A 57,671-nucleotide genomic window follows, 5' to 3' on the forward strand; every position below is an offset into this window, starting at 1 on the left:
TCCCGAGATTCAAGTAGCCGAAGTTACTCGACCAAAAAGAGTTGACGGCATTGACGTGAGTTGCACCGGGCGGCACTACTGCTGACTTCAAAGTACGCTTTCCGGTCGTATTACCGACGTACTCTCTCCAGGCCACCCGATAAGTTGAAGCAACTTCAACGATTCGGTCGTCGTCATTCCACAAACCATAGGCACTCGCGAATTTATCGCTATACTCTAGCCTCTCAAATTCGCAAGGTGGGACATAATTTGAATCTATGGATTCCAAATCGACTAAGTCCCAATCCTGATTGTGTCTCATCGTAGATCGTGGAACTTTCGAGAATGGTACATTCACGTCAACATGGGGGCCCTTTAGAACAGTTTCATCCCAACTAGCCGGCACAGTCCACTTTGATTCAATGAAACCGTCACGCCTGGCATTGGACTCGTGCCATCCTCGGGAATACCAGAGCTTCTCTGTGGAGATCCTTGGCAGCGTAGCCATTTTCGCAAGCACTATGTCAGCGGCCTTATTGACGCTGTAGACCATGCAAGTTTCAAGTAAAGGCGTACCTGGCTCCTCAACAATTGAATTCCAAACCTTGAGCGTTTCTTCATCGACCGTAATAATGCGGTCACGATGAGGACGCAGATCCCATTTGCCGTCATCATCCTTAAAACCAGGAAGGTTTCCGGTGCCATCATGATTGAAGGAATCGATGACCGTACGCGGGTGATACAGCGACGCTGCTGAGAGAAAGTTCGCGTGCTCCCGGCGCTGACCGTAGACATGAATGCCGTACGAGTTGTGATGATCAATGTCGAAAAGCACAAGCTCATTAATGAATTGCCAGTGCCTGCGCAGACGTCGATAAGCACCAGCCCTCAGCGCCGCAGCCTTCTTCTCCGTGAAGTGGGACTCGGGGTGGATGAGTGAGATGATGCCGTCCTCGGCAGCATTCGCCCAGGTGCGTTCCATGAAACCGCGGTAAAGATCGGGCTGTTGGTTTTGGAGGTGGGGGTAGCGGGTGGCGTCACCAAGCACTGCGGAGGTGACCACTGCTTCCGCAAGGCCCTTGGAGAGGGTCTCTAGCACAGCGTCGTTGCCCGCAAGGAGCCCGCGGCGCTCCTTCTTTTCTGCCTGGGTGGGCTTGTTGGCAAGGCTGAACCACGGGTCATGTTCAGACAGCAGCGCATCCATGTCAGTGCGCGGGCGCACCCACGGCGGGTTGCCCACCTGGAAGTCGAAACCGCCCTTGGCCATGACAGTGGCGAAGTCCAGATCCCAATGGAAGAAGGCTTGTTCCTGGGCAATGGTGTTGGCGGTTGTCAGCCAGGGGTGTGCTTCGAGGACGTCCTCGTAGCGCAGGCGGCCGGAGGTGGAACGGTCGAGGGATTCGACGTAATCCAGCTCATCCCAGGTCATGTCGAAGCCGAAGGCGTACTGGTTGTCCTTGCGGTAGCGCTTCTGGCCCTCGTTGGGGATGCCGAGGAGGTCCTGCATGGTGGCGAGGTACTCGGTGATATCCGGAAGCTCATCGGTGGCGGTGACCGGCCAGTACCAGAGTGCATTCCAGGCATTCATGGCAGTGCGCAGGCGAAGGTACGCACCTTCATTGTTGTGGAGGAGTTCTTCCTCCACCTGGGCGCGGGTAACCACATCTGTGCGCTTGGCAGTGTTCGGCTCTTGGCCCCACAGGTCCAGGTCACGGCGAATTTGGTCTTCGGCGATGCGCAGGCGGATAAGAGAAAGCTCCCAGAGGCGCTCAACTTGGTTGGCCAGTGCGGTGGCGAGCTTGGTCTGCGTTTTGTTCAGGGGCTTGCAGACGGAGCGTTGCCAGGCCTCCATGGCCTCGATTTCTTCAGCAACAAGGTTCTCGAGGTCCTCGGCGTCCACGGCACTCCCCCAGCCGCGGCTGGGAACTAAGAAGTGGTGGATGCGCCCGGTGGGGTGCTGGTCCGTCTCGTTGGCGTCGATAGCCTCCGCTAGTTGTTTGAGCGGGTGGTGCTGCGGGGTCAGCGTGAGGTAGTTCTGAACTCCCTTCTTTTTCACCGCGGTGGAGGACACCTCCTTGGCGCTGAAGGTGGAGCGGGTGGCACCGACCAGGGAGTTGCCGTGGCGCAGGTGTAGGCCGAACCAGGGAGCCTTGAGCTCCTTGGTCATGGTGTTGAGCCACAGGGAGATTTCGGCAAGCTCCACCGCGGTCTTGTTGAGGTCCACGCCGTAGACCTGGTGAAGAGCAATGGAAGCCTTGACCTTTTGCAGCTCCTGGGTGCGGTCCTCACCGGGGACTTCTTTGTCCAGTTCGGCCTGTTTCTTGGTCAGGTAAAGCTCCGCAAGTTGGTTAACGGCCTCCACGGCGAAGGCGCCGGAGCCCATGGCGGGCTCACAGATGGTGAGGGTGAGAATGTCATCGGCTTGGTCGATGCGTCCGGTTTCCTTGAGCTCCTCAATGGCCTGGCCCACGGTGAACTCGGTGATGACGGGTGGTGAGTAGAAGGAGGCGGAGCGCTCGCGGTCACGGGAGGATTGGCGGTAGACAAAGCTGCCGCGAGCGTGGGTGCGCTGGACGCGCTCCACGCCACCGTGTTCGCTTTCGCGGTCTTCGTAGACGATGGAATCCTGCGGGAGCGTGCGTGCTTGTGGTTCGGGAACCACCCAGGAGCCCTTGGAAGGATCGCCGTGCTTGGCTACTTCAACGAGATCTTCTTGGGCGATGAAACCGGTGTAGGACATCAGGCCCTCGTAGACCTGGCCCAGCTCAGTCACGCCCAGGGTGGCGTAGGAAATGAAGCCGCGGTCACTACCCCGCTTTTCTTTTGTGAGAAGGAGGTTCTGTAGGACGCGGTGCAGCGCCAGGTTGGAGAGCTTGACTTCATCGATGTAGGAGGTGGCTTCAGATTTGAACAGGTCCGCGTCGAGGTTGCGGAATTCCAGGCCGTCTTCGGTGGCGTTGGCGTCGTAAAGCTCAGACTTCTCATCGTGCGGATCGTGGCCACGGTTGACGCGCTCGAAGAGTAGCTGGAGGCTTTCGTAGAGGTGCGTGCCGTTTTGGGTACGGTGCGTGGTGGGCTCGGTGAGGATGAGGTCACGCAGGCGGGATAGGCCATAGCCTTCGTCATAGTCGTTGTCCCCGGTGGGCAGGATTTGTAGCTCTGGGGAAGATTCGGCGAAGAGGAGGAAGAGGATGCGGTAGAGGTAGCGCAGGGCTTGGTTGGCCAGTTCGTTGCCGTCGATGTCACTGTTCGTGTGTTGCAACGCGTTTGCTTTGTCCTGCTGCGCTCTGCGCTGCAGGACGTCGTTGCCGATGATCTCAATCGAAGCCTTGATGGCTCCGCGCAGTTCCTCGGAGACTTTGACGGAGTGCTCGCGGGCTTGGGCTAGGGTGTCGAGCCACCAGGTGGTGCCGTCGGCGCCGCGCATGGTGTGCTCGGCGGCGAGGATGGAGACGACTCGGGGGAGCTCGCCTTTGGCTTTCTGGTCGTTGCGTTCAACGGCCAGGCCTAGGTCAACGGCGAGGTAGCGGCCTAGCGGCCAGGTTTCGCGCTCTGCTAGGACTGCCCAGCGGCCGGCGAGGACCAGGATGAGGTCGGGAGCTTGCTCGGTGAGGAAGAGCTCGCCGACGAGCTTGGCGGCGGTGAGATCGAGGGCTTTGGCCTCACCGTTGGAGTTCTGGTTGCCCAGCTCCGGGTCGACGCCCAGCAGCGGGACGGTGGTGAGGTCTTCCACGGAGTCCATCTGCCCGGCGCGCAGGATGACCAGGGAGTGATTCTTGTCCGCGGCGGCGGTCAGCGTGAGGGGCTGGCCGTTGCGGGAGAATTCCAGGCGCTGCGGCTGCGGGTAGCCGAAGGCCGCAGAGACGAGGTTGTAGACCTCGTGCAGTGAATCGTCGGTTGCCTCCATGGAGAGTGCGGAGAGCTTGGTGTGCAGTGCTTCCCTGCGGGAGGTCAGGCGCAGCAGCGGGGATTGGGTGTGCTCGTGGCCGGCGCTCTTGGCGTCTTTGTCCGTTGCCTTCCACTCTTTGACGGCGTCCTCCACGCGCTTACCAAAGGAGCTTCCTTTGTCATCGGTGGTGAGGTAGTAATCCGAGATCCATTCCTCGACGTTGATGATGGAATCGAAGTCTGCCATTAGCGTGCCTCTGCTTCGTTGGTTGTGGAGTGTGCTGCGCTGGTGCGTGCAGCGTCGGTGTCGTCTGGGAGGACGAGTGCGAGTGGGCGCACGAGGGAGCGCTCCGGGGCCATGGATTTCAACAGTTCCTCGTCCTGGTGGATGAGACGTTTGGTGTCTTTGATCTTGAGAGTCTGCTGGCCGTCGTTGGCCTGCTGCCAGTGCTCGGCGCGCTGCTGCCAGCCGGCGATGCGGTCCTGCGCGTGGCCCAAGTTGGTGTTCTTGACCACGGTGAGGTGGCTGTGGGCGGCTTCTACTGCAGCGGCGATGAGCTGTGCTGCGGCATCAGGTACGGCGAACTCGCCGGGGTTGATGGCGTTGTCACTAAGCCCGATGCGGTTGAGCCAGGCATAAACATCTTCATGGATTTCAATGTCTACGGCCTGCATGCCGGCGGGGACGTTGAAGCCGAAGGGGCCTTCCGTGGCGGTGAGGAAAGTGCGGGAAAGCACTTGGCCGCGGGAGTTGGTCAGCGTTCCCATGAGCAGCAGCGTCGGTGTATCCACGGCACCGAGTACGGCGGGGATTTCGCTCTGCGCCATGTTGGTCAGGGCGCGGTCGGCGGCCCATTCGGAGACCGGGTGCAGCGGGCCGAGGAAGTGGGCGCGCGGCCAGGACTTCTCCGAGTCGCCTTCGCGCGCGGCCTTGAGGTGTTGGTTGCCGCGGCGTTCAGAGGTGGCGAGCATGAGGCGCTCGGTGACTTTGCGGTAGGACACGTAATCCTGAGGAAGGTAGTCAAAGCGCCGGCACAGATCGCGTGGTGGGGTTAGCTCCACGATGTCGTTATCGTGCAGTACGTAGTCCACGCCACCGGCACTCAAGGGCTTGTCCGCGGAGTCTTGGTAGGCCTCCGCCAGGGCGTCGCCCAGGTAGTCCTTCTCCGCGCGGTAGAGGCTGTGGCGCGCTGTGCGACGCGAAGGCACGGAGGTAGTGCTTTCGGGCACTGTGGCTTCGGTGCTTGTGGCGTGCTCAGGGGTCTCAGCGTCGTCGGGGACCGTCGGTTGGGCAGCGGCGGCCAGAAGCGCCCAGATGTCATCGCCGAGGCCGGAGGCCGGAGCGGCGGCCTCAGGTTCAACGTCAGGCGCCGGCTTGGCGTGCGCGCCGGTGAGGATCTCCTCCGGGGAGGCCACGACCTCATCGAAGTCGCGCTCGTGCATGAGCACCGCGCGAATCTCATCCTCCTCCGCCTTGGGGTTGTGCTTGCCCATGAGCGGGGCGGCATCACCGAGGAGCTGGTTGGCGGAATACTCGCGGTCAATGAGGCGGGTAAGGACGCGCAGCTCACCGATGGAATCCGCCACCTCCGTGTCTTTCGGGTCCAGCAGCAGGGAGGTAATCTCCGGCTCGTGTTCTTGGCCGTAGCGGTCGATGCGGCCGTTGCGCTGCTGGATGCGGATGAGCGACCACGGGATGTCATAGTGCACCAGGTGGTGGCACTGGGCGTGCAGGTTGACGCCTTCGGAGGCGACGTCGCCAGTAATCAGCACGCGAAGAGGGGTGTCGGTGCGCTTGAATTCGTCGATAAGCGCCAGCTGATCCGAATCCGACAGGCCGCCGTGCATGACTTTCACCGCGCCCTTTGGGAGCTTGAGATGCTTGGCTACGTTCTCCTGCAACCACCGCAGCGTAGCCACCCTCTCGGAGAAAATGACAACGCGGCGATCGGAGCCCTTCTTCACGCCTATCTCCATGAGGTAATCAATGAGCGCGGCAAACTTGTTGGAGTTTTCCTCCGTGACCTTGTTGTTGAGCTCAGCGAGGCGCTCCAGCTTGTCCTCTTCCTTGGGCTTGTCGAGCTTTAGGCGCGCGGCAATAGATTCCGCCAGCGCCGCCGGTGAGGACAGGAAGGCCTTGACCAAGGTCCAAGGGAAGAGGCGATCATTCGCCGTGGTCGCTGGGCCGTTGACCCAATCCTCGGCGATGGCGCGCGCCACGGCGTTTTCCTCCGGGGAGGCATCCACCAGGATGTTGCGGGGCTCGCCGCGCTTGGCCCACTTCTCCCCCACAACGGAGGCCACCTCCGGTGAATTGCGGTGGCGGCGGATAATCAGCTTCTTTGCTGCCTCCATGTCGATGGAGCCATCCGGGAGGACGGAGAGCGGGTCGAGCAAGCGCAGGATTTCCTTGAAGGATTCCTCGCGGCCGTTGTGTGGGGTGGCCGATGCCAGAATGAGGGACTCGGTAGTCGGCGCCAGCGTACGGGCCAATTCATTGTTCTGGGAGCCGGCGTTCGTGGCGTTATGAATCTCATCGATGACCACGGCATCCCAGCGGACCTTCTCCAGCTGCGCGCGGTACTTCGGCGCCTTAAGCGTATCCATCGACACGATGACGCGCGGGAAATAAGTAAAGGGGTTCTTCGATGCCGGCAACTTCTGGCGGACCTTCTGGATGCCCTGGCTATCTAGGCGCACCAACGGGATGGCAAAACGCGTCCACAGCTCCTGCTGGAACTGCTCCATGACGTGCTTCGGCGTCACGACGAGGATGCGCTCTCCCCTACCGCGGCGGATGAGCTCCGCCAGGATCATGCCGATTTCCAACGTCTTGCCCAGGCCCACGGCATCCGCGAGCAGCACGCGCGGGCGGATGCGCTCATCGGAGAGCGCCGACTGCACAGCGGAAAGCTGATAATCCAGCGGATCCGCCAGCATCTGCGTGGTTACTTCCAGCTGCTTTTGATACAGCGGCACCGGCGTGCGGCGCAGCGTGGATTCCAGCCACAGGCGGGTGTGGCGAAACTGCGGTGACTCATCCGGGCTCACCGTGACATTGGCGGGGTCGAAGACCTCAATATCATCGAGCGCGGTGAAGAAGGTGGCGGTGGTATCGCGCACGTAGTCGCTCACGCCGCGCGCCCGAATACGGAAGCCATCGGTGGTACGCGCGACGTTGCTGACCAGCCAGTGCTCGTCGCGGCAGGAGATGGTCACGCCGGGAGCGAGCTGGGAGTAGTCGGAAGAACTACAGGAGGAGCCTGGGGAGATCATGGTGGACAACTTATCAGCAGAGTACGACTCGTGTCGTAGTTCATCGATAATTTGGGCGAATTTAAGGCGTTTAGCTATAGCTTTTTGGCTGGCTCCATAGGGCTCCTGTTGATTCACTGGCTTTCTTCGACGAGCGGGAGGATCTCACCAAGAATTTCAACAGCGTCTCCCCTCTTCAATGACTCATGGTGCTTCTGATTGCTGTAGGAGCGCAAACAGGAATAGCACGATGTGTCTTCACCACACGAACAATCATTGACGCGGTCATAAGCTGCTCGAAGAACTCGGGGGAACTCATCAAGGATGGACTTGGTAAAACCCGCTCCACCAGGAACTGCATCAAAAATCACCAGTCGCGGTTCAAGCGCCTCCACCAGTGTTGCGCCCAAATCATCGCGCGAAATCTCCAACAGTCCTGACGCTGCTTCTAAAACCGCGTACATCGTTGCCAAAAGCGCATCCGTTGACCTATCAGCGCTCCGGGGTAGGCCAATAATCGCAACATCAGTTTGATATGAATGCTCAAGCGCATAACGGCTAATGGAACCGTAACAGTCGCGACCAGTTCGCGGATTCTTGTGCACGTTACAGCGCTCTTGGTCCGACCAACCACAATCCTGACAAGTCCAGAATCCGCTGCGCCCGAGCCTGCTCGCTCCTCGATTGATAGCGGTCAGCGTTGCACGCTTTCGGGCCTCCACCCACATGAACTCAGTTTGGTTTCCATATTCCTGCCGGCAAAAAGCCTCCTCCCCTGGATCCGTGATGTATTCCTCGCGGAAAAAGCGAGCGCGCGGAGGAGCCGCACCAACGTTCTTAGGCTCTCGGCCCGCTACGAAGCCAAACTTGGGTTGGATAAAGGCTTCTCCGCGGCTTTCGACTAGATTGCCGCACTCTTCGCACTCAAAAGGCACATCATTTATTCTTCGGTACTTCCGACGGCAGTTACCGCACGAAACTAGGAATCCTGTTGGAAGGGCACGTCCGGGCATAGTACGAAGACCAACAGATTCCCATAGCTTTCCGCCAGCGACCACCGAGTTGCCCGGAGCATACTCTCCAATTGCCAATGCCAAGTCTCGGGCAAGCCGAATGTTCCGAGAATCTGAATCAAAAAGGGTAACCATTTCGACGGTGTCTACTGGGAATCCATACTTGGGTAGCAAGTTATACGCACCCAAGAAGCCAAGAGTGTTTTGCTTTTGAAGCGTGCTGATGGTTCGTTCCATGACGTTCGCAGCATTAAACTTCTTCTTCGAGCTCAAGAGATCGCGCTCTTCAGAAATCACCTTGATGTCATCAGTGAGGGAGTTCCCTACCTCAGAAAACAGCGACAAGTAATTCTCAACCCATTCCCGCTCAGAAAGCTTAAGCGCGGCGTACGTAGCTGGAGAAATGATCCTTTCCAAAGCCTCCGAAACGCTGCTAGGAACCGGTGTCAGGAACTCTCTGAGCAGCTCTACGGACTCAGCATCTTCAGAAAACAGTCCGCCGGCCATCCTCCATTTGCTCCACAAATCACTGTGCGCTCTGAGGAATTCAGCAAATGCGACGGAATAGCAATGACGCAGGGCGATGCGCTCATTTTCGATGTTCAGGTAAGGCGCCCGCATTTCGCCGTCGATCATTTCAGTTGGATTCCTATAGACAGAGAAATCGTGCGCGGCTCGCCGCGCAAACGTCAGCACAAAGGCGGAGGAACCGGTCCGGCGTCCAGCTCGCCCGGCCCGCTGAACATAGTTTGCCGTTCGCGGTGGGACGTTTCGGAGCAGAACCGACTGTAGAGAGCCCACGTCCACTCCAAGCTCAAATGTGGTGGAGCAGGACAAAACGTTGACCTTGCCGTGGACAAAATCTTCTTGAACCTCTGCTGCTTTTTTCGGAGTCCATTGAGCAGTGTGTTCGAGGGCCCGTAGATTTACGATCTCAAGGTTTTCCGCGAGCCAAGCATAATGGTTCTTCCGGTTTTCTTCGGAGAAGGGCTCAAATGGCACCAACGTGCCCTCGCATTTTCCGTTTACACAAAGATCCAGACAATTGAACTCAGTAACCACATGACAAACACTGCACTTGTACCAAGTTGTTGACTTACCCGAAGCGAAACGAAGGGCCGAATAGTCAAACTGGCGGTCAACACCGTGTTTCCTTGCAATTTTTGCAAGGCCTGTGTCTACGAAGCCCTTCCACACCAAACTCAGTAGTTGCTCGGCATTGTTCCTCAACTTATCCGACGGAATTCCGCGCATGGTGAGGAGCTTGAGGATGTATTCAATACGATTATTAGTGGTATGCGCTTTTGCCGGCAACCATGACAGTTGCGTCCGATCTGCCGCCTGAATGTGCTCCTGAAAATAGTATTCATGACGCCGAGGAAGGAACTCATCCGCACTAGTGTCTACTTCATCAGGATGGGTAAGAGCGAATCTCGTTCGAAACTGAGACGCCATTACATTTAATAAGCTCAATGCAGCTTCATCGGAGTCAACCAACTGAGCAAGTGGCTCGAATACCTCCATGCGGCGCAGCTTGTCGCTATCAACGCTGACGCTCATCAAGCCCATACCGTTGAGTGACTGACGAGTAGCCTGGGTGGTTAGCTCCGAGAAAAGCCAATTACCAATCTGCTTCTTACGCTTGAACTCATCGAATGATGGCGAAATAACCACATTTTCAGTTGCACAATTAACCATGTAGTGCATCAAGCTCTCCGCTGTTAGCACATCACGTGCACGCTCATTGTTGAGAACTTCAAAGATAATGCGGCGCTTCATCAACTCATGATGAGTTCGTTCTAGGTATGGAGCGGCAAAAGCAGCGGCCTGACGGCTATCGGAAAAGGCCAGAAGCTTTCGGCCTTGCCCTATCTGACCCAGCATTTCTTCATCAGGTGGAAGCAAGTCGTAAAGGCTCGTTGCCAGGACAGCAGGAGCAGCATTTACATCAGTTGTCAAACGTCGGATTACATCCGAGTCTTTATGCCCACATAGGGCACATCGCGTTTGCACATCAGCGGGTTCGGTATAAACCAAGACATCTTTCATCCGTGCAGATGTGTTGCCGCAAGTACATGAGTCTATGCCGCGAGGTGCCAGCTTTCCGCAATCTGTACACAATGAGAACGGCTTGGTTAGGTGAGACTCTTCCGAAGCGCTCTGAGTGTTCTTCGCGGTTAACTCATCGGGACTCTCGATATCGTCGTCCGCGTCAACGAGCCATTCCTCTTTGGCAACAGAAAGAGCCGCCCAGGCAAACTCGACGTTTTCGCTATTTGTCGTCGGAGGAAGAAACTCTCTTGGTTCCTGCCTTCCACTATTTTTCTGGCCTAGAAGATGAACTCCGCCACAGCGCTTGCACGTTCCAAACTCATAGACGTTTCGATTTCCGAGCTCCGAAGTTACGCGTCGTTCTAGCGAAATACGGGGGTTACCATCCGGGAGGAAGTCAATGAAGGCACCCTCAGTGGCTTTGACAAACATGTGATAGCGGGCTGACAGTACAGGCACTCCCGCTTGTGTTGTCGTATTACCTAGGTTTACGAGGTTCTTCAATTTCTCTCTTGAAACCTCAGGCGCATCATCAGGCCAGACGTGCTGAGCCGCAATCGTCATGTCCGTACTAGATTCCAATAACAAGCTTCTTAAGCTAGCCACATGCCGTTCGCAAGCAAGAGAATCAAAGCTGTCACCGTCTCTCGCGTCTAGGGCCTGTTGCAGCTTTGATGGTTCAAGAAAGGCGTCTTCATCAAATGACCACGTCCCCTCGTCCACAAACTTCTTCTTGGAGGCGAACACGATGTCTTGGCGGTCTGAATCATTCTCATCCCACTCAAATGCTCCGCCGAAGAAGGAAGTGCCAAACGCCGTGATTTCTTCTTTTGAGCCCTGAAGAGAAGCTGAAGTTGCAATGTACTGCAGTTCTCTATCGCGAGAGACACGATCCTTTAGTCTCCGCAGGAGCAAGCCCACTTCGCTACCTTGCGCTCCTGCGTAAACGTGAGCTTCATCAACCACGATTCGCTTCCAATTGCCTGCAGCTGCACCATCAAAGAATGAATTATCTGTCGGCCGAAGGAGCAGATACTCAAGCATTGCGTAATTGGTCAGCAGTATGTGCGGAGGATTGGCGCGCATTGCTTCGCGGCTAATCAGCTCATTAGGCAATGGTTCTGCACCAAACTGCTCTCGGTACTCCTCAAGCGCTTGCTCCTGAGTTTCACGCGTCTCGCCGGTATATCGGCCAAAGGTTAGGTCCGGCATCTTTGCCAGAATCTTCCGAAGGCGTTCCACTTGATCATTAGCAAGTGCATTCATTGGATAGAGCAGCAATGCGCGAACGCCGGCATCTAATGTTCCAGCTTCGCGCTCTTTCAGCAGATCATTGATAATGGGGATCAAAAACGTCTCAGTTTTTCCCGAACCGGTTCCTGTCGAAACAATAAGGTTTCGCCCCGCATTGATTTTGCGAAGAGCAGTTTCCTGATGCTTATACAGCGGACGAGACGGCGGGAGATACTCACCTAAAAATGCAAAATCACGGTGGAGCTGTCCTTCGGCTATCAGCTGTTTCGGGGTAAGGCCCGATTCAAAGGGCGGCGTAATTTGGAGGATTGGACCTGCAGTAAGACTCGATTCCCCGTCAATCGTCGAATTGAGCGAAGCGGCAATTTTGCCGTCTTGGGGATTTAACAAAGTCTTGAGGTACCGGCGGTACGACGCTGAAATCTGTTGTGCAGCTGTGATCGGATCAACTGACCGGGCGGCGCCGGTGCTCTTCCCGTCAGTATCGGAATCCTTGTTCACTCCGATTCCCGTGAATAGTTTGTCAAAATCTACGTTTCCCATGGCAACTCCTGCTTAATGCCCGACAAAATGCAAAGATTGGCTTAATGCTTCAGCGGTGACCAGATCTAATTCAAAGATTTTAGGCGCACACTCAGACACACGCGCTAGATCTGATCCAGTTTTCTGCAGCAACACGATCGTCTTCTCTAACGGCCACTCTCGGTTCGCCACCATACGGCTAGCAACATTGGTGACATAAGAAATGAATGGCACATACCGAGACATCGAATGAGATGGTTCTCCATCATCAAGTGCCTGTTGCTCCAAAACCGCTGCGGCGTGAATAATGCTGCTGTCCACCCCAACGCGGCCTAGATGGTCGAGCAGTTTTCGAGTTGTCGAATATAAAGAAGCGATGGTTCCCAGCTGTAAAAGCTGGTCATTAGATCGCAACGCTTCCGCCAGTGCTAATCGACGTACATCGCTTTTGGCTTCGGTCAAGATGTCTTTTCCGGTCGTGAGCACCTCCCACAGACTCATTGAACCCTGGGATGCTACCCATTGAAGAGACTGCGCTAGCTCCTCTCCGTCTGGTTCCAGTACCTTGAGGTAGGCAGCATCAGCAATTTCCTCAAGCAACGACACAGTCCTATCTGTGTTTGGAACTGCGAGAGTATCTGTAGTTTGGATGCTCCTCGTGACGATTCCGCTTTGAATAAGCAAGGGGATCAATGATTCTCGTTGGAGATTCTGTGAAGCCCACACATCGATCGCAGCGCGTGGTGACTTTTGCAGCGCACGAGTTACCCTTTGGAATACAACGTCACATCCACGACGCTCATAAGCCTCTTGAAGCATGTCCAAGCTGCGCCATAGTTTTAGAATTGCGTTCTCAGACAGCTGGATATCGCTTATCTCCCCAAGCAAGTAGAGCGGGAATTGATAATCCAAGTCATCGCTGACTGGAAGCCCCTCGCGGACAACGGTAAATGCACGCTTAGAAGGACGCCGGGGAGGCCGAGTATCGACGAGGAAGCCCCCCTCTCGAAAGTCCACGATAAAAGGTCCGGACTCATTCAATTCCAGCGGTAAAAGAAATCCACTCTGGGTACTTTCCAGCGGGATAGGAGCACGATCAAGATCACCAAGCAACCAGGCCCAAGCAAGCAAATCTCTTTCCTGTCCAGGTTGCTGGACTAAAAGCTCACCAGATTTTTCCTCGACCGCCACCACCAACGGACGACGAACAAGGTTGGCAATGCTTGCAGACACAAGTGCCTTATCAGCCACGGCGCGATACTTTTCTATGCGCTGATCCTGCCGCAGCTTGAAGTACGCTCTCCGTTCCCTGTCTCCTAGAGAGTTTTCGTACGTCGCCCGGCTAAGCCGTGACCAAATTAAAACCAGCTTCGCACCACCCAGATTTCCCATACCAGAATCTATCGCTCGATTCGTAATACGAAGGGTTTTCCGTGCTAATGCATGTGCACTACCTTGTCCGATTTCGAATAATTGCCGTGACTTTCCGGCAGAAGCAACCAGAACAAAACGCGCACACGGTAGTGCCTCAGGCGCACGTACGACGACGGCAGCATCAGGGTCCAGATTCTCTATTTCGAGAGTAGGAACAGATGCGTCCTCGGCTGGAGCGGCCCCTAGTTTCTTGGTTCGTATCATAAGGGATTCCGGAACGACGTCGACTTCCAGCTCAAAACCAGTCTCTGTTGAGAAAACCTCCCGCCGCGCAGCTTCCCTATCCCCTAGGGTTTGCGCACCCACGGGAAAGCTCATTTTCATCTGCGGTTTGCACCGTATTGAATACGACCACGGCGTGAACTTGTTAGAGCTATCCTGGAATCTAAAAGGCGTCGTCGATGGACCATCCGAACTTGCTGATAAATCTAGCCCCTCAGCAATGCTAAAAAGCATGGAATCCTGCATCACGCCGTTCCGGGAAAGGTTTACATTGAACCGCCCTAGCCAAGGATCCTCAAATTGATCTGCCTCGAAAAGCTCCCACTCTTCGATCGGCATTGTCTGCTCAACTTCCACGTCTAAGACATGCTCCGGTTCACCATCGACAGGCATGTAAACGATCTCCATGTTCCATGAATCGCCGACTTCTCCGGAGACTTGTACTCGGGGAGATTCCGTGTAAATGGGCTGCAGATCTCGACCACGCGCATGCTTCAGCGTTGGGACATCGGTAATCCAGTTAAAAAGCCGTGCAGCACCAACTGGCACGATAACTGGTTCTCTATCTGGAAGTTCAAAGCGGACGGAACGTGCACGCTCAAGATCTATTTCCCGAGTGTTCCACCCCAACCAATCGGCATGAGCAGCGATTGAGGAACTCGTAACGTCTTCGCCGCACTGGTCCACAGCTGTAGTACCTACGGGTCCAACCAACGTATAACTGGCGGACCTAACACCTCCGCCGACTGAAACCAATCGGTTCGACTTGGACACCAATAAGAAGGGGAATTTGCTCGTAACACCCACAAACTCAAAAGTCTTAGAATCAGTGCCGTCTAAGGTGACGGTTATTCTCCTAAAGGGCTCAGATATCACTATCCACTGCGATTGTTCATGTCCTGCAACAGCACGGACCGAATTAGAAGTTCGAGTGCCACTTAGATCCTCGATTTCGACTTCCCAACAATCCGAGTCCACTACACGGTCAGTCACAATTGATGGGATTTCAACAGCAAATGCGTTGCTTTCAGGGATGAAAACTACGGAGGGATGTCGTTGCCGTGAAGAGATCGGCATAGCAATTCCGTTCTCGACCATGTCCACAAGCAAATGAAAAGCCAACGAGGGGATGCCGTGGGTACCTTCGAACGAAATAGAGTCAAATTGGGCGTGGTTAAGATACGCGATCAGTTCAAGAACTCTGGTATACAAATCTCGAGCGAAGTCAGGTTCATTAGCCACAAACTCTCGCAAAGATTCCCGGTCCAACACCGATGTTCGAATCGCAGCGATTAACGCAACGGCTCGGTCATCCATTTCTGCATCACTCGTCGCATGCCATCCTCTGTTTTGCGCAAAGTGCACGATATCAACAATCTGCGATGAGGTAATTCCCGCGTGCAGAAGAAAAAGCGAAACGTACTCGTTCGCCCCGAGTTCTACATCCTCAAATGAGTTGAGCGAGAGAAGGCTCAACATCCTTCGGATTTCCGCTCTGATTCGCCGCTCAAATTCATCCTGCGGCTCAACCCCAACCAACTCCCAAAAGGTGGGCCACACTGCTCCTTCACGAGTACTCTGCATCGCCGCACTCACCAGCGCACCGATAATGATCCGTGGATACTTCTTGATCAATTCATTCACTGAACGACCTGATGAGAAATACATCGCTAGCTCAGAAGTAAGCCAAGAATACTCATCGACAGTCAGGTCTAGTTCAAAATAGAGAACCTTTCTGGGGCGGCTTTGTTTAACAAGCCTTGACAACTGCCGTGATAAATTATTCTCAACATGCCTAAGCCGGTCATCTAGGCTCTCCAGAATTGAAACGGAATCAACAAAAGAGACCTTTTGAGCACTTTGATGTAGCACGGAAGAGGGATTGTTCGACATTCTTGGTATTCTAAAATGCAATCGGACAACGCTCTACGTTTTCAAAAATTAGACAATAAGTTCGATCTATAGCAACCCGCCCCTTAGATTCATACCTACTATTCCAACACCTCCTTAGCACCAGCATCTCCATTTTCGGTGCGACCCCCGTAGCACAATATCATTACACCACTCTCCCGCTATTTTGTTTGAATACTGTACGCACTCTGCATGTTCTACGACTTCAGCAGCTTCTTGAGCAATCAAGACTGTCCCCGTACCGCAGCTTTCAACGTCAGGACTCACGATGAATGATTTTCATGTCCTTCGCACTCCCCGACTCAGTTTGTCAGCACCAACCGATGCCGACATTGACGCTATCTTTGCCATTCACTCGGATGCCCGTACCTACGAACACCGACCGGACCTCGCCATGAAGGCCAGAGAGGAAGCCACGGAGTTGGCACGCGCATGGCAAGCCAATTGGTGCGAGAGGCAGCTGGGCTACTACGTGGTATCCACGCTCGATGGCACAACCATTGGTTTTACTGGCGTGCGCCATAGTGAGGAAGCTGGTGAAGAAGTGCTCAACCTCTACTACCGCTTTGCACCTGAATCGCAGGGCAAAGGCTACGCCAAGGAGGCCGCAGCCGCTGCAATTGCCACTGCGCGAGAGCGTTTCCCGCAGCTCCCCGTCGTAGCCGTCATCGACCCCACCAACGAGGCGTCGATTGCCCTAGCCTTGAAGCTCGGACTTCAGCACGTCCCCGGCGCAGGAGTGCCGGATGACTATGAGGTCTACCGACTTGGCTGATAAAAATATCTCGACACTCGCAGCACCGCCACTCTTTTGGTAGGCGGAGACGTCTCCGTAGATATGAAATACCCTCGTTATAAATGCGTTCCCTGCAAAGGAAGCGATCCAAGGGAAGAACCAGTTGCTAGAAGCCCGGCAAGAGGGTCTTCAGATAGCGAGCGATCCCATCCAGTACAGACTTGGGAGTAAACGCAATGAAGGCTCCTGCCAGTGCAGCAATCACCCCGATGGCAACGGCTGCTCCATACGAAGATCCAATCGATGATTCTTCTGTCTTCCCACCGTTTGCTGGGCCGTTTGGCTCATCAGGAGTCTTCAAAGGTGAGAGCTCACCATGCCGCTTGATGTACTCGGAGAAGACATCGACGTCGATTGCCGTGCCTGTAGAAGTAACACGCGCGTCGCTGAATGAATCGATCTTGTCGCCACCGTTTACCACGTAGTTGCTAATGGCCAATGAGTAGGTGGCATTCATGTCCATTGACGTGCCATCATCGAGCTTTATCGCCGTGACGCGCTCGCCAAATGGCGCAGATGCGTTGAAATCAAACGTGAATCCAGCAGTTCGTGGGAAGCCATTCCCGCCGTCCGGGTTGGATTCAATACCCTTTTCCAGCGCATCTTTAATCTGTACGCCTGTCGCTTGAATCGCGATTGGTGAGTTACCAAAAGGAAGCACCGATTGTGCATCGCGACGCGTCAGAGTTCCTTCCTTTATGTCAGCACGCTGACCGCCACCGTTCTGCCATCCAAGCTGGGTATCGAAATGTTCGCGGTACGCATCCGCTACCAACGGACCTAGTTCTGCTTTTGATAAAGCCTGCGTCGCTGTACCAAGTTGCTCGCCCAGTTGGTTATCTAGTTCCTCGTAGAGTTTCTCGCTGCGGGCCTTCCACTCTTCGTTAGCGTTAAGCGATGGATTGACCGGATGGTTCACCACCTTCACTGTGCTCTTCTGCGTGGAACGGTCAACGGTGATGTCGAGGTGAACCAGCGTCCCGTAATCAGCGCGCGGTGCGACAATTGGACGTTCATCGGCAGTGTAAGTTACTTCTTCCGGTGATTGCGCCTCATTTTCTTCACGCAGCGCTGCTGCAAGCTCGGGAATCTCTTCCATTACCCGAGTGGTGTCTTCTTTTGAAATCTGGCTGAGCAAAACGATTGCATCGACGTCTTCTTCTTGGAGTTTGTTGACTCCGGCGCGTGCGGATTCAACGAAGTCCCCCATTTCAACGTCCTTGGCGGCTACTGTTCTATCGAGGTCCGCAGTTAGGGAAACAAACCCGACGGTGAGGTCGCCGGACTTAGCAGTGAAGGTGGTCCCGTCCTCGCTGATCGGCTCGCCATTCTGGGTAGTCAGGTTGCTGGAAATCCACGGAAACTCAGCCTTTTCGATAAGGCTACGAGTATGGTCCACGCCGTAATCAAAGTCGTGGTTGCCAAAGTTGCCAACGTCCACACCGAGTTCGTTAAAAGCCTCGACAAATGGCTCACCGCGAAAGACTGAGCCGAATAGGCTGCCGGCAGCAAGTTCTCCACCAAAGGCGACAATGGGGTCGCCTTCTTCTTGGCGGATATTCTCCAGGGCAGTTGCTAAGTAGGCGATGCCACCTTGGTGGCTGCCGTCATCCCAGCTTCGGGGCTCGAACTCCTTCATATCCTGGAAGTAGACAACGTCGCCGGTCGCCACTGCCGCCTGACCTGGGTCCGATTCAGCAGCGATAGCGTTAGATGCGTTGAGAGAAAGAAGAGCAGTCAAAGCAAGAATGGTGTGACGATTGCGCATAGAAGAATTGTGCCTAACGCCGCTAGAGGTTCCCCGACCTTGAGGCAAAATCTAGATGAACATTCATAGTCCAGATGCTTACCGCTAGGCACGAGCTACGAATACGCCTAGCCCGCGGGCATGCCCCTTCAGGAACCCCACGGCTCCAGTACCTCAACCGGGTACCGCCCATCAACGGTGAAACGCTGGCACACCACCTGTGTGTCATCGTTGATGTCTATCTCTCCGATGTAGTCAACGAACTCGGGGGAGCGCCAGAACTGCTCGTGTCCGGTACGCCAGTCGCTGGCGTCGGCGTAGCCCTCGCCCTCGGCGATGGCGTGCTCGTCGCTGACATCTGCAAGCCGACAGATCTGAACCTCGGTGGTGCGGACGACGCAGACCACGTTGTCGTGTGAATCGAGTACGGCCTCAAGAGTGCCCACATCCTCACGCGGGTCGTGGTCGCGCGGGTGCTCAACCAGTAAGAATGACGTGGTGGTTTTGGTGCCGTCTAGGATGGCGGTAACGAGAGCGTCGCGGAGCGGCCCCGGAAAGGCGAACTCGCCGCGAGGCAGTGCCGATAGGGGTTCCAAAGCGTCCTGAGCCATACGTTTACAGTACGTGGATCATGAAGGCTGCTGACCAAGCACGTGCTTGCTTGCTTTTTCTCCGACTGGCAGTTCGACCTTCGTGTTCGAATCATTCGCAGCGATGTCCGACCCCTCTCCTAATGTCAACGATGCCCCTACACGGAAAGGCTGGGATTCAAGGCTGAGATTCCGCCCTTCTTCCCTATCACTCCGGGGCCGCGCTGCCACTTCCCATTGCTTAGCGGTGCGGCCCCTCTTTCAAACTTCACAGCTCTTCATAAACTTCAAAGAATTCATAAACTTCATAAACTTCACAAGACTTCAAAAGTCTCGTGGTCTAAAGTGAGGGCCATGAAGCCGAAGCACGCCAACCCTTTTAGGGCTACGTTCGGCGCCACTCCCCCGTTGTTGGTTGGCCGCAGCGATGCCATCCGTGATTTCGGTTTTGCACTCGATGAGGGCCCCGGCGCTCACGAGAGGATCTCACTCATCATCGGACCACGCGGCATCGGAAAGACAGTCCTTCTCAACGCCTTCGAAGATGAAGCGCTCGAGCGCGGTTGGCTCACGCTCAGCAACACTGCAACAACCGGTTTTGTAGAGCGCTTGCGCAGCAGTATCATTCAGCTCTTGGCTAAGGAGAGGAAGCAGCTCAAAGGCCTTAACGTCTCTATCCTCGGCATTGGAGGCGGGCTCAATTGGGATACTCGAGCTATTGCAGAGTCCACATATTCACTGCGCAATGCACTGAAGGATTGACTGGCTTATAAGCGCGAACTCGACCGAAAATCCCGCCAGGAGCCTGGTGGTGTTCTCGTAGCTTTGGATGAAATGCACCACCAACGCAGCCAGGAGCTCATAGAGTTCGGCGCCACAATTCAGCATCTGGTTCGCGAAGGCGAAAACATCTCCGTTGTCACGGCGGGCATCCCATCTTCAATTAGGCCGTTGCTATCCAGAAAGCTGAACAGTCGCGGCGACGCTAATCCAGTAACCTTTCTTCGCCGCGCCAACCGCATTGAGCTAGGCAGGGTCTCCGATTCGGATGTTCGTGAAGCACTTGCCGAGCCCCTTCACAGCGCCGCCACCTCATGGTCACAGGATGCATTGGATACCGCGGTTGAGGCATGCCATGGATATCCATTCATGATTCAGCTAGTCGGCCAGTGCTCATTCAGGGAAAAGGAACGCACGTCGGATGGAGGCGCCGAAATCTCCGTCGACGCTGCCCGGCGCGGAGTCGCAACTGCACAGCGCAAGCTCGGCCAACTTGTCCATGAGCCCGCACTCTCGGATCTCTCCCCCGTCGACCGAAGCTTTTTGGTTTACATGGCCCAAAGCGATGGCCCTTCCAAGATGGCGGATATCAAGGCACGCTTCAATAAGACTGATTCTTATGTAGGCAACTATCGCCGCCGGCTTCTCGACGCCGAAATGATCACCACCACGGGCCACGGCGAAGTCGACTTCGCCTTGCCGTACTTACGCGACTACCTCCGCGAGCACGCAACGAGTCTCATAGCCGAAGACTTCGACTCCCAATAGTGAGCACACGCTCGCCCCGGAGACTGCACGCCACAACTACCCCCACGCGTTTACTTCTCTACTATTCGCGCAGAGTTTTCATTCCCTCCGCATTTATTCATCCAGCCTCCGGCTGGGGCACGATGACCTTCGGCGTCGGTGTTGCCGCAGTGGTAAAGGGATGGACGTCGGCAAGCGCGGCGTGGAACCGCACCATGCGAGCGCCGGGACCGCGTGAATAAACGCGGATAATAGTATGCACACAGCCGCAAAACCTACTCTTACGTGGACTTTCCTCAGTGCCGGGGAGCTTGAAAAAGTTCAAACTTATCTTAGAATTGTCACCTAGTTCACAATTGACCCTTGCGGTGCTACCCCTCACTACACAAGTTGCGGACACGGTTCACCGCGCGCAAAGAAAGGTTCACGGCAGATGACAACTCCCCCGCTGGGCGTGTGGTCCGAGGTTGGCAAGCTCCACCAAGTCATGGTGTGCGCACCCGGGCTCGCACACGAAAGGCTGACTCCCCGCAACTGTGCGGAGCTGCTTTTCGACGACGTCCTCTGGGTCGACGAAGCCAAGAAGCATCACGCGGAGTTCGTCGCCCAGCTGCGCAGCTACGGCGTCGAGGTGCTGGAGATGCACAAACTCTTGGAGGAAACCCTGGACACCCCAGGCGGGCGGGATTTCATCTTCGACTTCAAGCTGCTGGATAAGAACGTCGGTGTGGGCATCGGCGGCGAGTTGCGCCACTGGTTCAACGCAATGTCCAACGCACGCCTAGCCGAGCTCCTCATCGGCGGGCTGCCTTTTGCCGAAATCCCGAAGGGCCTCGGCCACGGCACCATCGACGCCATGCGCGAGGTCTACGGACCTGACGCTTTTGCGCTGCGCCCGCTACCCAATACGCAGTACGCGCGCGATAATTCGGCGTGGATTTATGGCGGGGTCTCCCTCAACCCCATGCGTATGCCGGCACGCCACCAGGAAACGCTGCTGACCCGGGCTATCTACAACTATCATCCGCGGTTTGCGCAGGCAGATTTTAAGTTCTGGTACGGAAATACCGATGAGGAACCGGGACTCGCAGCACTAGAGGGCGGTGACATCATGCCGATTGGCAAGGGCATCGTCCTCGTCGGCATGGGTGAGCGCACCACGTGGCAAGGCGTGAGCCAGCTGGCCATGCGGCTCTTCGAGGAAGGCGCGGCCGAGAAGATCATCATCGCCGGTATGGCCGCCGACCGCGCCTCGATGCACCTGGACACCGTGCTCACCTTCCTGGATGCAGATAAGGTCACGTCCTACCCCAAGGTCGTCGACACCATCCGGCCCATCGTTTTACACCCCTCCACGAGCACGGCGCCTTTCGACGTCGAACTGCCCACCGACTCCTTCCTCGATGTTGTCGCCCAGGCACTCGGCATTGGACGCTTCGAAGTCATCGAAACCGGCGGGGATGTTTATACCGCCGCCCGCGAGCAATGGGATGACGCCAACAATGTCGTGGCCATTGAGCCCGGCGTGGTGGTGGCCTATGACCGCAACAAGCACACCAATAAGAAGCTGCGGGCTGCCGGCATTGAGGTCGTCGAAATCGGCTCCGCAGAGCTAGGCCGCGGCCGCGGTGGCGGGCACTGCATGACCTGCCCAATCGTTCGCGATGCGGTGGATTATTAACAATCCGATGGGAATATATTTTCGCATCAACCAACGCACGCCTTAACCTACATAAGAGAGGACCGCGAGTGGGGCGAAGGGGACGTCGGCAAGCACGGCCCCAATCCCACCACGGCGGCAGCCACACACCCCTCACCCCAGGGTGAGCAATGCGGACATGACAGGACCTTCAGCGCCCTCAGTCTCACGGTGGGAAACGGGCTGAGTGAAGCCCGCTGCCAGCAGGTTTGACTGAAAACCGCAGATTTCGACTCCCCCACATAGGGTTAATCAAATTATGGTGCACGAAAGGTCAAAACACTGGCAGCCACCATATTGACATCACTAACTTCCCGGCAGCCCTAGGAAATATTGTCCCTACTTTTCCTAGGAGTGCGCTTCTGACACCTAAGATTGTTTCAGGATTAAATTAGTTCCTCATCATTCTTTGAGTTTCTTTAAGGACGGTATCCAGGTGCACATCAAGGGACTCCGCGCACTCGCGCCGCTGGCCGCTACAGCTGCGATGGCGAGCGTGGCCTTCATCGCGCCCGTGGCACAGGCGGCCAGCATTCCGCCCATGCCGCAGGCCTACCCCATCACAAACCTTTACAAGAGCTGCAGCGCAGCAGGTGAAGATAACGCCACGCCCGAGTGGCACTTCGCAGAAACCGGCCGCCGTTATTTGAGCGACGGCACCCTGCAGTTCAAGAACACCACTGACCAGGAGGTGCCGTACACCGCTTCGGTGGAAACGGGCACCAACCACAAGATTTCGGCCAACTCTAAGGCCGCTATGCCTTCTGGCTGGGACACCACCGCCAAGTCCGATATCGGGTTGAAGCTGAGCAACGGCTGGCAGGAGAAGGAAACCTTCGGCCCCATCACGCTGAAGCCGGGCGAGTCCTTCCGCGTGGAATACGGCGTGGTGGAAAAGGACTTCATCTCCATGTTCGTCGGCTGCAACGATGACCGCCTGGAGAACCTGCCGGGTGCCAACGTTATCCGCGGCAAGGGCCCGGCCGAGCGCTATGCCTTTGCCTACATCATCAAGGCTGATGGCTCCATTTCGGACCTGGCCATGGAGATTCCCTCCCGCTCCCCGGGCGCGAACTCCAAGCCCATCGAAGGCAACTACACCTCCGTGTCCGGCCCCAGCCTGGAGAAGATCGCGGACCCGAAGAAGGACGAAATCATGCAACCTTCCGAGGACCTGCAGCGCGATCCATCTTGGCCGAAGGAGGGCGAGACCTGCGAGGGCCGCGATAGCTCCTGGTATCCGCTGGATATCACTGCGGTTAAGCCCACCTTCCGCAAGCCGGGCTACTCCACGGACTTCCTCAACTGGTCCAAGGGCGACTACGAGTACGCACCGGTCACCGACTTCGTCGTCGGTGCGGAGCACTCCCCCTACACCAACTGGCAGGGCAACCGCGGGGATATCCCGAAGGGCTGGCTGGAGTCCGTGGGTGCGGTCAAGCGCGCCTACATGCCGGTGGGAACTGAGCTCGAGCACATCGACCTGGCTCCCGGCGAGCGCGTGCGCGTGGAGTACGGCACCACCATGACCCGCATCAACTACCGCGAAATCCACTGCGGCAAGGACGGAAAGTACAGCCTGACCTCCAACTACAAGCAAACCACCGCTCCCAGCGGCTTCTGGGCGGAGGCCACCATCACGGGCAAGGACGGCTCCACCCGCACTGAGGACGTCACCCCGGAGGAGTACCGCAACCTTCCTGTTCCGACCCAAACCATCTACTAAGCACTTCCCTACTTTTCATCCAAGGAGTACACCCACATGTTCAAGACCAAGATTGCTTCCACCACCGCCGCCGTGGCCATTGCCTGCGGCCTGATCGCTGCCCCGGCCGCCAACGCCCTCCCGGCACGTGACCTGGGCCCGGCCAACCCGACCACCATCGGTGAGCACTGCACCAACCCGGGTGACACCGGCCAGACCGTAAAGATCAAGCGCACCTACTTCGACGGCTCCGCCGGTTCCTGGACCATCTCCAACTACAACGACGAGCCGCTGCCGGTCACCCGCTCCATCAAGGAAACCAAGACCAAGACCTGGAACGTTTCCGCCGGCGTTGACTTCAAGCTGCTGGATCTCATCAACTTCACCTTCTCCTCCAGCTACACCGATTCCCAGTCCTACGAGGTGGGCGAGCAGGTCGGCCCGTACAACATCGCTCCGGGCAAGACCGCCGTCATGCGCGCCGGCTGGGTGGTTTCCGACTTCGAGGGGCAGAAGACCATCTGCGGTTCCGATAACACCTGGCAGGCCAACGGCGAGACCTTCACCGCTACCCTGCCGAAGGAGCGCCACGTCGAGGTCTCCACCCGCGACAACAACGATTGGGGCTAAGACGTGCTGAAGAAGTCCATCGCGAGCGCCTTCGCCGCACTGAGCCTGCTGGCGGCCGCTCCCGTGGCCCACGCCGCTGACTTCGGCGGGGACTTCGAGCTGCCGCAGCGCTGGAATGATGATTTCAAGCCGGGCACGCACTGCTCTACACCCGGTGAGAACGGCACCTACGTCACCGCCACACGCCGGTGGTTCAAGCAGACCGATGCCACCAGCGTGGCTAACCGCAATGATGAGCCCGTGCCGGTCAGCCACACCGTGACCCAGGCCCGCACGCAGACCATCGAGGTCTCCGGCTCCATCAAAGGCGAGGGCGAGCTGGCCAAGGTGCTGACCCAGACCTATGGTTTCACCTACGTGCACGAACAGCACTGGAAGCTTGACCAGGAGGTCGGTCCGTACACGCTGCCGGCGAACTCGCAGGGCAAGCTGGTGTGGGGCTTTACCATGCTCGACACCGACGGCCAGGACGTGCGTTGCAACACCGACCAGAAATGGGAGGCCGTGGGCAAGCCCTACTCCGCCACCGTTCCGGAGGCGCGCTACTCCGAGCTGCAGCTTGGCGACGCCCCCGTCTGGAACTAACCAAACCAACTCACCGGCCCAGACCTCACCACAGAGGACACCTCAGACCGTTTCACAACGGCTGGGGTGTCCTCTTTGTGGTTTTCGTGGCTTTCACGGGGGTAATCAAACGGCTACGAGAGCATTGCAGAACGGCAATGGAAACCTTGCAGAACGGCAACGGAGACTGTGCAGAATGGCAACGGGAATTCCCTAGCGCCGTTCGCGAAGGAGCCCAAACACCGCGATATACCGGTCATTTACAGATTTTTTGACAGAAAATCGAAAGAAATCAGCGTCGCAGTTGAGATGCCGAGTTTTGCCAGAAAAACAATTACACGCCGACGACCTTCCCGCCAATCCGAACACCACCCCCATTTCCCTTCAACGCTTACGCGGAAAGAAAAAGCTACCCCCATTCCACAGTTTTGCTTCCTGCAAGCCTGTCGATTGCTAAATTTTCAGGCAAGAAGTTGTGTTTCACGGCACATCTCTCTCTTGCGGGTGATGACTGTCATCAACCCGCAATTCTCGGCCTTAAAATCCGCACCGAAAAGGAAGACCACAATGCGCATCCGCTCAACACTCGCAACCGTCTTAGCCGCGTCACTTGTTCTTGTAGGCTGTTCTTCTTCAGACTCTGACTCCGCGTCAGGAGATAGCTCAGTTGACTTCGTGACCATCGCTGCTGGCGGTACTTCTGGCCCCTACTACCAGATTGGCGCCTCAATGTCGCAGGTGCTTGGTGACACCCTCGGAGCAGATACCTCGGTGCAGGCAACCGGCGCGTCCGTCGAAAACATTCAGCTACTGACTGATGGTGACGCCGAAATTGCTTTCGCGATGGGCGATGCAACCCGTCAGGCAATCGAAGGTACTGGGCCCTTCGCCGATAAGGAAGGTCTGAAGGACCTCACCGCCATCACTGCCCTTTACCCCAATTTCGTCCAAATCGTGACCACCGAAAAGTCCGGCATCAAGTCCGTGGAGGATCTGAAGAATAAGCGTGTGGGCGTTGGTGACCAGAACTCTGGCGTCGAGCTCAACGCTCAAATGATTCTCGAAGCCCACAATATGTCCTATGACGACATCAACGAGGACTTCCTGTCCTACGCTGACTCCATCGACCAGATGAAGAATGGTCAGATTGATGCGGCCTTCGTTACCTCTGGTCTCCCGAACTCCTCCGTCATGGATCTTGCTACCACCGAAGATGTCGTCATCGTTCCCATCGAAGGCGAAGGTATGAAGGCGCTTCGGGAAAAGTACCCCTTCTTCAACGAGGACGTTATTCCTGGCGGCACCTACGACGAAGCCGAGGATGTTCCGACGGCTTCCATCACCAACCAGCTTCTTGTCTCCCCGCACTTGAACGACGACCAGGTCTACGAAATCACCAAGGCGCTCTTTGAGAACCTCGACGCTATCCACTCCTCTCACAATGCTGCCAAGCAGATTACGTTGGAGTCCATTGAGGATGGCCTTGCCACAGAGCTGCACCCTGGCGCTCGTAAGTACTTCGAGGAAGTAGGGGCTCTTTAGTCCGCTGACAAAAAGCTAGGTGGGGACCGCTATGGTCAAGCGCTCGCGATTCGCCCTTGTTGCCGTACTCGGTGTCATCGTTCTTGCGCTCACTGTGGTGGGTCCCTTTGCTTTCTCTCGTGCAGTAGATAAATCTCAGGAACCACGGTTGATCGTGGCTGATTCTCGCGGCAGCGACATTTATTTTGAAACCCCGGCTTCACGCATCGAGCACATCGAACTTGAGTGGATCCATTCCGTAGAAAAAGAACCTTGGCGGGAGGTCTACCGGATTGAGGAGCACCACCTTCTTCTTACCGACGTTTATCTCAAGGGGTTTGGTGCCGGTGTGCCCAGCGATCTCGAGGGCGTCACGGTCAATGAAGGCCGAAGCGTCCACACGTCCAAGATTGATCGTGAGATAGGCGAGCTCAATTGGGTGCACTCTCATGCGACTGCTCATGTTTTACGTGTCTTCTTGGTGGATCAACCCGAACCGGTTCTGTTGCAACACGAGATTCCCCATCGCACCTTCACTACTGCCTTCATCGGAACCGCAGCTGATATCGATAAATAGTCAGAAAGAAAGACCATGGTCAAAGAATCAGAGCAACCGAATGTTGCCCAAACCTCAGCCACAGACCTTGATGAAAAGGGCCGAATCCACATTGATGCCGAGCCCACCGCCGCCGAGGCCCAAGAAATTCTAGAGAAGTTCGACCGCGAGTCGCGTCTGCGGGAATTTGCCTCCAAGCCTGTCAACATCATCGTGACAGCGTTTGCGATCATCGTGTCGCTGTACCACATGTACACCGCGTACTTTGGTTCCCCACCAGTTCTGGTGCACCGCTCAGTACACGTTGCGATGATTCTGGTGCTGGCTTTCGCCCTGTACCCGCCCTTCATGAAGGCCAACCGTGAGAAGATTCCGTTCTACGACATACTTCTTATCCTTGCGTCTATGTCCACTGCGGTCTATGTCTTCATCAACTACGAGGACATTGTCCGTCGAGCCGGTATCCCCACGACTCTAGACATCGTCTTCGCAGCAATTCTGGTTGTTCTGGTCATTGAGGCCGCTCGCCGAATTACTGGTTGGGCTCTTCCCATACTTGCCATCCTGTTCCTCCTCTACTCCGTGTATGGGCGAGAAATGCCGGGCATGCTGCGGCATCGCGGTTATGACTGGGAAAAGACCCTCAACTTTTCCTATCTCACAACGGAAGGAATCTTCGGCACGGCAATTGGCGTCGCTGCTTCCTATATCTTCCTCTTCGTCCTTTTCGGCGCCGTGCTTCAAAAGTCAGGAATGGGACAGTTCTTCAACGATATTGCGCTCGCCCTTGCGGGACAGACTAAAGGTGGCCCGGCAAAGGTTGCTGTCGTAGCCTCTGGTTTCCTGGGCTCCATTAACGGCGCTGCAGTCGCCAACGTTGTTACCACCGGTGCGTTTACCATTCCGATGATGAAGCGCGTCGGCTACAAGCCGGTCTTTGCCGGCGCAGTGGAATCCTCGGCCTCTGTTGGTGGCCAGATCCTTCCACCGATTATGGGCGCGGCAGCCTTCATCATGGCCGAGACCTTGGGTATGCCGTACCGGGAGGTGGCCATCGCGGCACTCGTTCCTGCTGTGCTTTACTACCTCGGTGTCATTGCGCAGGTACACCTCCGCGCTTCCCGTCAAGGCCTTAAAGGTATTTCTCGTGACAACCTCCCAGCAGTAAAGGAAGTTCTCGTGGAACGAGGCCACCTCTTGATTCCGCTTGTCTTCCTCATCTACATGCTGTTCTTTACTGGTCGCACCATCCTGTTCTCGGCATTCCTAACGATTATCGTCACTCTCGTCGTCGCTCAGCTGCGCAAGACCACGCGCATGAGTGTCTTGGAGATTCTGGATTCCTTTGCACTTGGCGCTAAAACCTCAGTGTCTGTCTCCATTGCCTGTGCCGCTGTTGGCATTGTCGTCGGCGTCGTCACTCTCACGGGCTTCGGTGTCACCCTGGCCAATGCCATCGTTACCGTCGGCGCAGGAAACCTCCTGCTGTCTCTCGTATTGACGATGATTGCCTGCATCATCCTCGGTATGGGCCTGCCCTCGATCCCGACCTACATCATTACCGCAACGATGGCTGCGCCGGCTCTTGGTCAGCTCGGCGTTGAACCGCTTGTGGCCCACATGTTCGTGTTCTACTTCGGCCTTTTCGCGAACATCACTCCGCCCGTTGCTCTCGCGGCATTCGCAGCAGCGGGTATCTCCGGCGCTGACCCGGTCAAGACCGGTTTCCAATCCATGCGTTTGTCGCTTGCTGGCTATATCATTCCCTTCATTTTCGTCTTCAACCCAGCAATGCTTCTTCAAGACGTATCAGTCGGCGAAGCTATTCTCGTTGCAATCACAGGAACCATTGGTGTTCTCCTCCTGTCCGTTGCAGTGGAAGGTCACCTGATGGTTCGCGCGAATCCGATTGTGCGAATCCTGTTTGTGGCATCAGCACTCACGATGATGGCGCCAGACGTCATCACCGATCTCATCGGTGCAGGCGTGGGGCTTCTTGCTATTGCGATCCAATGCATCGCCGCCAAGAAACAAGATGCATTATCGCTACGAAACATCTGAGTTCGTACCCAAGTCAACGCCCCATGCCACATTCCTCGTGCGAGGTATGGCATGGGGGCGTCGGCAAGCGATCCATCGGTATCTACGACGACCGAGGCCAGCGGTGCTCCGTTGTGCCTGAGCTCGGGTGTTTAAGCCACAAAGGGGTACGGCGGCGCGGTCTTCTCGCGGAAGAAGTACCGCGCGTGCGTATGCCGGACGGACTCTAAGTTCTTTGCGCCAATCGCCACAATCTCGACGTCAGGATCCTTATTTACTTGGTCTAGCCTATGGCGAGCACGGGTTCCCTCGATGAGGGATTCGTACTCAGTTACTTCCAGTGCCCCTGTCGGTCGATGGTATTTAATCAAATAGGCTGGCATCGGTTTATTCTCCCTCCATGTCACGTTGAACTCGACGTTCTTCAAATTCATGGATTAATTTATCTAGCATTTTATACATGCTACGTCGCAACTGACGTGCTTCTCTTTGCGTTGTATTAGCAGTCTGGCTGCCTTCGAAAGGCTCAGTAAGAATATCGACGAGCTTTTCCACTCTGTTTACGACTTCGGACAGCTCATGCAGAGCACGGGTCTCAATCTCAAATTCTGCCGGAATTTTTCCGCCGAATTCGAGGTATCGGATTTCTCTCCCATACAAGTCTCCTGCCATTTCATAAAGGTTTGCCCACTGTGACTGAAGCGCCGTTCTTAACTGAAATTCCGCACGTCCGGCCTCCGACATCACATGCAGGTGCACCGCGCGATAGCCCGAGTGTGGTTCTTCGCGCATGTCCCGAACCTCCACCTTCCGCGCTCCAGCCTTCATGAGATCTCGAGATAGAAGCTCCGCAAGTATCGTTTGTTCCTTTAGGGTCACATCGAGATCCAGCCGTACTCCGGAGACATCCTGAATATTCTCCAAAGGAAAGCTCGGCATTCGACTCAACTTCTCCCTCAATGTGTCTCGCGTTTTTACACGAGAACCCAGGAAGTATGTGTCTGAATCCGGCTCCACAATCGAGTCTGAAGTCAGCGTCAACCGATTATCAAGCTGTGCCATGGTCTTAACCGCTTCTTGAATTATCGCATCACACAGGGCTGACTGCTGGTCCAAGAACAGCCCGAACTGTTCCTCATCAACCGCTTCCCCATTGCGCAACGCACTTCCTATTCGGTGCACTTGTCTCTTACTAAACGTCGTCGGCTTCTGTTCTAAGAACCTCAAAGTTCCCCCTTAGTAAATGTTCGCAACCCCCACGACGAGGTGTTGCCTGTAGTTCCAGACACCCCTGCTAGACCGCATGCGTACGGCCCGTGCATCCCCCACCTCTTGGATGCCTGCCCCGAAGACTACAAGAGCGGCCGGACATCAGAGCTAGAAATCGCTCATTTGTTCGATTCCGCGTTGCGACGCACACCCCTCAGTGGCTAACAGCAGGCATCCTCCACCTTCGGCTCTGCCATACTTGACACATGACCACGCTAGAGACTTGGGCCAGAACCTGGGCGGAGACAATTGTGGACGCCCTCGAGCGCGAATTTCCCGCCGCAATGCACCACACGAGCAGCTCAACTGATGATTGCACTGTGCGCCCACGCGAGCTGCACCCCAGTTTCTACGGCTGTTTCGACTGGCATTCCAGCGTCCACATGCAGTACTCCGGGGTGCTGTTGTACACCATGCTCGGGCCCGAGTCTCCCGCCAGTCTTGCTGTGCTTCTCGACGATCGCCTCAGCCCCCAAGCCCTCACCGCCGAATACACCTACCTTGTCGAACACCCCGGGTATGAGATGCCCTACGGGCGCGCTTGGCTGTTGCAGCTAGCCTCAATCCGTCCCAGCGAAGCAATGGATAAGCTCGTCGAGCTCACCGCGCAGCACTGCCACGACTGGCTTGGTTCACTCAACCAGCCGGTGCGCCACGGCATGCACTCCAATACCGCCTTCAACCTTTTCCTCATCCTCGAGGCAGCGGAGAAACTTCGCTTGGATTCACTAGCGGATTCGGTGCGCAAAGCTGCGGTTCGCCTTTTCGGCGATGACCGTGACTATCCGCTGGAGTGGGAGTTGTCCGGGCACGATTTCCTCTCCAATGGATTATCAGAAGCTCTGCTCATGTCGCGCGTTCTCCCGGACTTCCCACAGTGGTTCGACGGTTTCCTCCCCCGCCGCACCGAAGCACTGGATTTTCTCACCGACATCCCAGAAGTACTCGACCCGACCGATGGCCGCCTGGCCCACCTCTACGGCCTGGCACTCACAAGGGCGTGGATGATTGTTGAGCTCGCCGAGCATTTCGACGACTCTGCCCTGCCGCGCGCCGAAGCCTTGGTGGCCAGCGCGCGTCCGCAGCTCGTCGACGGCCACTTCATGTCCACCCACTGGCTTATCACCTACGCACTGCGCTACCAGCTCGCCGTCGAGTAGTACTGTATTTTTCTAATCATCTATCTCTCAGGAGCACACCATGGATTCTCGCTACTCGGCGCGGCGCGATAGCTACCGCCTGCCGGAAGAGGGAATCCGCATCGATCTCCGCGCAGAACGCGCCCGCCGCCGAAGCCGCTCCTCATACGGCCGCGCGGGGGCCGTCGCCAAGCAGCAGCCCCACCGCCCTCGACGACGGTCCAACCAGGTCACAGCGCGCCATCGCAAGCCCAGCGACAGCCGAGGTCTCCGCCTCGTAGCCATTGTGGCGGTGGTGCTGGTCGGTATTATCGCGGCGCTCAAGCTCAATCAGGAACCGGACACACCCGCACCGCAGCCCACAGAAGTGGTAACGGAACCCGCCGCCGTCATCGAGCCTTCACCGGCAGTCGAGATGTACATTCCTACTATTGACGTGCGCGCGAGCTTCGAGGAAGGTTCCTGCCGGGTCAAGGACAATAAGATCAACCCAGACTCCATGAATAAGGCCTGCACCTATACCGCGGAGGACAAACCCTATTCGCTGCCCGGAACGGACTCGCCGGACATCGTGGTCATTGCTGGCCACACGGGCGCGGGCGTGCCGGCGGTATTCAATAACCTCTACGACGGCCGCGCCGATGAGCACAAGGCTGCGGTGGGCGACAAGCTGTATCTGCGCACGCAGAATTCCGGCGAGCAGTGGCTGGTGTATACCGCAACAGATCTGCACGATCCCTCCAAGGAAGGCCTTGAGCAGGACGAGAGCATCTGGGGTGCCGATGCCAAGCCGGGCCGCCTGCTCACCATCAGCTGCATTCAGCCGGCCAACCCACTGGCTTCTGCAGTGCGCAACGCGGTGGTGGGCTGGCAGTTTGAGGGCGTAACAACCGCACCTGAGACTGCACCCCAGAACTAGGCTCCGCCTGTTTTTACCCCATAGCGGGGGGATGCCTGTTTACGCAGGTCATTGTCGAACATTCGCACAACCAGCAGGACCGCATTAGCCACGTCTCTTAGGCAATGACCAGCCGCTTTAACCCCCAGCACGATACCCCATAACGATCGAACACTCGGCATGCGTGGCGGGACTTCCATCCCGAAAGTTGCGAAATACCACATTGCAACCCCTGTGACTGATGTGAAAATTGTGACTATTGTGGTTCTGGTCTGATGAACTACCTCTCACAAACCCACTAGGAGAAACATATGAAGCGCATCCACCGCACCCTGACCGCAGCCGCACTGGCTGGCTCCCTCGCACTGGGCGGCACCGCCGTTGCCTCTGCACAGATTCCGGCTCCGGCTGAGTTCGAGTTCGAAGGCTACACCTACCAGCGCCAGGCTGACGGCACCTACAAGAGCACCAATCCACTGGGTTCCGTCTCCCTCACCGCAGAACAGGCACAAGCTGCATGGGAGCGCCTGCAGGAGAAGGAAGCTCCCGCCGAGGATCCAGCAGCCCCGGTTGATGAGGACTCTCAGGACAATGCCCCTGCACCGGCCAACCCAGACCCGGCGCCGGCCGGCCCGTCCCAGGTTGACTACCCGATCGACAACGGCAGCGATGCTCCTAAGAATGACCCGGAGAAGCCGGAGGCTGGCGGCGAGAAGCCCGAGGCCGACAACGAGAATCCGGGGGCCGGTGAGGACAAGGACAAGCCTGTTACTCCTCCTTCTGGAGAGACCGGTCCGACGGGCGGCTCCCAGCCCCCGGCTGATTCCGCCGAGGATTCCGATTTCGACGCCAAGCAGCTGGCATGGCTGGCTCTGCCGGCCGCCCTCGTCATCGGTGGCGTGACCTGGTACCTGGCCAAGGACGGCAAGACCTACGTGAAGTCCCAGGAGGCAGCCCAGAACGACGCCCCGAGTGCCGAGGAGAAGGCCGCTTCCGAGCAGATGCTCAAGGAAAACAAGGACGAGGTCATCGCCCAGGGTGGTCAGATTGCCGAAAGCACCGCCGAGAAGTCCCAGGTACAGTCGCGCGGTATCTCCGCTGAGACCGGTTCCAACACCGTTGCTCGTGGTCTTGCCGCACTGGCCATCGCAGCCATGATTGCAGCTGGTGCTTTCGCCGCCCGCCGCAAGTTCTTTATCTAAGAGTCCCTGCGCCGCGTTCCCCGCGTGCCTCCAGGCCTTACTTTTAAGAGCATGGAGGAACGCGGTTCTCGCGGTTTTGCGCTTAGCGCTTGAGGTAGCGTTAATATAGTTGAATAGCCCCTGCACACCAAGGGTTTTCTATCTTTCACTTTCCTTCGCTCTATTTCTAGGAGAATCCCATGAAGAAGGCTTCACTCGCTCTCGCCACCACCGTCCTGGCAGGCTCTCTGTGTGTTATTGGCTCGACCATCGCCACCGCCGACGAGTCCACTGCAAACGCCACCAACACCTCGGCTACCGAGATCAACTTCTGCTGGGCTCCAGCCGAAGAGTTCACCACCACCATCGAGGACACCGAGCACACCTTCAAGCAGGAGGAATTCGGACTCTGGCGCGCCACTGACAATGAAGAATTGACCCTGGACCGCGCCGAGGTCATGGAGATTGCCAAGGACGACGTCGCTGCCTGTGGCAAGCAGGACACCGCAGCCGCTGAGATTAAGGAGTCTCTGGCCAAGAACCCGCCGAGCTCGACGACGTCCACGTCGACTACGCCGACCACCCCGACGGAGAAGCCCGTGGAGCCAGCGGATGAGCCTTCGCAGGCGCCGACCGGCACCAATGAGTCCAGCTCCTTCGATGAAGCCCTCAGCTCCAAGGACGGTGAGCCGACCGATCTTGGCATCGCTGCCATCGTCGCTGCTGTCCTGGGCGCCATCGGCGCCATCGCCGCTGTCGCTCCGAGCGTGGCAAAGTCCCTGGGTATCAAGCTGCCTTTCTAACAGCTCCGCCCGCTCAAGAAAAAGCGCTCCTCACCACCAATCGTTGAGGAGCGCTTTTCACGTAGCAGGACGTGTATCGATCTACTTCAGAGTCACCTTGTAATACAGCGGCTTCGACTTCCACGTAAAGATCACATCATCGACACGCTCGGAGTAGCCACCAGTGGAGTTGGTGTACCACAGCGGGATTGCTGGAAGGTCCTTCATGAGTACCGCTTGGGCATCGTTGACCCGCTCAACGCTCTCCTCTTCGTTGGCTGCCGCCGCCGCTTTCTGCAGAAGCGAATCAAACTCGGGGTTGGAATAGTCGGCGTCGTTAGTCGCAGCACCTGTGGCATACAGCGGCTCCAAGAAGCTCGACGGCGACGGGTATACCGACTGCCAGCCGGTGCGGAACGCACCCTCGATCGTCTTGTTCGTGACCTCATCGCGCAGCGATTTGAAATCCGGATACGGCGCTGGCTGCGCATCAATGTCAAGGGTGTTTCGAATGAAGTTCACGACAGCATCGACCCACTCCTTGTGACTACCGTCGGAATTGTACGCCACGGTGAACGGCCCCTTGAATGGCTTCATCTCCTCCGCCTTGGCCCACAGCTCGCGCGCCTTGTCCGGGTTATAGGTCAGGACCTCGTTGCCAGGGATGTCTGTGGCACCGTCGTTAAGCACAGGCGATGTGAAATCCACCGCCGGAGTGTTCGTCCCTTGGAAAATGGTCTGGGTAATCTCCTCGCGGTCAATGGCCATGGACAGTGCTTGTCGACGCAACGCCCCCGCCTCCCCACTAAAGTTCTCATCCCCGGCGGGGATAGTAATGGACTGGAAAATTGCAGCAGGCTCGTTCACTGCGCGCTCGCCGAGATCAGTTTCAAAGTTGGCCATGGCCGAGGACGGAACCGAGTCCAAAACATCCAGGTTCCCCGAAAGCAAGTCAGCATAGGCCGCACTGGCGTCGGCATAGAAAACGAAGTTCAGACCATCGTTCTGCGCCTTGCGGTCACCTTCATACTTCTCGTTGGGAACGAGGATCGCATTCTGGTTATGGTTCCATTCCTGCAGCTTATAAGGTCCACTTCCCACTGGGTTTTGGCCATAGGCGTCGATGTCATCGAAGGCTGATTCGTGCATGGGGAAAAAGACGGAATAGCCCAAACGAGTCTCGAAATCCGCTGTGGGCTCATCAAGTTCAATGGTGAACGTCTTCTCATCGACAACCTTGAGCCCTTCCATACTCCCTGCTCCTTCCTCGTAGCCCTTGATGGGCTCGAAGAAATAGGCAGAGAGCATGCTGTTCTTTACAGCGTTGTTCCACGTATCGACGTAGTCCTGGGCACGCACCGGGGAGCCATCGGAGAACACCGCATCCTCCTTGAGCGTGACCTTGTACGTCACGTCATCGGTCTTCTCGATGCTCTCTGCTTGGTCGTTGTGCACCTCACCGTTCTCATCGAAGTACACGAGTCCCGAGTAGATGAGGTCGATGAGCGTTGCACCCGGCACATCGCTGGTATCTGCAGGAATGAGCGGCTTTTGGGGTTCGGTGGAGTTGGTACTGATGAAATCAACATCCGCCGCATCACCGGATCCATCTCCTCCGCATGCGGTCAGGCCAGCTGCTGCGACAACAGCGGCGAGGCTCGCGCCGACTTTTGTCCATTGCATGAGTTCTCCTTAGGGATATCACGTGTGTGAATTCTCTCATAACAATACGGCGATATGTTGCGCTTCACTCAATAAATGCACTCTCCGCCGCCGGAGACTTTCACAGATCCCCTGTGTAACGCCTGTCAACATCCTCAGCACCTACCCCACGCCTTCTCCCCGACCGCACCACCGCCATACAGTCTTTTTCGCGTTTTTGTAGCGCCATAACCGCGCCAGCAAACATTATTGCGCGCTGATAAGCCCTTGGCAGCTGTCATGGAATACCCATATAACCTTTCACAGTTTGACCAATCCTTTTCCGGCCTTCGTTAGCATGTGGGAGGTCGAATTCAGTAAGCGATAACGAACATCGCCTGATGACGGCTTTTCACTTTCATAAGACGTCCCCGATCTATTCCCAGGAGAAATAATATGAAGCGCATTTCCCGCAACCTCACCGCTGCCGCTCTGGCGAGCTCCCTCGCACTGGCTGGCGCCACCGCCGCCAACGCGGAGGAGAACACCGAGCTCAACGGCGACAACCTCGTTGACGCCGTACTGACCACCAACGAGAACAACGACACCGTCAACGGCGAGGCTGAGGGCGACAACGCTGGCAAGACCGAGGGCGAGGCCGGCGACAACGCTGGCAAGACCGAGGGCGAGGCCGGCGACAACGCTGGCAAGACCGAGGGCGAGGCCGGCGACAACGCTGGCAAGACCGAGGGCGAGAAGCAACCGGGCAATGACAAGCAGCCAGGCAAGGGTGATACCAACAAGGAGCCAGGCAAGGGCGATACCAACAAGGAGAAGAGCTCCTTCGACGACATTAAGGCCAAGCTGTCTTCCGAGGAAGGCAAGCCGACCGATCTGGGCATCGCTGCCATCGTCCTCGGCGTCCTTGGCGCAATCGCTGCTGCCGTTCCGGCCGCTGCTAAGGCTCTGAACATCAAGCTTCCGTTCTAATCACTGAAGCTTGAACGTCCTAAGGGACGTCGTTAAGCGCACAGGCACCCCCACCACCATCGCGTGGATTGGGGGTGCCTTTGTGTGTTCATGGGGAGTACTCCCGAAAATCGAAGGTTTTTCGTCTTACATCAGCCGCACGCGTGGGATCTGGGTTACACTCCGAACCCAACCGATACCGGTTAACGGAATGATTCATTCCACTTTCCATCACCCTTTCACCTTCTACCTATTCTCGGAGTACTTATGTCTAACTTCTCTCGCGGCCTGCTTGCCGCAACCCTGACCAGTTCACTCGCATTCGCTGGGGCCACCGCCGCCTCTGCTGAGGAAGCTGCCACCACCAACTGCGGCTCCCCGAAGGCCGAGTTCACTGCCACCGTTGATGGCAAGGAGCACACCTTCAAGAAGGTCAGCGAATTCCTGTGGCAGGCCACCGACGATGAAAAGGTTGAGCTAAGCCGCGCCGATATCTTCGACCTGGCTAAGGATGGCGAAGACGTATGCGATGCTGAATCTATCGATATCGACGACTGGGGCACCGGCAACGATGGCGGCGGTTCCGACAATGACGAGACCGACGGCGACGATGAGTCAGACGGCAACACCGGTGGCGACGATGACGCCGACAACGACGACGAGTCCGAGGGCGGCGACGATGACGCTGACAACGACGACGAGTCTGAGGGCGGCGACGGCGGCGACGACGCTGACAACGGCGACGACGAAGACTCCGAAAACGGCGACGGTGACGAGTCCGAGGGCGACAAGGATAAAAACAAGGACAAGAGCTCCTTTGATGGCATCAAGGATGCACTATCCTCCGAGGACGGCAAGCCGACCGACCTGGGCATCGCAGCAATCGTCATTGGCGTCCTTGGCGCACTGGCTGCAATCGTCCCGAATGCTGCACGCGCACTGGGCATCAAGCTTCCGTTCTAACCTGAAGCACTAAAACGCCATTTCTTCGGCGTTGACTAGTCACCCCCAATCACTTCGTTCAAGTGATTGGGGGTGTTTTCAATGTCCGGAAAACACCCGTTAGCTAAGGGGCAGATTAAAAATAGTCAAATTTATATTCAAAGCTGCGACATCCGCTGCACGAGCGACCTACACTCTTACCTCAGCCGATACCGGTTATCTGATTGGTTCTAAAACCTTTCCGATTCACTATTTTTCACTTCTATTTCATCTCTACTGGAGACAACATGAATAACTTCTCCCGCGGCCTGCTCGCCGCAACCCTGACTGGCTCTCTCGTATTCGCTGGCACCACCGTCGCCTCTGCTGAGGAAGCTGCCACCACTACCAACTGCGGTACCCCGAAGGCTGAGTTCACCGTCAAAATTGACGGCAAGGACCACACCTTCAAGAAGGTGAGCGAGTTCGCCTGGCAGGCCACCGACAATGCAGAGCTCACGTTGAGCCGCTTCGATGTCTTCCAAATGGCCAAGGACGGCGAAGCAGTATGCGACTCCGAATCGATCGACCTCGGCGATTGGGGCGCTTCCCAGGGCGGCCCGGGCAAGGTCGACTACGATATCGTCGACGGCGAGCGCCAGGATCCTGCACCTGTCGAGGACGAAGACAAGGACAAGAACGAGCAGGATAAGGATAAGGACAAGAACCCGTCCGAAGACAAGGACAAGGACAAGGACAAGAAGAGCTCCGTTAAGGATGAGCTCTCCTCCGAGGACAACAAGCCGACCCCGCTCGGCATCGCTGCTATCGTTGCCGGCGTTCTCGCCGTCATCGCAGCTGCCTTCCCGTTCGTCAAGAACGCCCTGAAGCTCTAAGTCTTTAACGCCTGTTGCACAGGCACCTAGTACCAGCGTCTCCGCGCCACAGCACCCGTGGCACGGGGGCGCTTTCACTTACCCCCACAACGCAGTTGCGGGACACACTTCACAAACTGACGTGATGCGGACTACACTAGGCACCCATAGATTGTTCAACAATTCGAGAACTATAGAAGAGGTGTCCTCCTGTCATGAGCACGCTGCACATAGACCTCAACGCTGACCTCGGCGAAACCACCGCCGGTAACCCCGTGGCTGATGACGCCGCGATGCTCCAGCTCGTCTCCTCCGCCAACGTCGCCACCGGCTTCCACGCCGGCGATCCGCACTCCATCGCGGGAACGCTCAAGGCGGCCGCAGAAGCAGGAGTTACCGTCGGCGCGCACGTTGGCTATAACGACCCAGCAGCATTCGGGCGCCGCTTCATCGATTACGCACCTGCCGAGCTTGCCGACGAAGTCACCTACCAAATCGGTGCCCTCCAAGCCTTAGCCCAGGCCAACGGAACCCGCGTGGTCTACGTCAAGCCGCACGGCGCGATGTACAACACCATCGTCCACCACGAGGCCCAGGCCCACGCAGTTATCGACGGCATTAAGGCCTTCGGAGATCTCCCCGTCATGCTGCTACCCGGCGGCATTGCCGTCGACATCGCCGAAAAGAAGGGACTCACCGTCATCCGCGAAGCCTTCGCCGACCGCAACTACAACCCCGATGGAACGCTCGTCTCGCGGCGAGAGGCGAATGCGGTAATGGGTGATGAAGGGGACGTCGTCAAGCGCGTGCTCGAGGTTGCCGAAACCGGCTCTATTACCGCCATCGACGGCTCCGTACTCAACGTGGATGCCCAGTCAGTGTGTACGCACGGTGATTCGCCCGGCGCGGTAGAGCTGCTGCGCGGTGTGGTCAAGGAGCTGCAGGCGCGCGGAATTGAGATTCGGAGCGCCATCTGATGCATATTCACCCCGTAGGAACGCGCGCGCTGCTCATAGAGCTGGAGGACTTGCCCCAGGTCATGGCGTGGCACGCGGCTCTCGACGCTAATCCGCTCAAGGATCAAGTCGACGCGATTGCTGCTGCCACCACCTTGCTACTGACCTTTGCCACGCCGAACTCCGCCGCCGCAGCCGCTGAGAAGCTGCAGGATTTCCACCCCACCGCGCAGGCGGGCGAGGATCCGCGCTTTGTGGAGATCGACGTTCTCTATGACGGCGAGGACCTCGATGAGGCTGCCGAGTTGATGGGCATGTCGCGCGAGGGCCTCATTGACTGGCACACGTCCACCGAGTGGCTCGCGGCTTTTGGCGGCTTCGCGCCCGGCTTTACCTATTGCACCCCGGCTGACCCAGCGCAGAATTTCAACATCGAGCGCCGAGCCACCCCGCGCACCGCGGTGCCGGCGGGTGCCGTCGGAATCGCCGGCGGCTTCTCCGCTGTCTACCCCAGGGTTTCTCCCGGTGGCTGGCAGCTGCTGGGCACCACCTCGACCCCGATGTGGGAATCCGATGCCCACCCGCCGGCACTGGTCCAGCCCGGTGACCGCGTGCGCTACCGCGCGGTGAGCTCGCTGCCGGACGTGGTGTCCACCACGCCTTTTGGCCGTCGCACCCCGGCACGCCTGCCGCGCTTGGAAGTCCTCGACGCCGGCCTGCTCACCCTCTTCCAGGATCAGGGCCGCCCCGGGCGTGGCAACTTGGGCGTCACGCCCTCGGGTGCTGCTGACTTGGCTGCGGCCGCCACGGCCAACGTCGCGGTGGGCAACCCGCGCGGCGCCACCGTGCTGGAGAATATCGGTGGCATTCGCCTGCGCGCGCTGACCGACGCCGTCGTGTGCGTCACCGGCGCCCAATCCCGCGTCCTGCTGGACGATATGCCGGTGCACCTCGCGCGCCCGGTGCTCGTCACCGCCGGTTCGACGGTGACCGTGGATCCCGCGACGGTAGGCCTGCGCAGCTACATTGCTATTCGCGGCGGCATCGTGGCGGATGCAGAGCTGGGCTCGGCCTCCACCGACGTGCTTTCTGGGCTGGGACCTGCACCGGTGCGGCTGGGCGATGTCATCGGTGTCCTCCCCCGCTCCACCGCGATGACCGATGCCCAGCTGAGCAACCCGATGCGCGTTCGCGAAGGCGCGCACGGCCAGACCGAAGGTGTGCTGCGTTGCGTGCTCGGTCCGCGCGATGACTGGTTTACTCCCGAAAGTCTGGAGGCATTCCTGGCCACAGAGTGGACTGTTACTGCACAGTCCAACCGCGTGGGCGTGCGCCTAGTCGGCCCGGAGGGCTCCGTGGCACTGAGCCGCGCCCGCGAGGGCGAGCTGCCCTCGGAGGGCATGGTTGCCGGTTCGGTCCAGGTCCCGCCGAGTGGCGAACCCGTGATTTTCCTTCGCGATCACGCCGTGACCGGCGGCTACCCGGTCATCGCCACCGTCCTTGAAGAAGATATTGATATCGCCGCACAGCTCCCGCCGGGGGCGACGGTCCGCTTTGAACTCGCTTAAACACTAGTAAAGGAACACCCACTCATGATTTCTGCAGTCCTTATTGCTAACCGCGGCGAGATCGCCGTCCGCATCGCCCGCACCGCGCGTGACTTAGGCATTCGCTCCATCGCCATTTACTCCGAAGCCGATGCTGGCGCCCTGCACACCCAGGTAGCCGACGAAGCCTATGCCCTGCCCGGCAACTCCGCGGCGGATACCTACATGAACATCCCGGCGCTCCTCGATATCGCAGTGCGCGCCGGCGCTGACGCTATCCACCCCGGTTATGGCTTCCTCTCGGAGAACGCCGACTTTGCCCGCACCGTGGCGGAGGCCGGCCTGACGTGGATTGGCCCGTCGCCGGAGTCCATCGAGCTGCTCGGTGACAAGATTGCTGCGCGCCGCGTGGCTGAGGAGGTTGGCGCCCCGCTGGCACCAGGTACCTCCGATCCCATCGATGACTGGCAGGAAGCCCGCGCCTTCGCGGAGGAGCACGGCCTGCCCATCGCTATTAAGGCTGCCTATGGCGGCGGCGGACGCGGCCTGAAGGTGGTGGAGAACCTCGAGGACATCGAGGCGGCCTTCAACTCCGCCGGCCGCGAAGCCAAGGAGGCCTTCGGCCGCGCGGAGTGCTACGTGGAGAAGTTCCTGACCCACCCGCGCCACGTGGAGGCGCAGATTCTAGCCGATACGCACGGCAACGTCGCCGTGCTGGGCACCCGCGATTGCTCCACGCAGCGCCGCTTCCAGAAACTCATCGAGGAGGCCCCGGCGCCTGCGCTTAGCGACGAACAGCGCACCGGCATCCACGAAGGCGCCCGCGCCATCTGCGCGAAGGTCGGCTACACCGGTGCTGGCACCGTCGAGTACATCGTCTCCGAGGATGGCACGATCTCCTTCCTCGAGGTCAACACCCGCGTGCAGGTGGAGCACCCGGTGACCGAAATGGTTACGGGCGTGGACATCATCGCCGAGCAGTTCCGCATTGCCTCCGGCGAACCCCTCTCCTTCGTATCCGCTTCTTCGTCCTCGTCTTCGTCCGATGCGTCAGCATCGGACCCTGTGTCGAACGGCCACGCCTTCGAGTTCCGCATCAACGCCGAGGACATCCTCAACGGCTTCGCTCCGTGCCCCGGCACCATCGTGCGCTTTGAGCCGCCGACGGGTCCTGGCATCCGCGTCGATTCGGGTGTGCGCTCCGGTTCCATCGTGCCGCCCTATTATGACTCGCTCGTGGCCAAGCTGCTGGTCTGGGGCCCGACCCGCGAGATCGCACTGAAGCGCGCGCAGCAGGCCCTCCAGGAATTCGATATCGAGGGTGTGCGCACCGTACTGCCCTTCCACCGCGATATGGTCTCTTCCCAGGTCCTCGTAGACCACGGCGACGCGGATGCGGCGGCCGGCATCTACACCGACTGGCTCGACCACAACTACCGTCCCTCCGCGGAAGCCACGAGCACAACGGTCCCCGTCGAGGCCATCTATGCGCAGCGTACCCGCGTGGCACTGGAAATCGACGGCAAGCTGGTCAGCGTGGGCTTCCCCACCGATATGTTGTCGCAGGGGCCGGTGAAGGGGGCGTCGGCAAGCGCGGCCTCCGGTGCCAGCGCCAGCGGCAACGAGGTGACCTGCCCTTACGAGGCCAACCTCGTGGCGTGGAACGTGGCAGACGGCGAAACGGTCGAAGAAGGCCAGGCCATAGCCACGATTGAGGCCATGAAGATGGAATCCGCGGTCAAGGCCCCGTCCGCCGGAAAGCTGAGCCGCGTGGCGAAGGAGGGATCCAGGCTGGAACCGGGCGCGGTGATCGCCACGATTTCTTAAGCGGCGGGCTACTGTAAGTCGCATGCTTGCAGATTCCGTCGCCTCCGCGCTTCGCGCCGCCATCTCCGAGGGCGAGTACATGCCCGGACAGCAGCTCAGTGAGGTCCGCGCGGCCGAGCGCTTCGAATGCTCCCGCAACACCCTGCGGGAGTCCTTCGCCATGCTCGCATCCGAGCGAATCGTGGAGCGCATTCCGCACAGGGGCGTCTTCATTGCCACCCCGGATGCCGACTTCGTGCGCGATCTTTATTTAGCGCGCGCCGCCATCGAGCCGGCCGCGGCGCGCTATGCCACCTTCGAGGACCCAGGCGAGCTGGTGCGGCTGACCGAATCCGCCGTGCTTGTCGACGCTCCCCGCCCCCTCATCAATCAGCGCTTCCACAAGAGGCTGGTCGCTGGTCTGGGCTCACCGACGCTGGACCGCTCAATGTCGCACCTGCTGGCGCGCATGCGCTTGACCTTCTTGTTGACACTGGAGCGCTATCCGCAGATTCACGATAACCACGTGCAAGCCAACATCGACTTGGCCCACCTCATCGTGCAGGGTGAGCGCGAGGCCGCCGCCGATGCCTGCCGCGCAGACTTGATGCGCGCGATGGAATCGATTCTCCGGGTCCTCTAACCGCGCCTCCGCGGCACAGAACCGCCCGCGTTTGCAGGTACTTCTTCGCCCGCGGATCCAGCTTCGCCCGCGGGCCTACCCTGCCTTTACGGGCCTTTTCGCCCGCGGGACCGTTTTCGCTTGCGCAAACAGCTAATGAGCGGCCATGGGGGCAGTTCGCAAATGGCATCTTCTAAAAGGCGTCAGTCAAAAGGCGTTTTCACGCCTAAAAACGCCTTTTGGGTTGCACACATGGCGTTTTTAGCCCCAAAGACACCTTTTGGCGGATGCCATCTGCGGGATGCCTTTTGTGAGATGCCATCTGGTGACGAGCCACGCGGCAGCGTACTCGGCGCCGTAGTCGGCGGTGCGCCGCGATTAGTGTGAGGCGTCTAGTCACGGAAGGTAGTGCCGCGGCGTGGAGCAGAATGACGAGGCCCGAAAGCACTCCAGCCGCTGCGGCAGTAACTAAGGGATGAGGAAATCGCGGTCTGGGATGTCGGTGACGAGCATCTTGCCCGGGGCATGCGTGATCGCCAGGCTGGGCCGCGAGTTCATCACGATAGCCTGCGGGGTCACGCCGCACGCCCAAAAGACCGGGATGGTGCCCTCGGGAATGTCGACAGCTTCGCCGAAATCAGGCTGAGATAGGTCCTCGATACCGATTGAGGCGGGGTCACCCACGTGAACCGGGGCGCCATGGACGCCTGGGTAGCGGGAGGTGATGCGGACGGCATCGGAAACCTGGCTCGCAGGAATCGGGCGCATGGAGACCACCATGGGCCCCGAAAAGACGCCGGCCGGCGCGCAGGGAATCGTGGTGCGATACATCGGCACGTTGCGGCCCTGGTCAATATGGGCGATGGAAATGCCGTTTTCCACAAGCGCATTCTCAAAGGTAAAGGAACAACCGATGAGGAAGGAGACGATGTCGTCGGAGTAGAACGGGGAAGCGTCGTCAAGCGTCTGCGTGAGCTGGCCGTCCTCGTAAATATTGTAGGCGGGGATGTCGGTGCGGATATCCCCGCCCGGGATGAGCTCCGAGGCGAACTGCCCTGCCTCCAGCACGCCGACGATGGGGCACGGCTTGGGATTGCGCTGAGCGAAGAGGAGGAAGTCGAAGGCGTACTCGCTCGGCAGCGCGATGAGGTTGGCCTGCATGAAGCCGCGAGCGTGGCCGGCAGTGGTGGTCATGTCGTGTGCGCGGGCAAAGGCGCGCACCTCTGACGGAGTCTGCATCATGCCCATAGGTTAACGATTCCCGAGATGGACTTGATGCCGATGAAGATTTCCAGCACGAGCGCTAGCACGCCAGCGATGAGGAGCCACATCGGCTGCTTGACACCGTGGGTGAGGTCGTGGCGCTTGAAGGCCACCCACATCACCATGGCGAAAGCGATGGGCAGGATGATGCCGTTGAAAGCACCCGCGAAGATGAGCAGCTTCTGCGGTGCGGAGTTGAGGATAGCGAAGAGGATCGCGCAGACAACGATGAATCCGACGGTGAGGAAGTTGCGGGTGCGAGGGTTGATCTTCTGGGTGGTCACGAAGGTAATAGAGGTGTAGGAGGCACCGATGACGGAAGACAGTCCGGCGGCGAAGAGGACGACGCCGAAGGCGCGGAGGCCAAATTCGCCGGCGGCGTGGCGGAAAGCATCGGCGGCCGTATTGTCTTCAGAGAGCGCAACACCAGTAGACACAACGCCCAGGACCGCGAGGAAGAGCAACACGCGCATGATGCCGGTGACAATGATGCCAAGCACGGAGGTCTTCGTAATCGCGCCGACATTTTCCGGGCCAGACAGGCCCGAGTCGATGAGGCGGTGCGCGCCGGCAAACGTAATGTAGCCGCCCACTGTGCCACCGATGAGGGTGGTGATGACGAAGAAGTCGATACTCTCCGGCATGACGGTGTTCTTCAGGGCCTCGCCCACCGGCGGCTGGGAGACAATCGCCACGTAGAGCATGAGCAGAATCATGATGGCGCCCAGCGCAGCGACGATGCGGTCGAGCGCGACGCCTGCGCGCTTGGACAGGAAGATGAAGATGGCGATGGCGGAAGCGATGAGGCCACCGATGCGGGCATCAATGCCGAGCATGGCGTTCAGGCCCAAGCCGGAGCCGGCGATATTGCCGATATTAAAGACCATGCCGCCGATGAAGACCAGGATGGCAAGGAACCATCCGAGGCCGGGCAGAACGGTGTTGCCCAGCTCGTTGGCACGCATGCCGGAGATAGCGAGGATGCGCCACACGTTCAGCTGAATGGCGATGTCCACGATGATCGACAGCGCAATCGCGAAAGCGAAGGCCGCGCCCATCTGCACGGTGAAGACGGAGGTTTGGGTCAAGAAGCCCGGGCCGATGGCGGAGGTGGCCATGAGGAACATGGCACCGGCCATGGCACCAATGCCCTTGGGAGGCTGCACCTCTGTCGGCGCGTTGTGGGCGGCTTCCCGGGAAGCGGAGGGGTTGGTGGGTTCCAAGCTCATTGTTGGGCACCTTTCGTGACGAAGGTCGCATTAAACGTTGGTGAAAGCATAGGGGTTGTTGAACAATCTGTAAACAGCGCGGGGGTGGCGCACGTTACACCCTTGCCAAAATTGCAGCGGCCCGCACACCCTGACCGCACACCGTTGCACACCTCCAAAAGGTGACCTAGGATACTAAGTTAACTAATCATCATTCGTATTCATCAACGGAGGAATCCATGCCCCAGGACATCTACATCGCCGGGGCTGCACGCCTGCCCATCGGCAAATTTGGCGGCAGCCTCGCGCGCCTCTCCCTCACCGAACTTGGCTCCCTTGCAGCCGAAGTAGCTATTGAGCGTTCGGGGCTTTCAGGCGCAGACCTCGATACCGCCGTGGCCTCCAACGTCATGCCGGTCGTGCCGAAGGACCTCTACCTCTCACGTGCCATTGCCAAGAACGTGGGCATGCCAGACTCCTCCACCGCCATGGGCGTCAACCGCCTGTGCGGCTCCGGTGTCCAGGCCGTCATCAGTGCGGCGCAACTCCTGCAGTCTGGCGACGGCTCTCTAGCGTTAGCCGTCGGGGCGGAATCCATGAGCAACGCGCCCTATTCCGTCGAAGGCGCACGCTTTGGCAAGCGCATGGGCGACGGCAAACTCTACGACTGGCTGACCGGTGCGCTCTCCTGTCCCTTCGGCACCGGCCACATGGGCGTGACGGCGGAGAACGTTGCCTCCGATAACAACATCTCCCGCGAGCGCCAGGACAAGTTCGCCGCCGAGTCCCAGGAGCGCGCCGCCAAGGCTCGCACGGAAGGCGTCCACGCGGAAGAAATCGTCCCGGTCGGCGAGCTGGACTTTGATGAGGCGGTGCGGGAGACGGACGTCGAGAAGCTGGCGAAGCTCAAGCCGGTTTTTGTTAAGAACGGAACCGTAACCGCCGGCAACGCCTCCGGCATCAACGATGGTGCGGCGGCCGCCGTGCTGGCCACCGCCGACGAGGTGGACAAGCGCGGCCTTGACCCGCTGGCGAAGATTGTGTCTTGGTCCATCGCGGGCGTAGACCCGACGCGCATGGGTATTGGCCCCATCGCCGCCGTCCCGAAGGCCCTGGAGAAGGCAGGCCTGAGCTTGGCGGATATCGACCTTATCGAATCCAACGAGGCCTTCGCCGCCCAAGCCATTGCTGTGCAGGACCAGCTGGGCTTCGACCCGGCCAAGACGAACGTCTACGGTGGCGCCGTCGCGCATGGCCACCCGGTTGGTGCGACGGGCGTCATCCTGCTGACCAAGCTGGCTTATGCGCTGCGCCACCAGGGCAAGCGCTATGGCTTGGTCACCATGTGCATCGGCGGCGGTCAGGGAATCGCCATGATTATTGAGAATGGAGCGAAGTAAATGAGCATCACCAAGGTAGCCGTTATCGGCGCAGGTTCTATGGGTTCTGGCATCGCAGCACTCTGCGCGTCCGCAGGCATGGACGTGGTCTTGCTTGACCAGAATGTGGAGGGCGCTCAAAAGGGCGTCGATGTCCAGCTCAAGCGCAAAGGCTTCCACCTGCCAGAGTTCGCCGAGCGCGTGCGCGCCAGCGATGACTACGCGCTGTTGGAGGACCGCGAGTGGGTCATCGAGGCCATCTTCGAGGACCTCGGCGCCAAGCACTCGCTCTACGAGGCCATCGAGCCTTATTTGTCTGCGGATGCTCTGTTGAGTTCGAACACCTCGACCCTGCCGCTGGCCTCCCTCCTGGAGGGCGTGCCGGAGGCCCGCCGCGAGAAGTTCGCTATCACGCACTTCTTCAACCCGCCGAAGGTCATGCGTCTAGTGGAGCTCATCGCTTCCGGCTCCACGGAGGCCGCTCTGCGCACGACCATCGAGCAAACCCTGGGCAAGATTGCGCTCGAATGCCGCGACACCCCGGGTTTCATTGCCAACCGCGTGGGCTGCTACTGGATGGCCGCCGGTGTGGCACGCGCCCGCGAGTTCGACGTGAGCTACGAGCTTGCCGACGCCTCCTTCGGCCGTGCCTTCGGCATTCCGCGCACCGGTATTTTCGGGCTGCTCGATTACATCGGCCTCCAGCTGGTCAAGCCGATTTGGAAGTCTTTGGAGACGGCCCTGCCGGCGGGCGATCCGCTTCTTGACGTCCCCCTCGGCGATGACTCCTTTATCGAAGGTCTCGTTTCTCGAGGGCTCACCGGCCGCACCGGTGACGGCGGCTTTTACCGCGGCCGTGACGAGGTCATCAACGCCTCCTACGAATACGTACCCCGCACTCAGCCCACCGATCCTGTCGTGGGACTCAAAGATCCGCGCGAGGTCATGGAGACCGATTCGCCGGGCGGCCGTTTTGCCCGCGCCGTCTTCCTCGGCACGCTGGCGTACTGCTGCGAGGTCGCACCTGACATTGCGGACCACGTGGGCCTCATCGACGAGGGCCTTACTCTTGGTTTCGGCTGGAAGAAGGGCATCTTCGCGCTTGCCGACGCCATCGGCATCGACTGGGTCGCCTCCGCCTACGGCTCCAACGTCCCGGCCTTGGTCTCCGCCGCGGCTTCGGCGGGCGGTTTTTACGGCAAGGGCTCGGTGCTCTCTTCTCAGGGAGAACGTCAGGAACTCGCGCCGCGCGAGGGTGTTGTCACCCTGGCTTCTCTGGATGCGGAGACCATCGTGTCTCAGGAGGCGGGCGCTGTCCACGCGGTCTCCACCCCGGCTGGCCGCATCGGCATCATCGACCTACACACCCCGATGAACTCCCTGCCAACGCCCGCCCTCGAAGTCATCCGTGCCGCTCTGGGCGCCGTGACCTCGGAGAACCTCGTCGCGCTGGTTATTGGTAATGACAAGCCGGTTTTCTGCGCGGGCGCAGACCTCGCTTCCATCGCTTCCGCTGGTGAGTCCGGCGATGCCTCGCTCGTCGAATCCCTCCTTTCGGACGGCTCGACCACCCTACGCGCCCTTAAGTTCGCCCCGGTTCCGGTCGTGGCCGCTGTGCGTGGCGTCGCTCTGGGCGGCGGCTTCGAAACCGCTCTGGCCTGCGACCGCATCGTGGCCCACGCCGATACCCGCCTTGGCTTCCCGGAGCGCACCGTGGGCCTCTACCCCGGCTGGACCGGCACCATCTCCTCGCTGGAGCGCCTCAAGGCGGCCGGTGTCGAAGACTATCACCAGAAGGCCTTCGATTTCATCGCGTCCGCCCGCAACTTCTCGTCTGCTTTCGAGGCACAGAAGGCTGGCTTTTTGTCCTCGGATGATGTCGTGCTCATGTCCTACGACCACGTCCTCGCCCGCGCTATGGAGGAGGCCGCCACCCTGGCCGGCTCCTACACCCCGCCGGCCGATGAGGAGATTGAGATGTACTCCGGCTCCCCCGCCCTCGACCGCGATTGGCCTATCGAGGGCACCACCGAGAATGACCACGTCATCGTGGCCAAGCTCGCCGAGATGTACACCGGCTCCGGCTCGCTGAGCTTCACCGAGTTCTGCGACCGCGAGGTGGAGTACGACGTACCGCTGGTCCTCCTGCCCGCCAACGTGGAGCGCGCCAAGCACATGGCCGCGACCCGCAAGCCGCTCAACAACTAGCCTGCGCCACCCTCATCGCAAATGGTCCCCTTACTCTGGTCCCCTTTACTCAGCAAAGGGACCATTTGTATGGGGTTTTGGTGTGGAGATGGTCCCTTATCAGCACTAAGAAACCAAAGTAGAAGGACCATCTAAACTCGGCGGTGCTTGATGAGGCTCGCTTTCCACCCCACCACTATGCGCTACGGTGCGACCTCACAGCCTTGAGCGCTGCCCGCACCTCACTGACCACTCGTGGTCTTTCATAAAGCAATTCGCTCGGGGAATACGGCAAGACAACAAAGCCTAGATTCTGGATGTGCTTTTCACGCTGCCGCTCCGCCCGGATGACCTCATCCACCGGTTTGCCGTAGGTGATTCCGTCATATTTCACATGCCCATCAATAACGAGTTGGACGCGATTTTCGTAGATAAGCGCAGTAGCGGGCAAGGCACGTTCGTCCCGATTGACTTTGACGCGGTCGTCAAAGCACGCACAAGACGTGTGAAGCTAACATTGTAAGTATTGTGGGCTCGCTACACCACAACGCTGGCCCAGCCGGGCCAGCGTCACTACAGCTACGACCGGTTCCGCCAACTGGTTGCCTCCCATGTCGACGCGGCCGGGCTGACCGCCCGGATCACCCATGCACCAGGGCATACGATGCAGGTGGATTGGGCAGGTACGAAAATGCGCCTGTACGACCCTTCAAGCACACCGGGGTGAAAGTCACCATTTTCGTTGCTTTGTTGCCGTATTCAGGGATGCTCTTTGCATGTGCGTGTGCTGACCAGCGGCAGGGCCTGACCCCGGAAAGTAGACACGTCGGGGGTTAGCTATGCTGCTTGGGTCAGTGTAGCTGATGTGAGCGCTTCGAAGGCATCAGGGGCTAGAAGGTTGCACCAGTAGTGCCGTCTGCGCGTGTTGTAGCGCATGCACCACCGGAAGACTTCCTGACGGCAGACGATGGGATTGTCAAAGACTTTCCGATCACGCAGAACTTCACGCTTTAAGGTGGCGTTAAACGATTCTGCTAGGGCATTATCGGCACTTGTACCCACTGCGCCCATGGATTGGCGTACACCAAGTTGGGCGCAGTGGTCCCTAAATGCCTGTGAGGTGTACACACTACCGTGGTCGGAATGGAAAATTGCCCCTTTAAGGCTTCCGCGGACTTTCCTGGCATGAGACAAAGCCTCGATAACCAGCGATACCCGCATGTGATCGGCGAGTGCATGTCCGACGAGTTTGCGCGAGTAGACGTCGATGACTGTGGCAAGGTACATGTTCTTGCCTCCCTTACACGGCAGGTAGGTGATATCGCCTACATAGACCTGGTTCGGCTTATCAGCGGTGAATTTGCGGCCTACTAAATCTGGCATGACGCGGTGGCCAGGCTTGCGCCTGGTGGTGATGCACCGACGCCGTTTAGTAAAGCCTTTCAGGCCCATGGATTTCATGATGCGTGCGACCTTCTTGTGATTGATCGGAGGAAAGTCCGTATCGTCGTTGAGGCTTGCAGCGATGCGTTTAGCACCATAAAGCCCGTGCTCATCATCGAAGATGGCCTTGATTCGTGTCAATCCGACGGCAACATCACACTCACCACTTTTCTGTAGACATAAGACCTAGACCCCGCTAGACACGTGTAAAACAATGCTAGGAACGGCCCTATTTTACAGGAAACATTCTGCCGCATACCGGCGTAACAATAGGGTGTACCCCAGGTGCCCCTACCAGCGCCCGCAGTTGAAGGCTTCACCTACCAAATGGTAAAGTTAGCTATATGCGAACCAGTCAGCGCTCCGAGATCCTGGAAGCTGCCCTCCGCGTCATGAACGCAGCGGAGGGTGGCGACATTACCCTTGACGCAGTGGCCCACGAGGCCGGGCTCACCAAACCGGGATTGCTATATCACTTCCGCAACCGCGACGTACTGCTCGCCGCGATCGTCGACCACGCTGCGGCCAACGTCGAGAACGACATGACTGCCACCCTTGGCAAGCCCCTCGAGAACGCCAACGCCACCGAGCGGCTCCTGAGCTACGTTCACGTCGCCGCCCACGGGGCCGCCAAGCGCGCCGAGTTCATCATCTGGGGCCAAGCGACGTATCGGCCCGAACTCACCGAACCGTGGACTACGCGGATGGGCCGCTGGCTCGAACTCCCGGACGATCTCGACGCCGCCACCCGAGCCAGGCTGACCACCGCCCGACTCGCCGCCGACGGACTCTGGGGCGCCCAGGCCACAGGTGTGTCCACCCTCCACGGCGCGGATCTCGAAGCCGTCGTCTCCAGCATTCGCTCCCTGATCGAAGGAACAACCCCATGAAGCAGTGGTTCCTGCTCGCTGGCGCCATCACTACCGAAGTGGCGGCGACGCTGTCTCTCAAGGCGGCGCTCAATCACCCATCCTGGTACATCGTGGTTGCTGCCGGATACATCGGCACTTTCGTCTTCCTCACCTTCTGCCTGCGCGAAGGAATGCAGATCGGCGTCGCCTATGGCATCTGGGGAGCCAGCGGGGTCGTGCTCGCCGCCGTGCTATCCGCCGCGATTTTCGGTGAACCTCTGACCGCTGTGATGGGTCTTGGAATGGTTGCGATCATCAGCGGTGTCCTCACCGTCGAACTCGGCTCCCAGAAAGCTCAGCAAACCGCAGCCCAGGAAGCAGGAGTCAACTCATGAGATGGATCTTCCTCGCAGGCGCCATCTTGTCCGAAGTCGTCGCGACCATGTCGCTACGAGCCTCCGACGGTGGCCGGGTGAAGAAATGGTTCATCGGCGTCATCGCGGGGTATCTCGTGGCGTTCGTCGCCTTAAGTCTCGCCTTGACCGACGGCATGGCCCTTGGCGTCGCCTACGGCATCTGGGCAGCATCCGGCGTAGCTCTCACCGCGATCCTCGCCCGGGTCATCTTCCACGAACCCCTCACCCGAACCATGGCCCTCGGCATCCTCCTCATCGCCGTCGGAGTTCTCACCGTTGAACTCGGCGCCAACTTGGCGAACTGACGCATTTCCGCAGGTAAACCAGGCAGATTGGTGTGCTGCACCACGAGGCGCACAGACAAAGGCTCCCCAATGAGCGCCTGTGGGCCTAGCGTTGTGGATGTGATCACCTGTGTCGTCCACTACACCATCGACCCCGACCAGATCGCAGCCTTTGAACAGTTCGCCCGCGCTTGGATGCGGCATGTCGACGAACACGGCGGCACCCACCACGGGTACTACCTACCCGCGGAAGGTGTGAGTGACCGTGCGGAATCCCTGTTCAGCTTCCCCAGCCTGGCTGCCTACGAGCAGTACCGCACCTTGTTCGGCACCCACTCGGACTTCATCGCCGCTGACCGGATTCGAGACGAGTCCGAGTGCGTCCTGCGGTACGAGCGCACCTTCATGCGGCCGCTCCTACCCCAGGGACACTGAAAGGGACTCCGGCAGCACGCTCGGCACAACCCACAACGCCGCAGGTCAGCGCGTACAGATGGGTGTAATCAACTTTTGCAAGTGTTATCTGTCTCGGAGAGAATAAGAATCAGAGCATGATCCTCTACGTCCGGTTCCTACCCCAGATCATTCCCACCGAAAGCCGCCGCCAACCGGCCTGACCTCGCTCACTCGCCGGGCCACGGCATCACCATGGGGATTGACCCTCGAGCCGGGAGCCCGGGTGCTTGCCAAGGTCCAGCGAAGCTCTCCTGCTGCCGTGAACTATGTCGCGGTGGACATCGCGTCCTACGAGACGGCCGATGAAATCAGGGAATTCCTGGCCGGAAATGGGGCGTCATCCCTGGCCTTTGCCTCTGATACCGATACGCGGCTCATCACCGCCTACCGGATAAACCAGGTAAGCACCGCTGTAATCCTGGACGCCGCGGGCACGGAGGTCTTCCGTGCCGTGGAGCCGGGTGCTGCGTAACTGCGGACGGTACTGGCCGCGGCGGGAGCCGGCTCAGTGAAGCCCCTTAGCCTGCGGCGGGCTCAGATGTAACTGCAGATTTGTTCAGCATCGCAGCGCTGAGGGTCGGCCACCTCGGCGGTTGCATATTGTTCGGCCACGGTCACCCGGAGCGCGGTGAGCTCCGCGATTTTCCGGTCCAGGTCCTGCAACTGTTTCCCCAGGACATCCCGTACGTGGGTGCAAGGCGTCAAACCGCTATCGCGGATCCGCAGAATGTCCTGGATCTGCGCCAGGGTCAGCCCGGCGATTTGGCTGCGGCGAATGAATTCGAGGCGGCTGAGGGTGTCGTGGGTGTAGTCACGATAGCCGTTGGCCGAGCGCTCAGCCGGTGGGAGCAGGCCCCGGTCCTCATAGAACCTGATCGTCTTGGTTGTTATACCGGCAGCATCAGCAACTTCACCGATTCGCATTTCGGGTCCTCATCTCGTTCCAAAAAATCGCATATGACCCTTCCATCGTACTGGAACGTTCCGCATCGGCACCCGCAAACCAACAGGTCCCGTCGCCAGCTTGACCTTCCCCCTTAGTGGAAGGTTGATAATGGGGTGTGACGTACTACTGGCCGTCCGGTTTCGTGTTGGGGTCCCCTGTCGGGGTTCCGGACACGAGCCGGACATATGAAGGGATGATCATGTCAATAAAAGTGAAGGGCCGGAAGCGCTCTGGCCTGGTGCTTGCGGCAGGCACTCTGCTGTCCTTCCTTGGTGTTGTGATGGTGGCGCTGGTGTGCTGCGGGGTACCCGTTCTGACGGCTGCAGCCGGTGTTTTCGCCGCGGCCCGCGCAATGGCCGGCAACCTCTGGTTCATTGCCGCCGCAGCCCTTGCCGCCGCAGCCCTTGCCGCGGGGGCCCTGCTCCTGCGGGCGCAGCGTCGGGGCAGCCCGGGGACGGATTGTTGCGCCCGTTCCCGCCCGGGGGCCAGCCTGTCCGCGGGTTCTACTCCAACACCTCATTCATCGTCGGAGCAGGAGCGGTCCGGGCAGTCCCGGGCCGGTGCTTCTGAGGATGCGGGGTCACAGGGATGACGGGTGTTTTGGGTCTGGCCTTTCTGACCGGAATGCTTGCCACGGTGAATCCATGCGGGTTTGCGATGCTGCCAACCTATCTGGCGTATTTCATTGGTTCAGGCCCCGGTGCGGGACGGAAGCGGCCGTTGCTTGCAGGTCTTCAGGCCGGGGTTGCCCTCAGCGCCGGTTTCGCCACTGTCTTTGTTACGGCCGGCCTGCTCGCCGCTGTAGGCCTGCGGTCGGTGGCGTCGGCGCTTCCCTGGGCGGCGGCGCTGATCGGAGCGGTTATTGTGGTTGCCGGCCTTGGCATGGTGTTCGGATGGCAGCTGCCCGGGGCGAGGTTGAACCTGCCCCGGATTCTGAAGACGGACGGGACCAGTTCGGGCCTCAGGGCGGTCTTTGGCTACGGGGTGGCCTATGCGGTGGCTGCGCTCTCTTGCAGCCTGGCCCTGCTGCTGGCTGTTGTCGCCCAGGCTGTGTCCACCGGGAGCCTGGCCGGGCTGCTGGCGGTCTTCGCCGCCTACGCCTTGGGCTCCTCGGTGGTGCTGGTCCTTCTGTCCCTCGGTGCAGCGGTAGCGCGGGACGTCCTGGCACGCCACGTCCGAAGGATCCTGCCGTTTGTTAATCGTCTCGGCGGAGCCGCGCTTATCCTCGCAGGGATCTACCTGTTGCTCTACTGGGTTCCGGCCCTGTCCGGCGGGCAGGCCGGGGAGATCATGGGCGGGACGGTCACCGAAGCCAGCGTGGCGCTGTCCGGTTTCATCTCGGGCAACTGGCCCATCATCACCCTCACCGCGGTGGCCGCCGTCCTCGCCGCCGCGGCCCTGGCCCTGCGGCGCCGCAGTAAAAGCAAGGCACAGGACAACAGCGCAATCACGGATGGGGCTGAGAGCAGCGACAGCACCGAAGCGTGCTGCGGCCCGGAACATCTTCTTCCCGACACGGCGCCAGGGCGCACCAACCAGAAAGGAAACCCATGACAACGACCAGAAACCACCGGCGGATCTTCACCATTACTGCCGTCGTAGCGGCCGCGGCCCTCATCCTGGTCCTGGCCCTCACTGCGTTGAACCGCGGGAGCGAAACCGCTCCCGCCGCCGGGCCAGCGGGCGCAAACAACGTGGACAGGATCGAGATCACATCTGTGGACGGCAAGGCCCTCACCGTCCCTTCCACCCGCCCGACAGTGCTGTATTTCATGGCGAGCTGGTGCTATACCTGCGTTCCGCAGGCAGAAGCGATGAAGGAACTGGAACAGGAATATGCCGATAAGGCAGACTTCGTCGCCGTGGACGTGACGCCGGAGACCACAAAAACCCAAGTGGACCAGTTCCGCGAAATGGCCGGCACACCCGGATACCCCTTCGTTGTCGACCGGACCGGGGAACTCACCCAAAAGTACGCGGTCACATCCCTGGACAGTACCGTCGTCATCGCACCTGACGGTGACATCCTGGGCCGGGCCGATTCCCGGCCCATGAAGGCCGATGCCCTGAAGGAATTTCTTGACACAACACTTCCGTAGCAACACCGATCTCTTCGCTCCCGTTCTTGACCTTCCCGTGCAGGGGAAGGTGCAGACTGGGGACAGCATGCAAAAAGGAACGCCCCCGGGGTGTTCATTCGAGACTCCAAGGAGGACTAATGCCTGAGGCAGCACCAGATTTTGATTTAGCCGTGATCGGTTCCGGAGGCGGCGCCTTCGCCGCCGCCATCCGGGCCACCAAGCTGGGCAATCGGGTCGTGATGATCGAACGCTCCACGGTGGGCGGGACCTGTGTGAACACCGGGTGCGTTCCCTCCAAAGCCCTGCTGGCCGCCGCCGAAGCCCGGCATGTCGCTGTGGATGCGACCGGAAGGTTCCCCGGGATCAGCACTTCCGCCGCCCCGGTGGACATGGGTGTACTGATAGACGGGAAACGCTCCCTGGTCGAGGGAATGCGCTCGGATAAATACGTGGATCTGGCCGCCGACTACGGATGGGACCTGCGCCAGGGCACCGCGGTGTTCGCCGGCACCCCGGAGGAACCGGTCCTGGAAATCACCGGACCCGACGGCACCCGCGACTCCCTGACCGCCGCCCATTATCTGGTCGCGACCGGTTCGACCCCGTGGGCACCCCCGGTGCCGGGACTGGATGAAGTCAACTACCTGACCTCGACCACCGCCATGGAACTGAACGAGGTGCCCGAGTCCCTGATCGTCTTCGGCGGCGGGTACGTGGCCCTGGAGCAGGCGCAGCTTTTTGCCCGCCTCGGATCCAAAGTGACCTTGCTGGTCCGCTCCAGGCTTGCCTCGCACGAGGAACCGGAAGCCTCCCGTGCGCTGATGGGCGTCTTCGCCGACGAGGGCATCCGCGTGGTCCGCCGCGCAGCCGTAACTTCGGTCCGCACAGATCCCGCCGGCGCAGAGGTCCTTGTCACCGCCACGGTCGCCGGGGGCCAGGAGGAATTCCGCGCCGCAAAGCTGCTGGTAGCCACCGGCCGACGCGCCGTCACCGACGGACTGAACCTGGACGCCGTCGGCGTCAAGACCGGCGACACCGGCCAGATCCTGGTCGAGAGCACACTCGCCAGCTCCAACCCCAGGATCTGGGCCGCAGGGGATGTGACCGGGCACCGAGAATTCGTCTACGTCGCGTCCGCCCACGGAACCCTGATGGTGGAGAACGCCTTCAACAACGCCGGGCGCGAGGTCGACTACCGGCACCTGCCCCGCGTGACGTTCACCAGCCCGTCACTGGCCGCGGTCGGCATGACCGACAAGGAAGCCAACGAGGCGGGCATCCGGTGTGAATGCCGGGTCCTGCCCCTGGAATACGTTCCCCGGGCACTGGTGAACCGGGACACCCGCGGCTTCATCAAAATCGTCGCCGACGCCGACACCGGACGGATTGTGGGGATCACCGCCGTCGGCAAGGAGGCCGGTGACCTGGCCGCCGCCGGAGTCTACATCCTCGAGGCCGGCATGACCGTTGACCAGGTCGCGAACCTCTGGTGCCCATACCTGACCATGGCCGAAGGGATCAAAATCGCCGCACAGTCCTTCACCACCGACGTCTCCAAACTCTCCTGCTGCGCCTCCTGACCCGCGCCAGATCCCAGCCTAATCCCATTACGTTGTTGGCAGTTCCGCTTGAAGGAGCCCAGGATT

Annotated in this window: 42 protein-coding genes and 2 pseudogenes; 31 read left to right on the forward strand and 13 right to left on the reverse strand. The window is 58.8% G+C overall.

The annotated features are described in order from the left end of the window. The 4 genes from QKE52_RS11780 to QKE52_RS11795 all read right to left on the reverse strand — a co-directional run. A partial coding sequence (locus QKE52_RS11780) for a DNA methyltransferase (RefSeq protein ID WP_347948863.1) occupies window positions 1–4,114 on the reverse strand: 4,114 nt, incomplete at its 3' end. Beyond that, complete coding sequence (locus tag QKE52_RS11785; protein ID WP_347948864.1) at window positions 4,114–7,143, reverse strand: DEAD/DEAH box helicase; 3,030 nt, start codon at window positions 7,141–7,143, stop codon at window positions 4,114–4,116. The genes QKE52_RS11785 and QKE52_RS11780, both read right to left, overlap by 1 nt. A gap of 113 nt (window positions 7,144–7,256) precedes the next feature. Next, complete coding sequence (locus QKE52_RS11790; protein WP_347948865.1) at window positions 7,257–11,984, reverse strand: DEAD/DEAH box helicase; 4,728 nt, start codon at window positions 11,982–11,984, stop codon at window positions 7,257–7,259. A 12-nt stretch (window positions 11,985–11,996) separates the two neighbouring features. Further along, a complete protein-coding gene (locus QKE52_RS11795) occupies window positions 11,997–15,512 on the reverse strand; it encodes a hypothetical protein (RefSeq protein ID WP_347948866.1) in 3,516 nt (1,171 codons plus the stop codon). Window positions 15,513–15,798: 286 nt separating this feature from the next. On the opposite strand from QKE52_RS11795, the gene QKE52_RS11800 reads away from it, so the two are divergent. Beyond that, window positions 15,799–16,305, forward strand: a complete 507-nt coding sequence (locus tag QKE52_RS11800) for a GNAT family N-acetyltransferase (RefSeq protein ID WP_308607021.1) — start codon at window positions 15,799–15,801, stop codon at window positions 16,303–16,305. A 127-nt stretch (window positions 16,306–16,432) separates the two neighbouring features. Here the strand turns inward: QKE52_RS11800 and QKE52_RS11805 are convergent, their stop codons facing one another. Further along, a complete protein-coding gene (locus QKE52_RS11805) occupies window positions 16,433–18,094 on the reverse strand; it encodes a 5'-nucleotidase C-terminal domain-containing protein (protein WP_347948867.1) in 1,662 nt (553 codons plus the stop codon). Between the two features lie 128 nt (window positions 18,095–18,222). Further along, on the reverse strand, window positions 18,223–18,684 hold the full coding sequence (locus tag QKE52_RS11810; RefSeq protein ID WP_347948868.1) for an ASCH domain-containing protein: 462 nt from the start codon (window positions 18,682–18,684) through the stop codon (window positions 18,223–18,225). A gap of 333 nt (window positions 18,685–19,017) precedes the next feature. Between QKE52_RS11810 and QKE52_RS11815 the strand changes: the two are divergent. Beyond that, window positions 19,018–20,211 (forward strand): annotated as a pseudogene (locus tag QKE52_RS11815) (ATP-binding protein). Window positions 20,212–20,308: 97 nt separating this feature from the next. Here QKE52_RS11815 and QKE52_RS11820 read toward each other — a convergent pair. After that, complete coding sequence (locus QKE52_RS11820) at window positions 20,309–20,452, reverse strand: hypothetical protein (protein ID WP_347948869.1); 144 nt, start codon at window positions 20,450–20,452, stop codon at window positions 20,309–20,311. Window positions 20,453–20,623: 171 nt separating this feature from the next. On the opposite strand from QKE52_RS11820, the gene QKE52_RS11825 reads away from it, so the two are divergent. The 7 genes from QKE52_RS11825 to QKE52_RS11855 all read left to right on the forward strand — a co-directional run bounded on the left by QKE52_RS11825 (window position 20,624) and on the right by QKE52_RS11855 (window position 28,926). Then, window positions 20,624–21,871, forward strand: a complete 1,248-nt coding sequence (locus QKE52_RS11825) for an arginine deiminase (protein ID WP_347948870.1) — start codon at window positions 20,624–20,626, stop codon at window positions 21,869–21,871. A gap of 505 nt (window positions 21,872–22,376) precedes the next feature. Continuing rightward, window positions 22,377–23,615: a hypothetical protein gene (locus tag QKE52_RS11830; RefSeq protein ID WP_347948881.1), complete on the forward strand. Its 1,239-nt coding sequence runs from the start codon at window positions 22,377–22,379 to the stop codon at window positions 23,613–23,615. Between the two features lie 36 nt (window positions 23,616–23,651). Beyond that, window positions 23,652–24,224, forward strand: coding sequence for a hypothetical protein (locus QKE52_RS11835; RefSeq protein ID WP_046649195.1), 573 nt, complete (start codon window positions 23,652–23,654; stop codon window positions 24,222–24,224). A 3-nt stretch (window positions 24,225–24,227) separates the two neighbouring features. Continuing rightward, window positions 24,228–24,809, forward strand: a complete 582-nt coding sequence (locus QKE52_RS11840) for a hypothetical protein (protein WP_347948871.1) — start codon at window positions 24,228–24,230, stop codon at window positions 24,807–24,809. Window positions 24,810–25,355: 546 nt separating this feature from the next. Continuing rightward, window positions 25,356–26,330: a TAXI family TRAP transporter solute-binding subunit gene (locus QKE52_RS11845; protein ID WP_046649193.1), complete on the forward strand. Its 975-nt coding sequence runs from the start codon at window positions 25,356–25,358 to the stop codon at window positions 26,328–26,330. Between the two features lie 31 nt (window positions 26,331–26,361). Further along, window positions 26,362–26,886 (forward strand): DUF1850 domain-containing protein, encoded by a 525-nt coding sequence (locus tag QKE52_RS11850; RefSeq protein WP_347948872.1) that lies wholly within the window; start codon window positions 26,362–26,364, stop codon window positions 26,884–26,886. 15 nt (window positions 26,887–26,901) lie between these two features. Further along, complete coding sequence (locus tag QKE52_RS11855) at window positions 26,902–28,926, forward strand: TRAP transporter permease (RefSeq protein ID WP_082254481.1); 2,025 nt, start codon at window positions 26,902–26,904, stop codon at window positions 28,924–28,926. A 366-nt stretch (window positions 28,927–29,292) separates the two neighbouring features. Here the strand turns inward: QKE52_RS11855 and QKE52_RS11860 are convergent, their stop codons facing one another. Further along, the gene (locus QKE52_RS11860) at window positions 29,293–30,066 is read right to left on the reverse strand and encodes a hypothetical protein (protein WP_246819837.1); all 774 of its coding nucleotides are present in this window, start codon (window positions 30,064–30,066) and stop codon (window positions 29,293–29,295) included. A gap of 314 nt (window positions 30,067–30,380) precedes the next feature. Here QKE52_RS11860 and QKE52_RS11865 point away from each other — a divergent pair, with 314 nt between their 5' ends. From QKE52_RS11865 to QKE52_RS11880, 4 genes are all read left to right on the forward strand, one after another. Beyond that, window positions 30,381–31,334, forward strand: coding sequence for a DUF2891 family protein (locus QKE52_RS11865; RefSeq protein WP_347948873.1), 954 nt, complete (start codon window positions 30,381–30,383; stop codon window positions 31,332–31,334). A gap of 40 nt (window positions 31,335–31,374) precedes the next feature. Continuing rightward, on the forward strand, window positions 31,375–32,232 hold the full coding sequence (locus QKE52_RS11870) for a hypothetical protein (protein ID WP_052750570.1): 858 nt from the start codon (window positions 31,375–31,377) through the stop codon (window positions 32,230–32,232). 290 nt (window positions 32,233–32,522) lie between these two features. Then, a complete protein-coding gene (locus tag QKE52_RS11875; RefSeq protein ID WP_347948874.1) occupies window positions 32,523–33,413 on the forward strand; it encodes a hypothetical protein in 891 nt (296 codons plus the stop codon). A gap of 179 nt (window positions 33,414–33,592) precedes the next feature. Next, window positions 33,593–34,195, forward strand: a complete 603-nt coding sequence (locus QKE52_RS11880) for a hypothetical protein (RefSeq protein WP_046649189.1) — start codon at window positions 33,593–33,595, stop codon at window positions 34,193–34,195. Between the two features lie 81 nt (window positions 34,196–34,276). Here QKE52_RS11880 and QKE52_RS11885 read toward each other — a convergent pair whose 3' ends face one another. Then, window positions 34,277–35,857 (reverse strand): ABC transporter substrate-binding protein, encoded by a 1,581-nt coding sequence (locus QKE52_RS11885; RefSeq protein ID WP_049155877.1) that lies wholly within the window; start codon window positions 35,855–35,857, stop codon window positions 34,277–34,279. A gap of 414 nt (window positions 35,858–36,271) precedes the next feature. On the opposite strand from QKE52_RS11885, the gene QKE52_RS11890 reads away from it, so the two are divergent. The 7 genes from QKE52_RS11890 (at window position 36,272) to QKE52_RS11920 (ending at window position 43,532) form a co-directional block, all read left to right on the forward strand. Next, window positions 36,272–36,805, forward strand: coding sequence for a hypothetical protein (locus tag QKE52_RS11890; RefSeq protein ID WP_102234515.1), 534 nt, complete (start codon window positions 36,272–36,274; stop codon window positions 36,803–36,805). Between the two features lie 246 nt (window positions 36,806–37,051). After that, entirely contained in the window at window positions 37,052–37,747 is a 696-nt protein-coding gene (locus tag QKE52_RS11895) for a hypothetical protein (protein WP_070680362.1), read from the forward strand. Window positions 37,748–38,013: 266 nt separating this feature from the next. Then, on the forward strand, window positions 38,014–38,601 hold the full coding sequence (locus tag QKE52_RS11900) for a hypothetical protein (protein WP_347948875.1): 588 nt from the start codon (window positions 38,014–38,016) through the stop codon (window positions 38,599–38,601). Between the two features lie 194 nt (window positions 38,602–38,795). Continuing rightward, window positions 38,796–39,557 (forward strand): 5-oxoprolinase subunit PxpA, encoded by a 762-nt coding sequence (locus QKE52_RS11905; protein WP_347948876.1) that lies wholly within the window; start codon window positions 38,796–38,798, stop codon window positions 39,555–39,557. Further along, a complete protein-coding gene (locus QKE52_RS11910) occupies window positions 39,557–41,104 on the forward strand; it encodes a 5-oxoprolinase/urea amidolyase family protein (protein WP_347948877.1) in 1,548 nt (515 codons plus the stop codon). The genes QKE52_RS11905 and QKE52_RS11910 overlap by 1 nt, the downstream gene beginning before the upstream one ends. 24 nt (window positions 41,105–41,128) lie before the next feature. Beyond that, window positions 41,129–42,910, forward strand: coding sequence for a biotin carboxylase N-terminal domain-containing protein (locus QKE52_RS11915; RefSeq protein ID WP_347948878.1), 1,782 nt, complete (start codon window positions 41,129–41,131; stop codon window positions 42,908–42,910). A 22-nt stretch (window positions 42,911–42,932) separates the two neighbouring features. Then, window positions 42,933–43,532, forward strand: a complete 600-nt coding sequence (locus QKE52_RS11920; protein ID WP_347948879.1) for a GntR family transcriptional regulator — start codon at window positions 42,933–42,935, stop codon at window positions 43,530–43,532. A gap of 447 nt (window positions 43,533–43,979) precedes the next feature. On the opposite strand, the gene QKE52_RS11925 is transcribed toward QKE52_RS11920, so the two are convergent. Together QKE52_RS11925 and QKE52_RS11930 are read right to left on the reverse strand one after the other, a co-directional pair. Further along, a complete protein-coding gene (locus QKE52_RS11925) occupies window positions 43,980–44,750 on the reverse strand; it encodes a putative hydro-lyase (RefSeq protein WP_347948882.1) in 771 nt (256 codons plus the stop codon). Then, entirely contained in the window at window positions 44,750–45,913 is a 1,164-nt protein-coding gene (locus QKE52_RS11930) for an NRAMP family divalent metal transporter (RefSeq protein WP_347948883.1), read from the reverse strand. The genes QKE52_RS11925 and QKE52_RS11930 overlap by 1 nt, the downstream gene beginning before the upstream one ends. Window positions 45,914–46,221: 308 nt before the next feature. Here QKE52_RS11930 and QKE52_RS11935 point away from each other — a divergent pair, with 308 nt between their 5' ends. Further along, entirely contained in the window at window positions 46,222–47,382 is a 1,161-nt protein-coding gene (locus QKE52_RS11935) for an acetyl-CoA C-acyltransferase (protein ID WP_269948355.1), read from the forward strand. Continuing rightward, entirely contained in the window at window positions 47,383–49,569 is a 2,187-nt protein-coding gene (locus tag QKE52_RS11940; protein ID WP_070708202.1) for a 3-hydroxyacyl-CoA dehydrogenase/enoyl-CoA hydratase family protein, read from the forward strand. An 816-nt stretch (window positions 49,570–50,385) separates the two neighbouring features. On the opposite strand, the pseudogene QKE52_RS11945 reads toward QKE52_RS11940, so the two are convergent. Next, window positions 50,386–51,138 (reverse strand): annotated as a pseudogene (locus tag QKE52_RS11945) (IS3 family transposase); the annotation flags it as partial. A gap of 197 nt (window positions 51,139–51,335) precedes the next feature. On the opposite strand from QKE52_RS11945, the gene QKE52_RS11950 reads away from it, so the two are divergent. The 5 genes from QKE52_RS11950 to QKE52_RS11970 all read left to right on the forward strand — a co-directional run bounded on the left by QKE52_RS11950 (window position 51,336) and on the right by QKE52_RS11970 (window position 53,470). Beyond that, on the forward strand, window positions 51,336–51,881 hold the full coding sequence (locus QKE52_RS11950) for a TetR/AcrR family transcriptional regulator (protein WP_034666346.1): 546 nt from the start codon (window positions 51,336–51,338) through the stop codon (window positions 51,879–51,881). Next, window positions 51,878–52,237 (forward strand): SMR family transporter, encoded by a 360-nt coding sequence (locus QKE52_RS11955; protein ID WP_048733039.1) that lies wholly within the window; start codon window positions 51,878–51,880, stop codon window positions 52,235–52,237. Before QKE52_RS11950 ends, QKE52_RS11955 begins: the two co-directional genes overlap by 4 nt. Beyond that, entirely contained in the window at window positions 52,234–52,563 is a 330-nt protein-coding gene (locus QKE52_RS11960; protein WP_347948880.1) for a multidrug efflux SMR transporter, read from the forward strand. Before QKE52_RS11955 ends, QKE52_RS11960 begins: the two co-directional genes overlap by 4 nt. Before the next feature lie 99 nt (window positions 52,564–52,662). Then, complete coding sequence (locus QKE52_RS11965; RefSeq protein ID WP_174232238.1) at window positions 52,663–52,977, forward strand: NIPSNAP family protein; 315 nt, start codon at window positions 52,663–52,665, stop codon at window positions 52,975–52,977. A 244-nt stretch (window positions 52,978–53,221) separates the two neighbouring features. Further along, window positions 53,222–53,470, forward strand: a complete 249-nt coding sequence (locus QKE52_RS11970) for an alkyl hydroperoxide reductase (RefSeq protein WP_240504687.1) — start codon at window positions 53,222–53,224, stop codon at window positions 53,468–53,470. A 62-nt stretch (window positions 53,471–53,532) separates the two neighbouring features. Here the strand turns inward: QKE52_RS11970 and QKE52_RS11975 are convergent, their stop codons facing one another. Further along, window positions 53,533–53,922, reverse strand: a complete 390-nt coding sequence (locus QKE52_RS11975; protein WP_049361037.1) for a heavy metal-responsive transcriptional regulator — start codon at window positions 53,920–53,922, stop codon at window positions 53,533–53,535. A 221-nt stretch (window positions 53,923–54,143) separates the two neighbouring features. On the opposite strand from QKE52_RS11975, the gene QKE52_RS11980 reads away from it, so the two are divergent. The 4 genes from QKE52_RS11980 (at window position 54,144) to merA (ending at window position 57,605) form a co-directional block, all read left to right on the forward strand. Further along, a complete protein-coding gene (locus QKE52_RS11980) occupies window positions 54,144–54,536 on the forward strand; it encodes a hypothetical protein (RefSeq protein ID WP_070624764.1) in 393 nt (130 codons plus the stop codon). Next, on the forward strand, window positions 54,533–55,498 hold the full coding sequence (locus QKE52_RS11985; RefSeq protein ID WP_005532162.1) for a cytochrome c biogenesis protein CcdA: 966 nt from the start codon (window positions 54,533–54,535) through the stop codon (window positions 55,496–55,498). The genes QKE52_RS11980 and QKE52_RS11985 overlap by 4 nt, the downstream gene beginning before the upstream one ends. Further along, window positions 55,495–56,043, forward strand: coding sequence for a TlpA disulfide reductase family protein (locus QKE52_RS11990; RefSeq protein WP_014316113.1), 549 nt, complete (start codon window positions 55,495–55,497; stop codon window positions 56,041–56,043). The genes QKE52_RS11985 and QKE52_RS11990 overlap by 4 nt, the downstream gene beginning before the upstream one ends. A gap of 119 nt (window positions 56,044–56,162) precedes the next feature. Further along, on the forward strand, window positions 56,163–57,605 hold the full coding sequence (gene merA / locus QKE52_RS11995) for a mercury(II) reductase (protein WP_005532160.1): 1,443 nt from the start codon (window positions 56,163–56,165) through the stop codon (window positions 57,603–57,605). Window positions 57,606–57,671: the final 66 nt, after the last annotated feature.

It is taken from the genome of Corynebacterium sp. c25Ua_47, assembly GCF_039907205.1.
In the GTDB taxonomy this organism is placed as follows: domain Bacteria; phylum Actinomycetota; class Actinomycetes; order Mycobacteriales; family Mycobacteriaceae; genus Corynebacterium; species Corynebacterium hiratae.

Excerpts from the sequence above, each read along its gene's own strand:
- QKE52_RS11785 (WP_347948864.1), bottom strand. The coding sequence starts at position 7,143 with ATGATCTCCCCAGGCTCCTCCTGTAGTTCTTCCGACTACTCCCAGCTC.
- QKE52_RS11790 (WP_347948865.1), bottom strand. The coding sequence starts at position 11,984 with ATGGGAAACGTAGATTTTGACAAACTATTCACGGGAATCGGAGTGAAC.
- QKE52_RS11795 (WP_347948866.1), bottom strand. The coding sequence starts at position 15,512 with ATGTCGAACAATCCCTCTTCCGTGCTACATCAAAGTGCTCAAAAGGTC.
- QKE52_RS11800 (WP_308607021.1), top strand. The coding sequence starts at position 15,799 with ATGAATGATTTTCATGTCCTTCGCACTCCCCGACTCAGTTTGTCAGCA.
- QKE52_RS11805 (WP_347948867.1), bottom strand. The coding sequence starts at position 18,094 with ATGCGCAATCGTCACACCATTCTTGCTTTGACTGCTCTTCTTTCTCTC.
- QKE52_RS11810 (WP_347948868.1), bottom strand. The coding sequence starts at position 18,684 with ATGGCTCAGGACGCTTTGGAACCCCTATCGGCACTGCCTCGCGGCGAG.
- QKE52_RS11825 (WP_347948870.1), top strand. The coding sequence starts at position 20,624 with ATGACAACTCCCCCGCTGGGCGTGTGGTCCGAGGTTGGCAAGCTCCAC.
- QKE52_RS11830 (WP_347948881.1), top strand. The coding sequence starts at position 22,377 with ATGGCGAGCGTGGCCTTCATCGCGCCCGTGGCACAGGCGGCCAGCATT.
- QKE52_RS11835 (WP_046649195.1), top strand. The coding sequence starts at position 23,652 with ATGTTCAAGACCAAGATTGCTTCCACCACCGCCGCCGTGGCCATTGCC.
- QKE52_RS11845 (WP_046649193.1), top strand. The coding sequence starts at position 25,356 with ATGCGCATCCGCTCAACACTCGCAACCGTCTTAGCCGCGTCACTTGTT.
- QKE52_RS11850 (WP_347948872.1), top strand. The coding sequence starts at position 26,362 with ATGGTCAAGCGCTCGCGATTCGCCCTTGTTGCCGTACTCGGTGTCATC.
- QKE52_RS11855 (WP_082254481.1), top strand. The coding sequence starts at position 26,902 with ATGGTCAAAGAATCAGAGCAACCGAATGTTGCCCAAACCTCAGCCACA.
- QKE52_RS11865 (WP_347948873.1), top strand. The coding sequence starts at position 30,381 with ATGACCACGCTAGAGACTTGGGCCAGAACCTGGGCGGAGACAATTGTG.
- QKE52_RS11870 (WP_052750570.1), top strand. The coding sequence starts at position 31,375 with ATGGATTCTCGCTACTCGGCGCGGCGCGATAGCTACCGCCTGCCGGAA.
- QKE52_RS11875 (WP_347948874.1), top strand. The coding sequence starts at position 32,523 with ATGAAGCGCATCCACCGCACCCTGACCGCAGCCGCACTGGCTGGCTCC.
- QKE52_RS11880 (WP_046649189.1), top strand. The coding sequence starts at position 33,593 with ATGAAGAAGGCTTCACTCGCTCTCGCCACCACCGTCCTGGCAGGCTCT.
- QKE52_RS11885 (WP_049155877.1), bottom strand. The coding sequence starts at position 35,857 with ATGCAATGGACAAAAGTCGGCGCGAGCCTCGCCGCTGTTGTCGCAGCA.
- QKE52_RS11890 (WP_102234515.1), top strand. The coding sequence starts at position 36,272 with ATGAAGCGCATTTCCCGCAACCTCACCGCTGCCGCTCTGGCGAGCTCC.
- QKE52_RS11895 (WP_070680362.1), top strand. The coding sequence starts at position 37,052 with ATGTCTAACTTCTCTCGCGGCCTGCTTGCCGCAACCCTGACCAGTTCA.
- QKE52_RS11900 (WP_347948875.1), top strand. The coding sequence starts at position 38,014 with ATGAATAACTTCTCCCGCGGCCTGCTCGCCGCAACCCTGACTGGCTCT.
- QKE52_RS11905 (WP_347948876.1), top strand. The coding sequence starts at position 38,796 with ATGAGCACGCTGCACATAGACCTCAACGCTGACCTCGGCGAAACCACC.
- QKE52_RS11910 (WP_347948877.1), top strand. The coding sequence starts at position 39,557 with ATGCATATTCACCCCGTAGGAACGCGCGCGCTGCTCATAGAGCTGGAG.
- QKE52_RS11915 (WP_347948878.1), top strand. The coding sequence starts at position 41,129 with ATGATTTCTGCAGTCCTTATTGCTAACCGCGGCGAGATCGCCGTCCGC.
- QKE52_RS11920 (WP_347948879.1), top strand. The coding sequence starts at position 42,933 with ATGCTTGCAGATTCCGTCGCCTCCGCGCTTCGCGCCGCCATCTCCGAG.
- QKE52_RS11925 (WP_347948882.1), bottom strand. The coding sequence starts at position 44,750 with ATGCAGACTCCGTCAGAGGTGCGCGCCTTTGCCCGCGCACACGACATG.
- QKE52_RS11930 (WP_347948883.1), bottom strand. The coding sequence starts at position 45,913 with ATGGCCGGTGCCATGTTCCTCATGGCCACCTCCGCCATCGGCCCGGGC.
- QKE52_RS11935 (WP_269948355.1), top strand. The coding sequence starts at position 46,222 with ATGCCCCAGGACATCTACATCGCCGGGGCTGCACGCCTGCCCATCGGC.
- QKE52_RS11940 (WP_070708202.1), top strand. The coding sequence starts at position 47,383 with ATGAGCATCACCAAGGTAGCCGTTATCGGCGCAGGTTCTATGGGTTCT.
- QKE52_RS11950 (WP_034666346.1), top strand. The coding sequence starts at position 51,336 with ATGCGAACCAGTCAGCGCTCCGAGATCCTGGAAGCTGCCCTCCGCGTC.
- QKE52_RS11955 (WP_048733039.1), top strand. The coding sequence starts at position 51,878 with ATGAAGCAGTGGTTCCTGCTCGCTGGCGCCATCACTACCGAAGTGGCG.
- QKE52_RS11960 (WP_347948880.1), top strand. The coding sequence starts at position 52,234 with ATGAGATGGATCTTCCTCGCAGGCGCCATCTTGTCCGAAGTCGTCGCG.
- QKE52_RS11975 (WP_049361037.1), bottom strand. The coding sequence starts at position 53,922 with ATGCGAATCGGTGAAGTTGCTGATGCTGCCGGTATAACAACCAAGACG.
- QKE52_RS11980 (WP_070624764.1), top strand. The coding sequence starts at position 54,144 with ATGTCAATAAAAGTGAAGGGCCGGAAGCGCTCTGGCCTGGTGCTTGCG.
- QKE52_RS11985 (WP_005532162.1), top strand. The coding sequence starts at position 54,533 with ATGACGGGTGTTTTGGGTCTGGCCTTTCTGACCGGAATGCTTGCCACG.
- QKE52_RS11990 (WP_014316113.1), top strand. The coding sequence starts at position 55,495 with ATGACAACGACCAGAAACCACCGGCGGATCTTCACCATTACTGCCGTC.
- merA (WP_005532160.1), top strand. The coding sequence starts at position 56,163 with ATGCCTGAGGCAGCACCAGATTTTGATTTAGCCGTGATCGGTTCCGGA.